The sequence below is a fragment of the Mycobacterium sp. D16R24 genome, from assembly GCF_002013385.1.
Lineage (GTDB): Bacteria > Actinomycetota > Actinomycetes > Mycobacteriales > Mycobacteriaceae > Mycobacterium.
Window position 1 is genome coordinate 224627 of sequence record NZ_MAEV01000002.1, and the last position, 44635, is coordinate 269261.

32 protein-coding genes (1 of these 32 only partly in view) are annotated in these 44635 nt (G+C 64.7%); 19 read left to right on the forward strand and 13 right to left on the reverse strand.

Going from position 1 to position 44635, the window contains the following annotated elements:
• Positions 1–566, reverse strand: partial view of an MFS transporter gene (locus B4383_RS02145; RefSeq protein WP_078287772.1) — the 5' portion only. 937 nt of this gene lie to the left of the window's left edge; the window shows 566 of its 1503 coding nt (coding positions 1–566); it begins with the start codon at positions 564–566; its stop codon lies beyond the left edge, outside the window.
• Between the two features lie 106 nt (positions 567–672).
• On the opposite strand from B4383_RS02145, the gene B4383_RS02150 reads away from it, so the two are divergent.
• A complete protein-coding gene (locus tag B4383_RS02150; RefSeq protein WP_078287773.1) occupies positions 673–1341 on the forward strand; it encodes a TetR/AcrR family transcriptional regulator in 669 nt (222 codons plus the stop codon).
• Here B4383_RS02150 and B4383_RS02155 read toward each other — a convergent pair.
• The 4 genes from B4383_RS02155 to B4383_RS02170 form a co-directional block, all read right to left on the reverse strand.
• Positions 1336–1704: a hypothetical protein gene (locus tag B4383_RS02155; protein WP_078287774.1), complete on the reverse strand. Its 369-nt coding sequence runs from the start codon at positions 1702–1704 to the stop codon at positions 1336–1338. The two genes, B4383_RS02150 and B4383_RS02155, sit on opposite strands and share 6 nt — an antisense overlap.
• Complete coding sequence (locus B4383_RS02160) at positions 1701–2093, reverse strand: hypothetical protein (protein ID WP_078287775.1); 393 nt, start codon at positions 2091–2093, stop codon at positions 1701–1703. The genes B4383_RS02155 and B4383_RS02160 overlap by 4 nt, the downstream gene beginning before the upstream one ends.
• A 15-nt stretch (positions 2094–2108) precedes the next feature.
• A complete protein-coding gene (locus B4383_RS02165; RefSeq protein WP_078287776.1) occupies positions 2109–3188 on the reverse strand; it encodes a M48 family metallopeptidase in 1080 nt (359 codons plus the stop codon).
• Positions 3189–3364: 176 nt separating this feature from the next.
• Positions 3365–3874, reverse strand: a complete 510-nt coding sequence (locus B4383_RS02170) for an SMI1/KNR4 family protein (protein ID WP_078287865.1) — start codon at positions 3872–3874, stop codon at positions 3365–3367.
• Between the two features lie 285 nt (positions 3875–4159).
• Here B4383_RS02170 and B4383_RS02175 point away from each other — a divergent pair, with 285 nt between their 5' ends.
• The 5 genes from B4383_RS02175 (at position 4160) to B4383_RS02195 (ending at position 20258) form a co-directional block, all read left to right on the forward strand.
• Positions 4160–5062 carry an SDR family NAD(P)-dependent oxidoreductase gene (locus tag B4383_RS02175; protein WP_078287777.1) on the forward strand — a complete coding sequence of 301 codons (903 nt, stop codon included), beginning with the start codon at positions 4160–4162 and terminating at the stop codon, positions 5060–5062.
• A 40-nt stretch (positions 5063–5102) separates the two neighbouring features.
• The gene (locus B4383_RS02180) at positions 5103–6683 is read left to right on the forward strand and encodes a DHA2 family efflux MFS transporter permease subunit (protein WP_078287778.1); all 1581 of its coding nucleotides are present in this window, start codon (positions 5103–5105) and stop codon (positions 6681–6683) included.
• A gap of 187 nt (positions 6684–6870) precedes the next feature.
• The gene (locus tag B4383_RS02185; RefSeq protein WP_078287779.1) at positions 6871–7809 is read left to right on the forward strand and encodes a methionyl-tRNA formyltransferase; all 939 of its coding nucleotides are present in this window, start codon (positions 6871–6873) and stop codon (positions 7807–7809) included.
• A gap of 69 nt (positions 7810–7878) precedes the next feature.
• On the forward strand, positions 7879–8088 hold the full coding sequence (locus B4383_RS02190) for an MbtH family protein (RefSeq protein WP_078287780.1): 210 nt from the start codon (positions 7879–7881) through the stop codon (positions 8086–8088).
• A gap of 89 nt (positions 8089–8177) precedes the next feature.
• A complete protein-coding gene (locus tag B4383_RS02195) occupies positions 8178–20258 on the forward strand; it encodes a non-ribosomal peptide synthetase (protein WP_078287781.1) in 12081 nt (4026 codons plus the stop codon).
• Here B4383_RS02195 and B4383_RS02200 read toward each other — a convergent pair.
• The 4 genes from B4383_RS02200 to dctA form a co-directional block, all read right to left on the reverse strand.
• Positions 20255–21211 carry an alpha/beta fold hydrolase gene (locus B4383_RS02200; protein WP_078287782.1) on the reverse strand — a complete coding sequence of 319 codons (957 nt, stop codon included), beginning with the start codon at positions 21209–21211 and terminating at the stop codon, positions 20255–20257. The genes B4383_RS02195 and B4383_RS02200 overlap by 4 nt on opposite strands.
• Positions 21212–21260: 49 nt before the next feature.
• Positions 21261–22277, reverse strand: coding sequence for an allantoicase (gene alc, locus B4383_RS02205; RefSeq protein ID WP_078287783.1), 1017 nt, complete (start codon positions 22275–22277; stop codon positions 21261–21263).
• Entirely contained in the window at positions 22274–23473 is a 1200-nt protein-coding gene (locus B4383_RS02210) for an aldolase/citrate lyase family protein (RefSeq protein WP_286150512.1), read from the reverse strand. The genes alc and B4383_RS02210 overlap by 4 nt, the downstream gene beginning before the upstream one ends.
• Positions 23474–23576: 103 nt before the next feature.
• Positions 23577–24938 carry a C4-dicarboxylate transporter DctA gene (gene dctA, locus B4383_RS02215; protein ID WP_078287785.1) on the reverse strand — a complete coding sequence of 454 codons (1362 nt, stop codon included), beginning with the start codon at positions 24936–24938 and terminating at the stop codon, positions 23577–23579.
• Positions 24939–25012: 74 nt separating this feature from the next.
• On the opposite strand from dctA, the gene B4383_RS02220 reads away from it, so the two are divergent.
• Positions 25013–25606, forward strand: coding sequence for an NTP transferase domain-containing protein (locus tag B4383_RS02220; RefSeq protein WP_078287867.1), 594 nt, complete (start codon positions 25013–25015; stop codon positions 25604–25606).
• On the opposite strand, the gene B4383_RS02225 is transcribed toward B4383_RS02220, so the two are convergent.
• On the reverse strand, positions 25594–27111 hold the full coding sequence (locus B4383_RS02225) for an NCS1 family nucleobase:cation symporter-1 (RefSeq protein ID WP_078287786.1): 1518 nt from the start codon (positions 27109–27111) through the stop codon (positions 25594–25596). The genes B4383_RS02220 and B4383_RS02225 overlap by 13 nt on opposite strands.
• Before the next feature lie 207 nt (positions 27112–27318).
• Between B4383_RS02225 and puuE the strand changes: the two genes are divergently transcribed.
• Positions 27319–28245, forward strand: a complete 927-nt coding sequence (gene puuE / locus B4383_RS02230) for an allantoinase PuuE (RefSeq protein WP_078287866.1) — start codon at positions 27319–27321, stop codon at positions 28243–28245.
• Here the strand turns inward: puuE and B4383_RS02235 are convergent.
• Complete coding sequence (locus tag B4383_RS02235; RefSeq protein WP_078287787.1) at positions 28200–28940, reverse strand: aspartate/glutamate racemase family protein; 741 nt, start codon at positions 28938–28940, stop codon at positions 28200–28202. The two genes, puuE and B4383_RS02235, sit on opposite strands and share 46 nt — an antisense overlap.
• A gap of 156 nt (positions 28941–29096) precedes the next feature.
• On the opposite strand from B4383_RS02235, the gene B4383_RS02245 reads away from it, so the two are divergent.
• The 5 genes from B4383_RS02245 to pucL all read left to right on the forward strand — a co-directional run bounded on the left by B4383_RS02245 (position 29097) and on the right by pucL (position 33652).
• Positions 29097–29807 (forward strand): GntR family transcriptional regulator, encoded by a 711-nt coding sequence (locus B4383_RS02245; RefSeq protein WP_078287789.1) that lies wholly within the window; start codon positions 29097–29099, stop codon positions 29805–29807.
• 119 nt (positions 29808–29926) lie between these two features.
• Positions 29927–31879 (forward strand): solute carrier family 23 protein, encoded by a 1953-nt coding sequence (locus B4383_RS02250; RefSeq protein WP_078287790.1) that lies wholly within the window; start codon positions 29927–29929, stop codon positions 31877–31879.
• Positions 31866–32408, forward strand: coding sequence for a 2-oxo-4-hydroxy-4-carboxy-5-ureidoimidazoline decarboxylase (gene uraD / locus B4383_RS02255; protein ID WP_078287791.1), 543 nt, complete (start codon positions 31866–31868; stop codon positions 32406–32408). Before B4383_RS02250 ends, uraD begins: the two co-directional genes overlap by 14 nt.
• Positions 32405–32728 (forward strand): hydroxyisourate hydrolase, encoded by a 324-nt coding sequence (gene uraH / locus B4383_RS02260; protein ID WP_078287792.1) that lies wholly within the window; start codon positions 32405–32407, stop codon positions 32726–32728. The genes uraD and uraH overlap by 4 nt, the downstream gene beginning before the upstream one ends.
• A 15-nt stretch (positions 32729–32743) precedes the next feature.
• Entirely contained in the window at positions 32744–33652 is a 909-nt protein-coding gene (gene pucL / locus B4383_RS02265) for a factor-independent urate hydroxylase (RefSeq protein WP_078287793.1), read from the forward strand.
• On the opposite strand, the gene B4383_RS02270 is transcribed toward pucL, so the two are convergent.
• Positions 33649–35052, reverse strand: a complete 1404-nt coding sequence (locus B4383_RS02270) for an amidohydrolase family protein (RefSeq protein WP_078287868.1) — start codon at positions 35050–35052, stop codon at positions 33649–33651. The genes pucL and B4383_RS02270 overlap by 4 nt on opposite strands.
• A gap of 62 nt (positions 35053–35114) precedes the next feature.
• Here B4383_RS02270 and B4383_RS02275 point away from each other — a divergent pair, with 62 nt between their 5' ends.
• Genes B4383_RS02275 through B4383_RS02295 form a run of 5 tightly spaced genes read left to right on the forward strand, consistent with a single transcriptional unit; the run spans position 35115 to position 41807 of the window.
• Positions 35115–36485, forward strand: a complete 1371-nt coding sequence (locus tag B4383_RS02275) for an 8-oxoguanine deaminase (protein ID WP_078287794.1) — start codon at positions 35115–35117, stop codon at positions 36483–36485.
• Complete coding sequence (locus tag B4383_RS02280; RefSeq protein ID WP_078287795.1) at positions 36485–37297, forward strand: FAD binding domain-containing protein; 813 nt, start codon at positions 36485–36487, stop codon at positions 37295–37297. The genes B4383_RS02275 and B4383_RS02280 overlap by 1 nt, the downstream gene beginning before the upstream one ends.
• Positions 37294–40002, forward strand: coding sequence for a molybdopterin cofactor-binding domain-containing protein (locus B4383_RS02285; protein ID WP_078287796.1), 2709 nt, complete (start codon positions 37294–37296; stop codon positions 40000–40002). Before B4383_RS02280 ends, B4383_RS02285 begins: the two co-directional genes overlap by 4 nt.
• A complete protein-coding gene (locus tag B4383_RS02290; RefSeq protein WP_078287797.1) occupies positions 39999–41072 on the forward strand; it encodes an XdhC/CoxI family protein in 1074 nt (357 codons plus the stop codon). The genes B4383_RS02285 and B4383_RS02290 overlap by 4 nt, the downstream gene beginning before the upstream one ends.
• A 12-nt stretch (positions 41073–41084) precedes the next feature.
• Complete coding sequence (locus B4383_RS02295; RefSeq protein ID WP_078287869.1) at positions 41085–41807, forward strand: 3-keto-5-aminohexanoate cleavage protein; 723 nt, start codon at positions 41085–41087, stop codon at positions 41805–41807.
• Here the strand turns inward: B4383_RS02295 and B4383_RS02300 are convergent.
• Positions 41804–42694, reverse strand: coding sequence for an aldo/keto reductase (locus B4383_RS02300; RefSeq protein WP_078287798.1), 891 nt, complete (start codon positions 42692–42694; stop codon positions 41804–41806). The genes B4383_RS02295 and B4383_RS02300 overlap by 4 nt on opposite strands.
• An 807-nt stretch (positions 42695–43501) precedes the next feature.
• Between B4383_RS02300 and B4383_RS02305 the strand changes: the two genes are divergently transcribed.
• Positions 43502–44635 (forward strand): PIN domain-containing protein (locus tag B4383_RS02305; protein ID WP_078321061.1); only part of this gene is annotated, 1134 nt, incomplete at its 3' end.

Sequence of the window (44635 nt, forward strand, 5' to 3'; positions counted from 1 at the left end):
ACCGGCACGTTGATGAGGAACACCGAGCCCCACCAGTAGTGGTGCAACAGCATGCCGCCGATGACGGGCCCGACGGCGGCACCGAATGAGAAGGCCGCGGCCCAGATGCCGACGGCGAGCGCCTTCTGCCGGGCGTTGGGGAACATGACGCCGATGAGCGCCAGGCTGGCGGGCAGCAGGGTGGCCCCGCCGATGCCCATCAGCGCGCGTGCTGCGATCAACGCCAGCGGGGTGGGCGCGAATGCGGCGATCACCGATGCGATACCGAAAAGTGTTGCACCCCAGAGCATGAGACGTCGACGTCCCCACCGGTCGCCCAGGTTGCCCATAGTGATGAGCAGTCCGGCGAGCAGGAATCCGTATACATCCAGGATCCAGAGCTGTTCGGCCGCCGACGGGTTGAGCGACTCGGACAGCCGTGGCATCGCCAGGAACAGCACCGAGACGTCCATCGACACCAGGAACACGGGCAGCAGGAGAGTAGCGAGCCCGAACCATGTACGGCGTCCAGCGCGGGCGCCTTCTGGCGTCGCGTTTTCGGGCGCAGTGCTCTTGCAGCTGGTCATGGGGTATCGCTCCGGTGATATTTGGGCGCGTACGGCGTACGCAGTAGACTGGGTACACTGTACGCAAATTGGTGAAGCCGGTCAATCGAGTTATGAAGGGAGCATCGTGACCGATCCGCGTCTCACGCTGGAATCGATTGTTGCCAAGGCCATCACGATTGCCGATGCAGAGGGTCTGACCGGTGTGTCCATGCGCAAGATCGCCGAGGCCCTCGGGGTGGGGGCCATGTCGCTGTACCGCCACGTCGCCGACAAAGATGCGCTCCTGGTCGAGATGACCGCAGAGGTCACCCGCCGATTCGCCTACCCCGCCGACATGATGGGCGACCCCGACTGGCGCGCACGGGTGCGCGTCGCCGTCGAGTACGACTTCAATCTGTACAGCACTCATCCCTGGGTGCTGTTGGCGTATGCGGTGCCACGCAATGGGATGCAACCCGACACTCTGGTGTGTTTCGACTGGCTGCTGGAGGCCTTCGGTCACCTCGGGGTTCCGGTGCCCGAGGCGGCGGAATTGGCATTTCAGGTGTGGAGCTACTCGCAGGGCGTCGGCCTCGGTGCGGTCGGCGGGCAGCTTGTCTCCCCGGGTACGCGCACCGACTTTTCAGGTTTGTCCGAGCTGATCGGCGGCAACGTCGAGCTGCCGGAGTCCCCGCGACTGGCCGCGCTGGTGGGGGTGGGCGATCTGCCGCAGGTGACAAATCCGCGTGAAGTCATCGTCAAGGGTGTCCAGATCCTGTGCGACGGCATCGCGCATCGCTACGAGTCGCTATAGGTACCCGGCGATGACCGCAGCCTCCTGGCGTAGCCGCGCGGCGGCCTGGGCTTGGCCGAGCGTGTCATAACGCTCGGCTTCAGCGGTGCGGTCATCGATCTGCGCCCGCAGGATGGCACGCACATCGGCAGGGGAGAGCACCTTGCGGGCGGCTTCCGCTGACCCGAGACCTCTTGTCGCACCAGCGATATGAGTGTTATCCAGTCTGGTCCGCGCTGTGTCGTCCACTGACTCGGCGTTGTCGATCGCGGCGATCGCCGTCCGCAGTGCGCTCACGGCCACGCTGTTGCGGGCCTTCATCGCGGCAGTCAGATCGGTGCGCATGGTGGTGCGCAACACGTGTGGGTCGTGGGTCGATGTCATGGGGATCCGGCCAGGCCGACGCCGTCTTCGTGCTCCACGACGTCAACCGTCGAGGCCCCGCCGCCGGGTGTTGCGAGGATCCATCGCTCGCCCGACTCGGTGCTCGGATCCTCCATATCGAAGAGCACCCGCTGGCGCAGTTCGTGAGCAATGGTCTGTGCCACTGCCTCCTGAGACCGGGTCATCGGCGCGGTGGGCGGCCAGATGATGCACAGTCCCATCTCGAATCCGTCTGTGTACTTAGTGATCTGGACATAGCCATCCGCGTCATCGACGGGATGACCATCTGATTCCAGGGTAAAGCCACAGGCTTTGGTGCAGGCCGCGACCACCGGCATATCGGACGCGACTCGCTCTACAAAGAAGTTCATGTAGTTCGGATCGGTCATGGTTGGCGCCCGAGGTCAGGCGTCGCCATCGCGCGAATCGTCGTCGGAATTGTTGCGCCACTCGGAGAATCGGCGCCGCACATCGGTGGCGACATCGGTGACGCCCTGGCCGACGACATTGACGACGCCATCGAGCGTGGATCCGAAGTTACGCAGCGCAGAGATGAGCGGATCGGTCGAGGAATCGAAGTTCTCCTTGTATGACCTTGCCGCGGAGCGAAACTCGGAGCCCAGATCGGCCTGTGGGTCTTCGTCGCGTCGCGGATAGTCTCCGCTGAGGATCGCGCCGTACTCGCCTCGGTCGATCCACTTGGTGAGCTCGGCAGCCCGCAATACCGAGAACGGGTGCGATTGCAGTTCGAGGTTGAGTAGTTTGAGCACGCCGTCACGCATGTCCCCGGTGCGCTCGTACTCGGCCGCCTGAGCCAGAAAGCGCTGCGTATCCATCTCGTCGAGGCGTGAGCCCCCGGCCAGCTTCATCTCCACCCGAATCGCGGTGTCCACGTCCTGACCGCAGAGCATTCCGGCGCGGTCCCCGGAAAGCTCGGACTTGCGCTGCCATTCCATGAGCGCGGCGACGACGGCGCGCAGCGCCCACCCGCCGATCGGCATCCAGCCGAGGTTCCCGGCCAGCCGCATCAGGTGCATCAGCATGGTGCGGTACACCGCGTGTCCGGAGAGGGCGTGCCCGAGTTCGTGGCCGACGATGAAGCGCAGCTCCTGTTCGTTCATCAGGTCCAGCAGTGCGGAGGTCAGCACGATGAACGGTTGGTCCATGCCGATGGTGTACGCGTTGGCGTAGGGCCCCTGAATGACGTAGAGCTCCGGGGTTTCGGGGGCATCGAGGACGCGAGCGCAGTCGTTGAGGGTGTCGTGTAGTGAGGTGAACTGTCGATCGTCCACGCGGACCGCGGTCGCCAGATACATCAGCCGATGCTGACGTTCCCGCAGCAGCGCGGCCAGCGCCTTGAGGATGGTGTCGAAGCCTTTGAGGCTGCGCAGTGTTTGCAGAGCTGCCCGGTCGGCCGGGTGTTCCCAGGCTCGGGTACTGATTCCGGGAAACTCGGCATAGGTGCGAGTAGGCAGATCGGACATGGCATTCAACCTATCTGGTGACCGTACGCAGCGCGTGCGTCCGGGGAAATCGGGGAACGCGAAAGCTGTTAGCGGATGCTATGCGGTCAACGCCTGGTCTCGATGTCATGTGTCCCCCCGGAAGGTCTTGTTGTTAGGTCAGACGATCGCGCATGCGTTTTGGTTCCCCCGCACACTTACGTCCTCGTGTTCCGGAGTTCCCTCTGGTACCACTCCGACTTGATCCTTACCGCGTCCATCAGTGTCGGGTACTGGCCGATCCCGTTGGGCCCACTACCGCCGAGCTCGAACACGGTGCCCGGCTCGTCGCTGAAATAGGAGTGGGCAACGGCGATGATCATCACGTAGTCGTCCTCGGTGCCGAGAACGGGAATCAGTTGGTTGAAGGAGTGGGCACCGAAGTATTCGGGAGTCAGCGACGCGCCTTCGAGGTACGCCTTCATGCCCTCCCAGTTCGTCGAGCCGGGCGCTGAATCGGCGAGGGAGAACAAGTCATCGAAGCCACAGAAGGCGTGCAAGCCGTCGGAGATCTGCAGCAGTTCCCGGTGGTCGGCGTCTAGGTACAGACCCCACTGCCGTTCCTTTGTGCGGATGTCCTTGCGTGTCGTCGGCTGGGGTGTGCCGGGAAGGTCGTACAGGGGGTCCTTCTCGTGTAGAGCCTTCTGCTGGTCGGCGAGCATCGACACGAGCGAAGACCACTCGTCGTGCCGGGCAGAGCTACTGGGGGACACACATGCACAGAGGAATGCGGCGACGAGCAAGAGTGTCGCGCCGAACCGCATACGACCCCCGAAACTTACGCCCATCATCAACGATAGCAAACAGCGCGAAGCTGGTATGCCGAAATTCGGCCACCGGGATCTCATCTTGACAACAGCTGATGTCAACATGATGATTGCTCGGGGCAGCACGCCTCGGCTCTGCCGGCGCAACGCGAAACAGTCAGCAGCACACGAGCTACGGGAGACCCGATGCGGGCCGTCAGACACATGATCAACGTTCTTACGAAACCGGTCAGCGTCAGCTACCCATGGACTCCGACACTGTCCGAGCGGGTGGGGGGCCAGACGGTGTTGATCACCGGCGCCTCCAGCGGGATCGGCAGGCGGCTGGCCGAGAGGGTCGCGGAGGCGGGGGCTCGCGCGATTGTCACCGCACGCCGGGCCGATGAGCTCGACGACGTCGTGCGCGAGATCACGGTTCGAGGTGGTGTCGCGCACGCCGTGCCCGGCGATTTATCGACGAGTGACGGCGCGGATGCGGTCGCCAATGAGGTGCTCGAACGCTTCGGGGTACCGGACACTTTGGTGCTGAACGCGGGCAGATCGATCATGCGATCGCTCGCAGACTCCGAACACCGGCTGCACGATTACGAGCGCACCGTGGCGATCAACTACCTCGGTGGTGTGGGCCTGGTACTGCGCCTACTGCCGGGCATGCGTGCGCGCGGCTCGGGGCATATCGTGCACAGCTCCTCGATAGGAGTGCTGGGCAACCTGCCGGAGTTCTCTGCCTATGTCGGGTCGAAGGCGGCAATGGACGCGGTGCTGCGTATCGCGGGCATCGAGAGTCGTGCCGACGGAGTGCGCGTCACCAATGTTCATCTCCCGCTGGTCACGACCGACATGATCGCCCCGTCGGACTGGAGCCAGTACGCATCGCTGACGTTGGAGGAGGGCGTCGACATGGTCGTCGACGCGATCAGGCGGCGCAGTCGCGAGGTGAACAATCCCCTGGGCATCCTGTACCGGGATTCCTATCGTGTTCTGCCTGGAATCGTGAGCCGGGTGCAGAACGATTACTACCGTTGGTATTCGAGCCGCGGACGGAGCGCGGAAGCCCCGGTAGAAGCGGTGACCGCCCCGTTGAGGTAGGCCCCAACGCGCGCGTCTGCGTGGATATACTCGCCGACCTATGGACAGCGTGCCTACCGCCCTCTCGGCGCCGAGCGGGCAGGCCGAGCAGCGGGATGTGAATGAGTCGGGGCACCCCGACAAGCTCGACGCCTCGCTGCTGCGGATTGCCGGCATCTGCGGTTTGGCCAGTGTGATGGCCTTTCTGGACAGTACGGCGGTGGCGGTCGCTCAACGCACCTTTGTCGCCGAGTTCGGTTCCAGTCAGGCCGTCGTGTCCTGGACCATCGCCGGTTACATGCTTGCGTTCGCGACCGTGATCCCGATGACCGGATGGGCGGCCGACCGTTTTGGCACCAAACGTCTGTTCATGGGTGCCGTCCTGGTATTCACGATTGGCTCGTTGTTGTGCGCGGTGGCCCCAAATATTCTGCTGCTCATCATCTTCCGCGTGATTCAAGGGGTTGGCGGTGGCATGTTGATGCCACTGAGTTTCATGATCTTGACCCGCGAGGCGGGCCCAAAGAGGCTTGGTCGAGTGGTCGCGATCGGGGCGGTGCCCTTCCTGCTCGGCCCGATCGGTGGACCGATCCTGGGTGGATGGCTGATCGGCAGCTACGGCTGGGAATGGATCTTCCTGATCAACCTGCCGATCGGGTTGAGCGCCATCGTGCTTGCGGCACTCATGTTTCCCGGGGACAACCCTGAGCCCTCCGAGAAACTCGATATCGTGGGCGCGCTGTTGCTCTCACCCGGCGTGGCGATTCTGCTGGTGGGGATGTCGGCCATCCCCGGGCGCAACAGCATGGCCGACCGGCATGTTCTGCTGCCCGTCATCATCGGTGTCGCACTCATTGTCGCGTTCGTCGTGCACACCAAGAACCGCGCGTCACATCCTCTTGTCGATCTACGGCTGTTCGAAAATCGTGTGGTCAAGTGGGCCAACATCACACAGTTCGCTTTCGCCGCCACCTTTGTCGGCGTCAGCTTGCTCGTTCCGAGTTACTTCCAGGTTGTGCTGCACCAAACGCCGATGCAGTCCGGGATGTCCATGGTGGCGATGGGAGTCGGTCTCGTGCTGACCATGCCCTTCGCGGGGATGTTCATGGACAGGCGCGGGCCCGGCACGATTGTGTTGCTTGGTCTTCCGTTGATCGCGGTGGGCCTGGGCGTCTTCACATTCGGCGTGGCACGACAGGCCGATTTCTCTCCGATACTGCTGGCCGGGTTGATGGTGATGGGCATGGGGGTTGGCTGCACGTCAACGCCGCTCTCGGCGGCGTGCGTGCAGTCGCTGGCACCGTCCCAGATCGCGCGTGGCACCACGCTGCTGAGCGTCAACGACCAAGTGGGCGGATCGGTGGGGGCCGCGTTGGTAGCAACGCTGTTGACCAATCAATTCAATCGCGCCGGAGGCGGAATTGAAGTCGATCCGTTAGCAGTAGCGGGTGGAGAAACCGGGAGTCGTGGAATATCAAGCGGCCCGGTGGTGAATCCGATTTCAGATTTTGCGATAAATACTTCTCAATGGCTTTCACACGCGTACACGGCGGTATTCCTAGCAGCCGTTGTATTAGCGGTGTTCACCATTGTTCCCGCAGTCTTTTTGCCGAGGAAGTTGGTGGTAGGGGGCAAGGCCTGAGAATTTTCGCCACGTTTCGTTCCGTGTGCCTGTGCAGGTAAGCGGCCTGACGCCCGGCCCCGAGGGCCGTTCGCCTGGGTTAGGGAAGGCTTGCGTTACCTGAGAAAACCCTTAAGCTGATCTGCCAGTAGTGTTCAATTTGTGGGCATAAGCCCCTGACCAGCGCTTAATAGCTAAGGGGTCGTATATGCGCATTGTGTCGTTTGGGTATCAGGTGTGGGGTTATCGAACCTTGCAGGCCTTGATCGATCTGGGGCATGAGGTTGTGCTCGCGGTCACCCATCCCTCCAGCGAGGAGGCGTACAAGGCGATTTGGTCGGCGCCGGTCGATGAACTCGCACGTGAGCATGGCATTCCCGTGCATTTCACGACGCGGGTCGATACCGAAACCATCAATTTGGTCAAGGGCGCCGAGCCCGATGTCATCGTCGTCAATAGCTGGTACAACCGGATGCCCGTCGAACTCTATGATTTTCCGCCGCACGGCACCCTGAATTTCCATGATTCGCTGCTGCCGAAATTCACCGGGTTTTCCCCTGTTTTGTGGTCATTGATCAGCGGCGAGTCCGAATTCGGGTTGACCGTGCACCGCATGGATAGCGGGCTCGATACCGGTGACATTCTGGTGCAGCATTCGCTGCCGATCGGCCCGGCCGATACCGGCACCGAGCTGGTGCTGCGCGGAATGGACCTGATTCCGGGGGTGCTGGCCGAAGCGCTGGGTGCCCTGGAGTCCGGTAACGCGCTGTGGCGGCCACAGAACAAGGCCGAACGCACTTACTGCCACAAGCGTTCTGAGCGTGACAGCGCGCTCGACTGGACTTGGCCTGCCGAGGATCTGGAACGATTCGTGCGCGCCCTGTCCGATCCGTATCCGCGCCCCTTCACCTTCTATGACGGGGAACGGATCGAGGTCCTGGAGGCACGCATTTCCGAGGCCCGCTACGGCGGCACACCGGGGCGGGTGATCGTTCAGGAGGAAGGCGGCGTGGTGGTGTGTGGTTCTGATGCTTATCGCGTCGGTAACCGCGGACTGGTGATCACCCGCATTCGGTGCGCGGACGGCACCGAGCGCAGCGGCCAAGAGTACTTCCGGCGCGGGGGATATCTCAACAGCAACACGTGATCTCGAGGCGGCAGAACAGGTGCTGAGTGTAGCGCCGCTGCGCTCGGATCGTGATGATGAGGAAAATCGATGCAAACCAATCCCTTTGACGATGACAGTGGCAGTTTTCTCGTTCTGGTCAACGACCAGGAACAACACAGCCTGTGGCCGTCCTTCGCCGATGCGCCATCCGGCTGGCGCGTGGCCTACGGTCATGCGGGCCGTGCAGCGTGTCTCGAGTACATCGATGAGCAATGGCCCGACATACGTCCGAAGGACTTACGCCAACGACTCGCGTAGAGGCCTTATTTGCCTTGCGCAACAAGGTATCTCACCGCTGATATTTCAGACACCAGTACGTAGGCCCAAGTAGGGAGTTCGTCGTCCTCATGCTCAACTATGGAACGCAGTCCGACGTTCTTGGACCTCTGACAGCCGCGCAGCGGTCGATTTGGGTCGCGCAGCAACTGCGGCCCGAGGTTCCCTACAACTTTGCGGGATTCGTCACGATCGACCATGACGTGGACGCCGAAAAGCTCATGGTGGCCTGCGAATCGATGGCCGCACGGTTCGGCACACCGTGCGCACGGCTGTCCATAGAGGACGGCGAGCCGGTCTTCGTCGTCGACCGTTCGTTCCCGGAGACGATGCCCTGCATTGATTTGCGTGCCGAGCGTGACGCGGTCGCTGCGGCTCGCCGTTGGATGGACGAGGAGTACCGCCGGCCCATCGACTTGCTCAGTGAGCGGCTCACGCACTTCGCGCTCCTGCGGATTGCCGACGACCTGTCGTACTTCTACATGCGCACACATCACGTTCTGTTGGACGGCTATGCCACCAACAATCTGCTGCGGCACATCGCGGACGTCTACTCGGGGTCGGTCGCGGCCGAGACCGATGTCGATTTTTCGGAGTTCTCCGTGATTCGCGCGGCCGACCAGAAGTATCAGCAGTCCTCGCGCAGCGACGCAGATTTCGAATATTGGAAGAACGTCTTATCCCGTCCGGTCGAAACGGCCGACCTCGCGGGTATGGAACGTGTGGTCACGCCGCGCCACCCGCTGGTGCGCGACTTGGTGTGCGATGAGCTGCTGTCGGAGAACGGTCTTGGCCAGTTCGAGGTGGCTCGAGTGGTCGCGACGCTGGCCACCTTCTTTGCTAAAACCACCGGACGTCAAGATGTTTCACTGTCGCTTCCGGTGTCGGGGCGTACAACAGCGGCGTTGAAGAGATGCGGCGGCATGGTGTCGAACCTGGTGCCGTTGTTTGTCACCGTCGAAGACGGGGACACCATCGGAGCGCTGGACGATCAGGTCGCCAAAGCCGTGGTGGGCGCGCTGCGTCATCAACAGTTCCGGCGCTGGTCCGAACTCGTCGTCGATGCGGGGCGTCGCGACACCAACATCGAATTCGGCCAGGTCATCAACGTCTTCGACTTCGCGGATGTGTTCTTCTTCGGACCCTCGGAGGCGGTGGTCAACGTGCTGACCACCTTCCCTGTCCAGGACATCGCGATCAATATCTATCCGCGTCCGGGCGGCGGCACGTCGCGCATCCAGTTCGCGTGGAATCCCGACAGGTACACCACCGCCGAGATCGACAGGCACATAGTCCGTTTGGAATCGCTCCTGGGACGTCTCCTGGGGGCTGACCCCTCGGTGGTCGTGGGTGAGGTCCCGCTGCTGGATCGGCGGGAACGTGATCTGCTGCTGTCGCAGTGGTCCGGTGCCGGCCCTCAGGCGCCTGTCGGTGTGGCACCGCAACTGCTGGCCGCAGCCGTAGCCTCCACGCCCGGAGCGGTAGCGGTGGTCGACGGGGCCCGAGAGCTCACCTATCGCGAGTTGGACGAATGGTCGACGCGATGGGCTCGGGTGCTGATCGAGACCGGGGTGGGCCCGGAACGTGCTGTGGGTGTGGCGATGGACCGCCGTGCCGAGCTCGTGGTGGCGTGGTGGGCCGTGGCCAAAGCCGGCGGAGTGTATGTGCCGGTGGACGGCGCGCATCCGGTCGAGCGGATCGCCACGGTCTTGGACTCGGTGGCGGCAGTGTGTGTGTTGACCTGCGACTCCGACGAGGTTTCGGGGGCCGGTGCGCGCCCGGTGCTGCGCATCGATGGCCGTGACGTGTCCGCGCAGTCGGCCGAACCGATCACCGACGCCGATCGATCAGTGGCGCTGCGAGCGCAGAACACCGCGTACGTGATCTTCACATCGGGCTCCACCGGCACCCCCAAGGGCGTGGCGGTGGGACACGCCGGGCTGCCGGGAGTGGTTGCGGCGCAGCGTGATCTGCTCGAACTGAGTGGCGATGCGCGAGTGCTCATGGTGGCCTCGCCGACATTCGACGCCTCGGTCTTCGAGATGGTGTGGGCGGTCGGTGCGGGGGCCACGCTGGTGGTGGCACCGCGAGATGTGTACGCCGCCGACGCGTTGACGGAGTTTTTGCAGGCCCAGCGGGTCAGTGCCGCGGTGTTGACCCCGACGGTGTTGTCCTCACTGGACCGGGCACGGCTGGACAGGGTGGACACATTGGTCACCGCGGGTGAGGACTGCCCGCGCGAACTGGTGGATGACTGGGCGCTGGGCCGGCGGTTGGTCAACGCGTACGGCCCCAGCGAGAGCACCATCTGGGCCACCTCCGCGCCGATGGCGGCGGAGCAGCCGGTCGGCATCGGTGCCCCGATTCCGGGCGTGCGCACCCTGGTGCTCGATGCCGGGCTGAACCCCGCACCGATCGGGGTGGTGGGCGAGCTGTATCTGGCCGGACCCGCCCTGGCATCCGGTTATGTGGGCCGGGCGGCGTTGACGGCGGAACGGTTCGTGGCCAACCCATACGGGCCGTCCGGGGTGCGGATGTATCGCACCGGAGATCTGGTGCGCTGGAACGCCGATGGTGCGTTGCAGTACATGGGCCGCGCCGATGAGCAGGTCAAGATTCGCGGCAACCGCATCGAGCTCGGCGAAGTGCAGGCTGTGCTGGCCGGTGCACGTGGAGTGGAGCAGGCCGTGGTGATGGTCCGCGAGGACCGTCCGGGCGACAGGCGCCTGGTGGGTTACGTCACCGGTGCCGTCGACGTGGCCGGGACCCGCGTGGCACTCGGTGATCGGTTGCCCGCCTACATGATTCCGTCTGCGATCATCGTTTTGGACGCGCTTCCACTGACCGCCAACGGCAAGCTGAACCTCCGCGCGCTCCCGGTACCCGAGATCGCGGCCGGTGCATACCGTGCGCCTTCGGACGATGTTGAGCAGACGCTGGCCGCCGTTTACGCCCAGGTCCTCGGGCTCCCGCGGGTCGGCGTGGATGATTCGTTCTTCGACCTCGGCGGCGACAGCATCATGTCCATGCAGGTGGTCTCGCGGGCACGCGCCGCCGGAGTGCTGTGCCGACCTCGCGATGTTTTCGTTGAGCAGACTGTGGCGCGGTTGGCTCGAGTGGCCACCACCGTCATCGGCGATGCAGACGTGGCCGATGACGGACTGGGTGAGGTGCTCGCGACGCCGGTCATGCGATGGCTACTGGATGCACCGGGCGAGCCCGACCAGTTCAACCAGACGATGGTGCTGACGGTTCCGGCGGCGGTGACCGAAGCCGATGTGGTGGTGGTTCTTCAGGCCCTGCTGAACCGCCATCCCATGCTGCGGCTACGTGCCGAAAACAACGGTCCGCAGGGGTGGTCACTGACGGTCCCCGACGCGGACGCGGTCGATGCGCGCAACTTCCTGCAATCGGTGAATGAGTTGTCCGACGAGGCCCTGGTGCAGGCGCGGGCCCGGTTGAGCCCGGCCAACGGAACGATGCTGAGCGCACTGTGGGCCAGCTCCACTGCACAGTTGGCGCTGGTCGTTCACCACCTCGCGGTCGATGGCGTTTCCTGGCGAATCCTTCTGGAAGACATCAATATCGGCTGGGCCCAGCATCGCGCCGGACAGCCGGTGGCCCTGCCGCCGGGCGGCACGTCCTTCGCTCGGTGGGCGGCGTTACTCGACGAGTATGCGCGCACCGCCGAGGTGGCCGAACATGTCGAAGCGTGGAAGCGGGTGCAGGCGACCCCCGCACTGTTGCCGGCGGTGCGGCCAGAGTTGGATACGTATGCCACCGCCCACACGATGTCTGCGTCACTGGATGCCGAAACCACCCGCGTCTTGTTGGGTGAGGCACCCGCGGCGTTCCACGCCGGGGTGGGCGATATCTTGCTGATCGCATTGGGCATGGCAGTCGCACAGCTCTCGGGCAACACCGGTGCGCCGGTCGGTATTGACGTGGAAGGCCATGGGCGCCAAGAGGACTTGGTTGCCAGCGGGAAATCGCCGGTGGACCTATCACGCACGGTGGGGTGGTTCACCAGTAAGTACCCGGTGGCCTTGAGCCTCGGCCGGCCGGACTGGGCGCAGGTGAGTGCCGGCGGCCGCGCCTTGGGGGCGGTGATCAAGGATGCCAAAGAACAGCTCCGCGCGCTGCCCGAGGGCATAACGTATGGCCTGCTGCGCTATGCGAATCCCGAGGCGGATCTCGCTGGGGCAGAACCGGTTATCGGCTTCAACTATCTCGGACGATTGGGCGGTGTCGGTGAGCAGGGCGACGACTTGTGGCTGCCGAGCCCCGATGCCGTGTCCGCCGCCGCGGTGGCCGCTGCGGTGCCGCTGGCGCTGGCCCACACCGTGACCCTGAATGCCGGCGTCCTGGAATCAAGCACGGGCACGGGCCCCTGTCTGCAGGCCAATTGGACCTGGGCGTCCTCGATGGACGATGGACAGATCAACCTGCTGAGCCAGCTCTGGATCGAGGCACTGACGGGTATGTGTGCGCATGTGCGTGGCGGCGGCGGGGGATTGACTCCGTCGGACATCGTGCCCGCACATCTCACCCAGCAGCAGATCGACGAACTGGAGCAGTTGCACCGGGTTGCCGACGTGCTGCCGCTGACCCCGTTGCAGCAGGGGCTGCTCTTCCATGCCACCGCCCACGCCAGCGGTGACGACGTGTACGCGGTGCAGCTGGACCTCACTCTTGCGGGCCTGCTCGATGCACCCAGACTGCGCGACGCGGTGCGCACGGTCGTGGCCCGGCACCCCAACCTGGCCGCCCGCTTCCATCCGCAGTTCGATCCGCCGGTGCAGAGCATCCCAGTCGACCCGGTAACCCCTTGGCAGCACGTCGAATTCGCGGGTACCGATATCGAGGACCAGATCGCGCGGCTGTGCGCCGCCGAACGCGCAGCGGTATGCGACCTGACCCATCCGCCGCTGTTCCGGGTGGTGCTGATCGGAGTCGGTCACGACCAACACCGCCTTGTGCTCACCAGTCACCACAGCGTCCTGGACGGCTGGTCGTTGCCCATCCTGTTGCAGGAGATCTTCGCGGGCTACGGTGGGCACAGCCTGCCGCCGGCCGTGCCGTACCGCAGGTTTGTGACGTGGCTGGCCGATCAGGATCTTGATGCCGCGCTGTCTGCGTGGCAGGACGTGCTGGCCGGATTCGAGACACCCGCGCTGGTGGGTCCATCGCACAAGCTGGGATCGGGGCGCCGCGAGACGCAATCGCTGCGACTGTCCGGGCAGGCCACGCGGGCGCTGACCGATCTTGCCCGCGCACACCACACGACCGTCAACACCGTCCTACAGGCGGGCTGGGCGCAGCTGTTGGTGTGGTTGACCGGTCAGCACGATGTGGCCTTCGGTGCTGCGGTCTCGGGCCGTCCTGCCGAGGTGCCGGGCTCGGAATCGATGGTGGGCCTGTTGATCAACACGGTGCCGGTGCGTGCGCGTATCGCCGCGACAACCACCACCGCCGAATTGTTGGAGCAGCTGCATGGCGTCTCGAACCGGACGCTGGATCACCAGCACGTGGCGCTTCCCGAGATTCACCGTGTCACCGGGCAGGACCAGCTTTTCGACACCCTGTTCGTGTACGAGAACTACCCGATCGACCCGGCCGCATTCGGGACGGTCATGGGTACAGGCGAATTGGCCATTACGGGCTTCTCCAGTCGGGAAGCCACCCACTATCCACTGGCGCTGCAGGTGACACCGGGCCATGAACTGGTGCTGAGCATCGAACACGACACCGATGTCTTTGATGTAGAGAGCGTCGTGGTGTTGGCCGGCCGGTTGGAGCTCGTGCTGGCCGCGATGGTGGCCGACCCGTTGCGGCGGTTGTCCTCGGTGGATGTCTTGGGTGTCGATGAGCGTGTGCTTCTGGACGCGATGGGTAACCGTGCGGTGCTGGATGAGCGGGCGACGGGGGTGACGATTCCGGAACTGTTCTCGGCTCAGGTGGCAAGGACCGCTGATGCGGTGGCGCTGAGTTGCCGGGACCGTTCGTGGACCTACGCTGCGGTTGAACGTGATTCGAACCGTTTGGCGCACTATCTGATTGGCTTGGGTGCGGGACCGGGTCGTTGTGTGGCGGTGATGTTCGGGCGATCCGCCGAGGGGATCATCGCGATCTTGGCGGTGCTCAAGACGGGTGCGGCATACGTGCCGATTGACCCCGCGGTGCCCGATGCCCGGATTGATTTCGTGGTCGGTGACGCAAAGCCGGTCGCGGTGGTCACCACCGCGACGTTGGCCGGCCGGTTCGGGACACACGATGTCGTGGTTGTCGACATCGACGACCCGGCGATCGGAGCGCAGACCGACGCATCGCTGCCGCTACCCGCTGTTGATGATGTAGCGCACATCATCTACACCTCGGGTACTACCGGTATTCCTAAGGGAGTTGCGACAACTCACCACAACGTGACGCAGTTGTTGGAGTCGTTGCATGTCGGTCTGCCCTCGGGGCCTGGGCAGGTGTGGTCGCAGTGGTATTCGTTTGCCTTTGATGCCTCGGTGGAAGAGATCTGGGGCGCGCTGTTCCACGGTTCGCGGTTGCTCGTGATCCCGGAGTCGATCGGTCCGGATGAGTTCCAGGCCTTGCTGATTGATGAACATGTCACGGTGTTGCACCAGACTCCGTCGGCCGTGTCGGCACTGTCCGTGGAGGCGCTGCAGTCGGTGGCGCTGGTGGTGGCGGCCGAGGCATGCTCGGCGGAGCTGGTGGACCGGTGGGCGCCCGGGCGAGTGATGACGAACGCCTATGGGCCCACTGAAACTACGATGTGCGTCACGGTCAGTAAGCCGTTGGCCGCGGGTTCGGGGACGCCGACGATCGGTGGGCCGGTACCGGGTGCCGCGCTGTTCGTGCTCGATGCCTGGCTGCGGCCGGTGCCGGTCGGAGTGGTCGGTGAGCTGTATGTGGCCGGGCTCGGGCTGGGGCTCGGATATGTGAGCCGATCCTCATTGACCGCGTCACGGTTCGTGGCCTGCCCATTTGGTTCCCCGGGCGAGCGTATGTATCGCACAGGGGATTTGGTGCGCTGGCGTGCTGACGGGAACTTGCAGTACTTGGGCCGCGCCGATGAGCAGGTCAAGATTCGCGGGTATCGCATCGAGCTCGGCGAGATCCAGGCCGCCCTTGCCGACGTGGTCGGGGTCGAGCAGGCGGTGGTGATCGTGCGTGAGGACCGACCGGGCGATAAGCGCTTGGTCGGCTACATCACGCAGTCGCCCGAAGCGGAGCTGGCCGGGGGAGTCGATACAGCCGGTGTGCGTGTGACGCTGGGCGAGCGGCTACCGCCGTATATGGTGCCGGCCGCGGTCGTGGTGGTGGGTGCCCTGCCGTTGACGGTCAACGGAAAGCTCGACACGCGTGCCTTGCCGGTGCCGCAGTACCAGGAAACTCAGTATCGTGCCCCGTCGAACGCGGTCGAAGAGATCCTGGCCGATATCTATGCGCACGTACTCGGTCTGGAACGTGTGGGCGTCGATGACTCGTTCTTCGATCTGGGCGGCGATTCGCTGTCTGCCATGCGCTTGATCGCGGCCGTCAACAAGTCGATGAACACGCATCTGACCGTGCGCGCGCTCTTCGACACCCCCACGATCGCCCAGTTGGCTCCGGGGCTGCGGACGGATTCGGGCGGGCGCGCACCGTTGGTGCCCGTCGCACGGCCCGACGTGATCCCGCTGTCGTTCTCGCAGCGACGGTTGTGGTTCCTGGACCAATTGCACGGTGCCTCACCGGTGTACAACATGGCGGTCGCGCTGCGGCTGAGTGGGCAGCTCGACCTGGATGCACTGGGTGGGGCATTGTCCGATGTGGTGAGTCGCCACGAGTCGTTGCGCACGGTGTTCCGCGACGAGGAAGGTGTGCCGTATCAGCTGGTGCTGGCACCCGATAGTGCGGAGTTCGGCTGGGAGGTGGTCGATGCCACCGCATGGTCGCCCGCACAACTGGACGAGGCGATAGGCGTCGCGGCGCGCCACACCTTTGACCTGGCGGCCGAGATCCCCATGCACGCAAAGCTCTTCACGGTGTCCGGTGACGAGCACGTCCTCGTGGCCACGGTGCATCACATCGCCGCCGACGGCTGGTCGGTGGCTCCGCTCATGCGTGACCTGACGGTGGCCTATGCCAGCCGGTCCGGGGGGCATGCGCCCGATTGGGCACCGCTGCCGGTGCAGTATGCCGATTACACACTGTGGCAACGTGATCAGCTCGGCGACCTCGAAGACAGCGAGAGCGCCATCGCCACCCAGGTCGCCTATTGGCATGATGCGCTCGCCGGGATGCCCGAACATCTCGCGCTGCCGACCGACCGGCCCTATCCGGCGGTTGCCGACTATCGCGGTGCCAGTGTGGATCTGGAATGGCCGGAGCAGCTGCAACGCGCGGTGCGTGCGCTGGCACGTGAACACGGGGCGACCAGCTTCATGGTGATCCAGGCGGCGCTGACCGTGCTGCTCTCGAAGATCACCGCCACGTCCGATGTGGCGGTGGGGTTCGCGGTCGCCGGCCGTGACGATCCTGCTCTCGACGAGCTGGTGGGCTTCTTCGTCAATACCTTGGTGCTGCGCGTCGATGCCGGTGGCGATCCCACCTTCGCGGATCTGCTGGCGCAGGTTCGGACCCGCAGCCTGGAAGCGCTCGAACACCAGGACGTGCCCTTCGAGGTGCTCGTGGAGAGGCTCAATCCCATCCGATCCCGGAGTAGCCATCCGCTGGTTCAGGTTGGACTGACCTGGCAGAACCTTCCCGGACAGGATGCCGACGGACTAGGGCTGGGCGATCTGCGGATCACCCAGATACCCGTGCACACCAACACCGCCCGCATGGACCTGACGTTCTCCCTGGGTGAGCGCTTCACTCAGGCCGGTGAGCTCGCCGGGCTCGGGGGTGCGGTGGAGTTCCGCACCGATGTATTCGATCTCGCGAGTGTCGAGTCGTTGATTGCACGGCTGCAGCGGGTACTCGAGGCGGTTGCGGCCAATCCGTCGCAGCGGTTGTCGGCGGTAGATGTACTCGACGCCGCCGAGAGCGATCTGTTGGACCAGCTGGGGAACCGCGCAGTATTGTCCACGCCCGTAACAGCGACGTCGATACCGGAATTGTTTGCGGCGCAGGTTGTTTCCCATCCAGATGCGATAGCGATCAGATGTGGGGAGCGTTCGTGGACCTACGGCGAGCTCGATGCGGAGTCCAATCGTTTGGCGCACCTGCTGATTGAGTACGGAGCGGGGCCGGGACAGTGCGTGGCGTTGTTGTCGGAACGCCGCGGCGAGGCGATTTGCGCAATACTGGCTGTGCTCAAGAGTGGTGCGGCATATCTGCCGATCGCTCCGGCGGTTCCCGATGCACGCATCGAATTCATGATCACCGATGCCGGTCCGATCGCCGCGATTACCAGTGCGGCACTGCGTTCGAGGCTGGACGGGTACACGTTGCCGATCATCGATATCAGTGATCCCGGGGTGAGCACCCAGCCCAGCACCGCCTTGGTGGGGCCGGCCGCCGACGATATCGCCCACATCGTGTACACCTCGGGTACCACAGGTATTCCCAAGGGAGTGGCGACAACTCACCACAACGTGACGCAAGTGCTGGGGTATGAGCACCTCGGGGTGCCGTCGGGGCCAGAGCAGGTGTGGTCCCAGTGGTACTCATACGCCTTTGATGCCTCGGTGGAAGAGATCTGGGGTCCGCTGCTGCACGGCGGCAGCCTCGTGGTGGTACCCGAATCGTTGGTCCCGGAAGACTTCCAGGAATTCCTCGTCTCTGAGGGCGTCACCGTCTTGCACCAGACACCTTCCGCGGCGGCCGCGCTGTCGCCGGAAGCGCTGGAGGGCATGGCCCTGGTGGTAGCCGCCGAGGCCTGCTCGGCGGAGATGGTGGACCGCTGGGCGCCGGGACGATTGATGGTCAACGCCTACGGTCCCACCGAGTCCACACTCTGCGTGACCGTGAGTCCGCCGCTGGCCGCTGGTTCGGGAACGCCCGCGATTGGTGTTCCGGTGGCAGGGGCGGCGCTGTTCGTGCTGGACTCCTGGATGCGGCGGGTTCCGGTGGGCGTGGTCGGCGAGCTGTACATCGCGGGCCACGGGCTCGGGGCCGGTTATCTACACCGGTCGGGGCTGACGGCATCGCGGTTTGTGGCATGCCCTTTCGTTGCCCCGGGCCAAGAAGGACTCCGTATGTATCGCACAGGGGATTTGGTGCGGTGGGGTAGAGGAGACAGGGCCGGGCAGCTCGAATACATCGGGCGCGCCGATGATCAGGTCAAGATCCGCGGCTATCGCATCGAACTCGGCGAAATCCAAACGGCACTGGCTGATCTCGACGGCGTCGAGCAAGCGGTGGTGATCGTGCGTGAGGATCGTCCGGGCGATAAGCGCTTGGTCGGGTACGTCACCGGGGCCATCGAGCCGGCCAAGGCGCGCGCGGAGCTGGCCGAGCGGATACCGGCCTACATGGTTCCCGCGGCCGTGGTGGTCATCGACGTTTTGCCGTTGACGGTCAACGGGAAACTCGACACCCGTGCGCTTCCGGAGCCGCAGTATCAGGAAACCCAGTACCGCGCACCGTCGAACCCGGTCGAGGAGACACTGGCCGGTCTTTACGCGGACGTGCTCGGCCTGGAGCGCGTGGGGGTCGACGACTCGTTCTTCGATCTGGGCGGCGACTCCCTGTCGGCTATGCGCCTGATCGCCGCCATCAACAAATCGATGAACACGCACCTAACCGTGCGTGCTCTCTTCGACGCCCCCACGGTGAGCAGCCTGAGCGGCCAGCTGGACAAGCATGCCAGCGACCCGCGCTATGTGGCCGTACACGGTTCCGGCGTTGCAGAGGTACGCGCGGCTGACCTGACGCTGGACAAGTTCATCGAGGCGGAAACCCTCAGCGTTGCAAAGGCACTGCCGAAGCCCAGCGGGGAAGCACGCACCGTGCTGCTGACCGGAGCGACCGGCTTCCTCGGGCGATACCTGGTGCTGCAATGGCTCGAAAAGCTGGAACTGCTCGACGGCAAGCTGATCTGCTTGGTACGGGCCGCATCTGACGATGAGGCCCGGAGCAGGCTGGAACAGATCTTCGATAGTGGCGACCCGGAATTGTTGCGGCACTTCCAGGAACTGGCCGAGGACCACTTGGAGGTCGTCGCCGGTGACAAGGGTGAAGCAGATCTCGGTTTGACCGAGCAGACCTGGCAGCGGCTGGCCGATACCGTCGACGTGATCGTTGATTCGGCGGCCGTCGTCAGCGGCGCGCTGTCCTACGGCGAGCTGTTCGGACCAAATGTGGCGGGCACCGCGGAACTGATACGGCTGGCACTCACCACGAAGCTGAAGATGTTCACCTTCGTGTCGACGGCCAATGTGGGTGACCCGATCAAAAAGGTTGCCTTCACCGAGGACGCCGATATCCGCGAGATCTGTGCCACGCGTGCCATCAAGGACTCCTACGCCAACGGCTACGGCAGTAGCAAGTGGGCAGGGGAGGTGCTGCTACGAGAGGCCCATGATCTGTGTGGGCTGCCGATCGGCGTCTTCCGCTGCGACATGATCCTGGCCGACACCACCTATGCGGGTCAGCTGAACTCGTCGGATGTGTTCAGCAAGATGATTCTGAGCATTGTGACCACCGGCCTGGCACCCAAGTCGTTCTACCGCCTGGATGCCGACGGCAATCGGAGGCGTGCGCACTTCGATGGGCTGCCAGTGGAGTTCGTCGCCGAGGCGATCACCACCTTGGGTGTTCAAGTGGTGGACGGGTTCCAGACCTATCACGTGATGAATCCTCACGATGACGGCATCGGTCTCGACGAATACGTCGACTGGTTGGTCGACGCCGGGTACTCGATCGAGCGGATCGACGACTTCAAGGATTGGTTGCAACGGTTCGGGACAAGCCTGCAGGCGCTGCCGGACAAGCATCGGCGAAATTCGGTGCTGCAGATGTATCTGACGCTGGTGCAGGACCCCGACCGGGTCAGTCCGATCGTGCCGACAGTCGGAGCCTTCGCCCCGGCCGATCGCTTCCGCGCAGCGGTGCAGGAAGCCAAGATTGGCCCCGACAGAGACATCCCTCAGGTCTCGGCGGCGAACATCGTCAAGTACGTCACCGATATGGAGCTGCTCGGTCTGCTCTAGGCGTCGGCTGTCTGCTGTTCGGCCGCAGGACCGATGAACTCGAGACCGGCGTTGATCGCGGGGCGGTGCCGCAGGATTCGGAAGTGCGCCAGGCGACCGAGTCCCTTCGTCGCGATGAAACGTGCACCGGGCCATGTCTGCGCCAGACGCTCGCTTGACGCGTACGGCGTGTCCGGGTCGTCGGGGTCGTGGATCAGCAGCAGCGGAGGATGCCCGGCGGTCGCAGCGACGCGGACCAACTCGGTTTCGGGCAGCGTCATCTCGATGCGGCGCTCGAGCTGGCGCTGCAGTCCGGCGCGTATCCGCTTGCCGAAGCCATGGCGTGCAGCGAAGAGGTCCAGGTAGAGGGGGAAATCGCCCATCGGTGCCAGGTACACCAAGCGGCCCACCGATGCGCCATAGGAGGCCGCGAAGGTGGTCGCGTTGGCCCCCAGTGAATGGGCGACCACCGCGTGGGCGGGCCCGTGCTCCTTGATGACGGCCGCCACCGCGTGCGCGCACTCGATAAGCGTGGTGCGCCCCGGGGCGAGCGCACCGCCAGCGGACTCGCTATGGCTGGGCAGGTCGAAGGCGATGACGCGGTAACCGGCCTGCAGCAGAGGCTTGATGAAGATCCCGAGGTGCGTGCGCTGCCCGCCCCAGCCGTGGACCAGGTAGACCGTCGGCCCCTCGCCCCATGACTCACCCGCAATCCGGTGCCCGTCCCAATGGGCCTCCAGCGGCTCGCCGGGTGGCACACCGGGCGGCATGCGCAGACTCGACTCGATGACCGGCGGGGTGCACCACAGCTCGACCGCCCAGCGGGATCCGATGGCCGGTGCGAAGCGCTCCAACCACCAGAAAGCCCTGCGTATCCGGTCGGACACCGGGGGTTGCACGCCGGAGCCCTCCACATCGAGTACGGCCCCCACGTCCTTGGTGGGTGCGGAATCCGTCTTCTCGCGTTCGGTCACGTCGAAGGAGTCTATTGACCTCCGATATGGCGCGTGCGGCGCGGACTGGTCAGGTGCGCTGGAGGGAGGCGCGCCCAGCCGTCGTGAGGTCACCAAAGAGGCGTAGGCGTGCCAGGCCACCGTCCGGGTAGATGTCCAGGCGCACGTCGGTGACGGGCTGCGGACTCTCCAACAGGAAACGGTGCCGGGTGTCGGGCTGCAGCGGGGTGCGTGGCAGCAGCGGAACCCAGTCGCCCTGGGCGCTCAAGCCCTGCAGCGCCGCCGCGCCGGGGCTGTTGCCCACGAAGTACGACGTGTCGATCTCGGCCAGCTGGAGCACTCCTTCGCCGGCGAGCCGCACCTGCACCCAGTCGTTGGCACCATCCCGGCGGCGGGCGGTCTCCCATCCGTCGCCCATCACCCGCGCGACTCCGGGGAACAGCAGATTCTGGGGTGAGCTGTAGAACCGGTTAGAGCAGTCGGTCACCAGGCCGCCGTTCTCGATGGCGGCCAGGTCGAACTGGCCGGCGTCGAGGAATCGCGGGTCGGGCCGGCCATGGCCGTGCACGCGTAACCGCGCGACTCCGCCATCCGGGTGCATCGTCAACCGCACGTGTGTCCACCGCTGTGTCGAGTGAACGTCGAACACGTTGCGGGTGTCGCCGTACACCTTGGTGCGCCCGATGATGTTGTGCCAGACAGTATCTCGGGCGATGTTGTCCGCCGACGGATATCCGTCGATCTGCGCGGCATCGACCGAGATTTCCGGCGGGTAGTTGCCCTTGAACCACGCGGTATCGACGACGATGCCCGCGATCACACCGGGGACGCCCAGCCGGACGATGGCGGCGTCGTGGCCGGGCTCGCCCACTGGGTCACGCCTGCGCCGGGTCTCCCATCCGTCGTACACCTGCCCCTTGTGCCCGAAGGTCGCGGGCCGGTAGTCCGCGGGTCCGGGTTTGATCAGGTTCTCCTTCTCGGCGAACAGATCATCGTTGGCCCAGATCACCGCTCCGCCCAGGGATCTCAGTGCCAAGTCGGGCAGCATCGTGAAATCGGGCAGCCCCGCGGGTGTATTGCTGGTCATTGCTGGTCGGTATCTCCTGTTGTGGTGCGTTGCACGAGTTGGTCCAGTACCGCGCGGTCGCATCCAGGGGCGACGGCGACCACGTCGTCGGGCGAGTAGGCGCCGCAGTCCAGACCGCGCAGTACTCCCGCGGCCAGGGCCTGTGCCGTGGCCGGTTCGTCCACGATTGCGCCGCCCTGTCGCCGTAGGTAGGCATCGATGCGCGGTCCGGCGGTGGCCAGTGCGCGCTGGTGGAATTCATAGGTCGCCAGCCACCGGGTGATCAAGTGCCCGGGATGCATGTCCCAGCCTTGCCAGTAGCCGCGTTCGAGGGCACGAGTGACCAGCCGGTGGTGCCTGGTGATCGCGGCGGCCTGCTGTTCGGAGGAGCCATCCGGCATCACCTGCGTGGAGCCGTCGCACACCCACACACCGGTCTGGGCCGCCGCGGCCAACATCACCGCTTTGGCGTGGTCTGCGACAGGGTGTTCCAGCGACTGGTGCGCGGCGGCTATCCCGCAGGCAGCGCTGTAGTCGTAGGTCCCGTAATGCAATGCGACGAGGCGTCCTTGCGCCAGGTGGATCGCCTTGGCCAGGGTGGCGGTGCCGTCGGCGCCCAGTACCGCCTGGGGGCTCTCGATCTGGAGCTCGAAACGCAGTGACCCGCTGGGTAGTCCGTGCACCCGCTCGAGCTCGTCGAACAGCTGGAGTGCAGCCTCGACCTGGGTAAGCACGCGGAACTTCGGGATGGTCGTCACGAATCCCCGCGGCACCCCCGATGCCCCGTCGAGCACCAGTTCCAGGGTGCGCACACTGCGCCGCAGGTGCACCGAGGTGAGTCCTTTGATCCGAATGCCCAGTGCCGTAGGGGGATTGGCCGCCACAGACAGCGCACGCAAGGTGCGCCCCGCCTTGCGTGCGTCGGCGTCCTCGGTGCTATCTGCGCGCCAGCCGTAACCGTCCTCGAAATCGAGCCGCAGGTCCTGGATGGGGGCGGTGGCCAGCCGGTCCCTGACACGGGGCAGGACGCCCTGTGTATCGAGCGCCGTGAGCACCTGCTCGTGGCGCGTGGCGAGCTCAAGTGCGCAAGCACCCCACTGCTCGGGCATCTGGACATCGGCCAGCGCCGCACTGACGTAGGCGGTGTGGATCGGTTGCGGTTCGCCGCGGTCATCGGGATAGGCGCAGGCCAGGTCGGCGTCGGCGGCCGCCAACAGTTCCGCGATGGGAGCCAGCCAGCCGGGGCTATCGGCATCTGACGGGTGGGACGTGGATGCCTTTGACACGGGTCCCATGCTCGCAGACTCGTTTGTGCAGCGCTCAGCGGTGCACAGCGACGGGTTCTTCGTCCGGCTCGGCGGCGACCTGTTCACCAGCGAGAACCTTGCGCATGCGGTCCTTGTCGAGCTGGCCCTCCCAATTGGCCACCACCATCGTCGCGACGCAATTGCCCAGCAGGTTCACCGATACCCGCATCGAGTCCATGATCCGATCGGCGCCCAGCAGCAGGGCGACGGCCGCCACCGGAATCGCGCCGTGGCCTATGGCCGCCACCGTCGCCGAGAGCGCCAGGAACGACGAACCCGGCACGCCTGCCATGCCCTTGGAAGTGAGCATCAGCACCAGCACGGCGGTGATCTGTTCGCCGATGCTGAGGTCGACTCCCAGCGCCTGCGCGAGGAACAGCACGCAGATCGACAGGTACAGGGTGGCTCCGTCGAGATTGAAGGAGTACCCGGTGGGGATGACCAGTCCCGTGGTCGTCTTGGAGCACCCCGCGTGATTCAGCTTGGTCATGATGCGCGGCAATACCACTTCGGTGGAGGCCGTGCCGAGGGCCAGGAACAACTCGTCCTTGATGTAGACGACGAACCTCCACAGGTTCACCCCCGCGAAGAGCCGGGCGATCACCGCCAACACCCCGATGAACAGCAGCGCGGCCACGTAGCAGGCGGCAATGAGCTTGCCGTAACTGCCGAGCGAACCGATTCCGTACTGGCCCACGATGTAGGCCATCGCCCCGAGCGCTCCCAGCGGTGCCAGCCGCATGATCCACCCGATGATGGTGAAGAAGATGTGACTGAGGTGCTCGATGAACTCCAGCACCACCGGTGGCCCCGACTCGCCGAACTTGGCCAGCGCCAGGCCGAAAAGTACCGCGAAGAACAGCACCTGCAACAAGGCGTTCTCGGCGAAGGCCGAGACGATGGAAGAGGGGATGATGCCGAGCAGGAACTCGACGGTGTGTGGCAGCTCGCCATTGTTGGTCTTCTTCGCGATGGCATCTGCCCCCGTCGCCAGCGTTCCGGCGTCGATGTGGAAACCGGCCCCAGGCTTGGCGAGGTTCCCGATGAGTAGGCCGAACAACAGCGCGAATGTGGTGACGGCCTCGAAGTAGATGAGGGCCTTGACGCCGATCCGGCCGACGGACTTGAGATCTCCGACGTGGGCGATCCCGAGTACCACCGTGCAGAAGATGATCGGCGCGATGAGCATCTTGATCAGCTTGATGAAGCCATCCGCTAACGGGCGCAGGTCGGCACCGAGCCCGGGCCACTGCCAGCCGATGAGCACACCGGCGACGATGGCCACCACCAGCTGCACGAACAGTGACCGGTACCAGGGCGGCTTGTTCGCTAAACGCACCATCTCGCTGGCGGGTACCTCGATCGCGGCCGTCATGGCCGCGACCGTAACGAGGGCCTGTTTAACGAATGTGAACGCGGGATGCAGCGCGTATTACGCGGATGGCGGTCATGGGGTTCGATAGGACTATGAGCTTCGCCGCGCCCGATGCCACGGCGGATGTCGTTGCCGGCGCGGTACTCGCGGCGGGAGCCGGCACCCGCTACGGCATACCGAAGATCCTTGCTGAGGAAGGACGCTGGCTCGGGCTGGCGGTGGCGGCGCTGGACGGCGGGGGCTGCGGCGAGATCTACGTGACGCAGGGCGCCGCGCACGCCGAGATACCTTTTCCTGCACGGGGTATCGACGTTCCTCGGTGGCAGGGTGGTGCATCGGAATCGGTGCGGTCGGTGCTGGAACTGCTGCGGGCGCGGACGGATGTGGCGGGGGTCCTCATCCATCTGGTCGACCTGCCGTCCGTCGGCCCGGAGGTGGTACGCGCGGTGCTGCACGCAAGCGAGCACCGGCGTTCGGCACTGGCCCGCGCGACCTTCGCGGGTCGTCCCGGGCATCCGGTGTACATCGGTGCGGAGCATTTCGGCCCGGTGCTGGGTGCACTGGCAGGCGACCGCGGAGCCGGGCCGTACCTGACCGCCCGCGCCGATATGATCGAGGTGCCGTGCGATCACCTGGGTGACGGCGCCGACCAGGACTACCGGCCATAGATCACGTGCGCCGGAAGGTGCCGCATGCCCAGCAGGTAGATGCCGAAGCCGATTCCCGCGCCCACGAACCAGGTGAAGCTCGCCAGGTACGCGCTGCCCCAGATCACCGTCGCAATGGCCAGCACGGCACCGACCACTGTCGCGGTCACCGCGACCGGATTGATGCCACCTCGGTAGTAGTACGCCCCCGATGGGGACAGCGTGAACAGATCGTCCACGATGATCGTGCGGCCCCGCACGAGATAGAAGTCGGCGATGAGGACTCCGAAGAGCGGGCCGATGACAGCGCCGAGCGTGTCGAGTGTGTAGTGGATGGTGTCCGGGTTGTTGTAGAGATTCCACGGCGTGATGAGGATCGATCCGACCGCCGCGATCATCCCGCCGGCACGCCAGCTGATCCGCGTGGGGGACAGGTTGGAGAAATCGAAAGCGGGCGAGACGAAATTGGCCACGATGTTGATACCGATGGTGGCGATCGCGAAGGTGAGTACACCCAGAACTGCCGCGGTGGTGTTGTCGATTTTGTCCACGATCAGCACCGGGTCGGTGATGATCGCGCCGTCCTCGCCGCGGCCGATGACCGTTGCCCCCGCCGACACCGTGCACACCGCCAACACCGCGAAGAACAGGAAGTTCAACGGCAGTCCCAAGAAGTTGCCGCGCTTGACCTCCTCGAAGCTGCGCCCGTACCGCGAGAAATCGCCGAAGTTGAGCATGGGCCCCGAGAAGTACGACACCACCAGTGCGATCGCACTCAGCACTGTCGCCGCCGCGGCGAACCCGGTTTTCGGTGGACCCGACGCCAGGCCGAAATGCACGTTCTGCCAGCCGGCCGCGACGACGAGATAGAGCGCAAGTGCCAGCATCACCGCGTATACCGCGGGCCCACAGAAGTCGATGAACTTACGAATCGCCTCCATGCCGTTCCAGAAGACGGCGGCCTGCAAGACCCACATCAGCAGGAAGCCTGCCCAGCCGAGTAACGATAGACCGAGAAAGCCGTAGTCGTCGACATTGCCATAGCGGCCCAGGGAGGGCTGGAACTTCACCGCCAGCAGTGCGAATGCCGTTGAAGCTAAATATGTTTGGATGCCATACCAGGCGACGGCGATGAGGCCGCGGATCACCGCGGGAAGATTGGCGCCCCGCACTCCGAAGGCGATTCGGGCGGTCACCGGGTAGGGCACGCCTGCCTGCTGGGAAGGACGCGCCACCAGGTTGCACAGCCAGTACACCGCCGCGATGCCGACCACCAGCGCGAGCAGCACTTGCGATGCTGAGATTCCCAGCGCGAAAAGGCTTCCCGCGAAGACGTAGCCGCCGACACTGTGCACATCGGACATCCAGAACGCGAAGATGTTGTAGCTGTTCCAATTCTGTGTCCGCAGCGGCGCCAGATCGCCGTTGGTCAATGCCGGGTCATAGACGGGTTTGATCACGCTGTCCCCGGCGGCGCTGTGCCCGCCGGCCGGGGCGATGGCATCAGCCGTGAGTGCGCCGGTCACACAACCTCCTGCGAATTGTCGACCAGCCGGGAATGGCTGGTGACACCCGAAACTAAGTGGCCGGTGTTGCCATTGTGTTGCGCAGAAACAATATTTTCCCTGGTCAGAATTCCTCCACCGGAACGTGATTCGGTGCGGTAAACCGGGCGGCCTACTATCGTGCCCACGATGGCTCCTAACGAGGCTGGACAGGTGACGCCCCGCGACATGGTGGGTTACGGGCGCACGCCACCGCACCCGCGGTGGCCCGGTGAGGCCCGGATCGCGGTGCAGTTCGTGCTCAATTACGAAGAGGGCGCGGAGAACAACGTCCTGGACGGATCGGCCGCCTCGGAGACATTTCTCTCGGAGATGGTCCCGGCCGAACCGTTCACGAACCGGCACATGAGCATGGAATCGCTGTACGAATACGGGTCACGCGCCGGGCTCTGGCGGGTCCTGCGCGTGTTCGAGCGCCGCGGCCTGCCGCTGACGATCTTCGCCGTGGCGCGGGCGTTGCAATGCAACCTGGAGGCGGTGGCGGCGTTCGGCGAGCTCGGGCACGAAATCGCCTGCCATGGGCTGCGGTGGCAGTCCTACCAGCTGGTATCTCCGGATGTCGAGCGAGAGCACATGGCGCAGGCGGTCCAGATTCTGCGGGATCTCACCGGCGCCGCCCCGTTGGGTTGGTACACCGGCCGCGACTCGCCACAGACTCGGCAACTGGTGGTCGAGCACGGGGGATTCGCCTATGACTCTGACTCCTACGCCGACGATCTGCCGTACTGGGTGCGGGTACCTGCACATGGCGGTGCGGCCGCTCACTTGATCGTGCCCTACACCCTCGACACGAACGACATGCGGTTCGCCTCACCGGCCGGATTCCCCAGCGGCGAAGAATTTTTCACGCACCTGCGGGATGCTTTCGACTGCCTGTACGCCGAGGGGGAAGCGGGCAGCCCGAAAATGCTGTCGGTGGGCCTGCACTGTCGGCTCGTGGGCCGGCCGGCAAGGACAGTCGCCCTCGAGCGGTTCCTCGATCATGTGCAAGCCCATGACGGGGTGTGGATCGCCAAACGCATCGACATCGCCGACCATTGGCGTCGGGTTCACCCCGCAGATACTGAACCGAACGAGTCCATCAGTCCGGCATAGGGTTTGATCGGGGGTGTGGCGAACTCGCCGCGTCCGGACTTGCGTAGGCCCATGGCTACCAGCGACTGCACCAGATTCACCGCGGCCGCCACTCCATCGATCACCGGTAGTCCGATCTCGGAGGAGATGTCCCGGCACAGCCCGGCCATTCCCGCACACCCCAGCACGATCACGTCGCTGCCGTCATCGCGGGCCGCGCGTCGGCAGTGCTCGATGAGAATGTCCTTGGTTTTGGGGTTCGTTTCCAGGTCCAATACCGCGATATCGCAACCGTGCACGCCACGGCAGAAGCGCGACATCCCATAGCGTTCGGCCAGATCCCAGGCGCGGCCGGTGGTGCGTTCCAATGTGGTGACCACGCTGAACCCCCTGCCGAGGTGACTGGCCATATGCATGGCGGCCTCGGCGATACCGACTACCGGACCGGTGGCCAGTTCCCGGGCGGCGTCGAGGCCAGGATCGCCGAAGCATGCGAGCACATACCCTTCGGCACCTTCGGATTCGGCGCGATGGATTTCGGCCAGCACACCGGGCACACTCAACGCCTCGTCGTAGTGGCTCTCGATCGAGGCCGGCCCCATCTCCGGGTTGACCGCGGTGATGCTGGTTCCCGGCCAGGCCGCTGATTGCGCTGCCGCTTCGATGGCCTTCGTCATGGCCTCGGTGGTGTTGGGGTTGATGACGCGTATGCGCATGGCCGACAGGGTACGTCGGCCGCGGCGGGTGTGTGGCGCGGTGTGGTCGCGGGTGCCGCGCCATGAAACGTTCGCGTTAACTCTGTGTCGCCAGCGATGGCGGCCGGGCGCGACCACTGACAAGATCGGGTTTCGGCAGACGGCGATGGAGGGCGAATGTCACGTACGTTCCGCTACCGGAGGCTGATCAACGAGCTGCGTGCCAACCGGTCCGGGCATGACCAGACGAGTGTGCTCGACGGATTGCGGCGGGCCATCCTCGAGGGTGCCGCGCCGCCGGGTTCCATGATCCCCATCAGTGAGGTGGCCGACACCTATCAAATCAGCCCCATCCCGGTCCGGGAAGCGCTCAAGACTCTTGTCGCAGAAGGGCTTGTCAACCATCGGGCCAATGGGGGCTACCGGGTAGCTCAGCTCACGCTGCCGGAGCTTCGTGAGATCTACTTCACCCGAGGTGTTCTCGAGCGTGCCGCGCTCGCACAGGCTGCGGCGCTCGCAACGCCCGCGGATCTGGATCGCGCGCTGGCCGAGCATGAGCTGCTGCAACAGGCCACCATCGACGGCGACGCGCGTGCTTTTCATCTGCATTCCCGGCGTTTTCACCGCGCCTTGGTGGTTCCCTGCGGCATGCACCGCCTGCTGCACATGTTCGAGGCCACCTGGAATCTGACCGAGCCGTTCCAGGTGATGCGGACGGTTTCCGCATCGGATCAGCTGCAGCTACACGCCGATCATGAGGCGATGATCACAGCGGTGGCAAGGCGCGATACCGAGGGGCTGTTGGCCGTCGCGACCACCCATCATGACCGCTTGGAGTCGGTGATAGTCGCTGCCGCAGGACAATTGGATGTAATCGCCGAGACGTAGCGTGCTGACCCGCCGGGAAGATATAGACACCCGGCAACCTGGCCGCAACACGTTCGATCTAGCGTCGCTTCCGCGGTCGGCAGGTAGGCACGGACGCGCTGAGGCAGGGAGGTTCTGCGATGAGGAGAGTCCATCCCGTCGACGAGGTGCCCTCGCCGGGCAAGCTCGTTACTTTGGGGATCCAGCATGTGATTGCGTTCTACGCCGGCGCGGTACTGGTGCCGCTGCTCATCGCGCGCGCCATCAACCTGGACGCCGAGGCGCTGACCATGTTGATCACCGCAGACCTGTTCACCTGCGGTATTGCCTCGATCCTGCAAGCGGTCGGGTTCTGGAAGATCGGTGTGCGGCTGCCGCTGCTGCAAGGGGTCACCTTCGCGACCCTGGCGCCGGTGATCAAGATTGCCAACGACCACGGCGGCGGCAGGGTGGGACTGCTCACCGTTTACGGCGCCGTCATCGCGGCGGGCGCATTTACCTTTCTCATCGCGCCGTTCTTCGCCCGCCTGATCCGTTTCTTCCCGCCGATCGTGACCGGCTCGGTCATCACCATCATCGGGGTATCGCTGCTGCCGGTCGGTATCGGTGACGCCGTCCGCAACCCGCACAGCCCGGTGGCCGCGCACGATCCGGGAAACGGGCGCTGGCTCATGTACGCGGTGGGCACCATCGTGCTGATCGTGTTGATGCAGAGGTTTTTCCGAGGCTTCTGGAGCACCATCGCGGTGCTGCTGGGTCTGGTTGCCGGTACCGCTATCGCCTGGCTCGCCGGTGACACCGATTTCACGCGGGTGGGTGAGGCGGGCTGGGTCGGGTTCACCTCGCCGTTCGCGTTCGGCGCCCCGCGCTTCGATGTCATTGCGGTGGTGTCGCTGATCGTGGTGCTGCTGGTGACCGCAGTCGAATCCACCGGCGCGGTCTTCGCGACCGCCGAGATCGTCGGCAAGCGGGTGCGCGGGGCGGATATCGCCGCCACGGTCCGCGCCGACGGCATAGCCACCATGATCGGCGGCACCTTCAACTCCTTCCCGTATACGGCGTTCTCGGAGAACGTCGGACTGGTGCGCCTCACCGGGGTCAAGAGTCGTTGGGTGGTAGCGACCGCCGGGGTGATCATGATGGTGTTGGGTGTGCTGCCCAAGACCGCCAAGATCGTCGAGTCGATCCCGGCCCCGGTACTGGGCGGGGCCGCGATGACCTTGTTCGCGACGGTGGCCGTGGTCGGCATCCAGACACTCGGCAAGGTCGACTTCAACGATCACCGCAACCTGATCATCGCCAGCACCTCGCTGGCGATGGGGATGTACGTGCAGTTCTCGCAGTCCTCAGGCCCCTCAACTGTCCTGGACCACGGGCGCGGTATTGCGGTTCCCGCGCTGCCGGGAATCGACCAGGCGGTACCGGGGCTGCTGCAGATCCCGTTCAGTACCGGCATCACCATGGGCGCCATCACCGCGATCGTGTTGAACCTGCTGTTCTTCCACACCGGCAGCCGTGGCGTGGCGGTGGCGGGGGGAGGCGCCATTCGACTCGCGCAGGTCAATGAGATGACCCTCGACGAATTTCGGCACACGTTCGGCAGCCTGGTCCAGGACGTGCACTGGGTGGTGGACCGCGCCTACCAGCAGCGGCCCTTTGCCGACGCGCACGATCTGCGCAGCGCGTTCCAGGAGGCGATGCTCACCGGCAGCGACGAGCAGCAGCTCGAACTCATCAGATCGTTCCCCGATCTGGGCGCCGAGGACGAAGCTGGGGAGATGGCGGCCGTCGACCACACCATCTTGCAGACCCTCGATGAGGGTGAGCTGAACAATGTGGTGAGCCTGGCCAACGCCTATCGCGAACATTTCGGTTTCCCGCTGGTGATCTGCGCACGCGAGACCGAGCGTTACGAACGGGTGCTGCGCAACGGCTGGAGCCGTATGGAGAATTCGACGACCAGCGAGCGGTCGTTCGCCCTCATCGAGATCGCCAAGATCGCCAACTACCGGTTCGATGATCTGGTGGCGGACGCCAATCCCATCACGGCGGCCCGCTTCGGGCGTTACGAGGATTTCCATGCGACGCGTTGACTGGCGGGGAATCGAAAGCTTCAACGAGCTCACCGATAACCAGGCGATCCACTGGCTCTACGAGTGTTGCACCTCGCGGATATGGGCGGTGCGGGTGGCGGCCGGGCGACCCTTTCGCGATGAGGAGGCGCTGTACAACCGGGCGGACCTGATTCTGGCCGAGCTCACCGACTCGGACCTGGACGAGGCGCTCGACGGGCATCCGAGGATCGGGGAGCGGCCCGATAACGCGGCCTCGCGCCAGGAACAGTCCGGCGTGGCCGGTGCCGACGCCGCGGTGCTGGCACGGCTCAAGGAATGCAATGCGGAGTACGAGAAGCGATTTGGCTATGTGTATCTCGTGTTCGCCAATGGCAGGCCCGCCGGGGAGCTGCTGGCGATCCTGCAGGAGCGGCTCAAGAATGACCCCCGGAACGAACGCCGGGTGATGAGAATGGAATTGGGAAAGATCAACCGCAGCCGCTTGGTGCGGATGCTGGGCCCGGCAGGTAAGCATGCCGATGACTTCGAGACGGAGGGTGAATCGTGACGGGGTTGAGTACCCATGTCTTGGACGCGGTATCCGGGCGGCCGGCACAGGGCGTACGGGTGACGCTGCTGGACGCCGCTGGGTCTTCGGTGGCCAGCGGTACCACCGATTCCAACGGAAGGATCGCGGACCTCGCCGCGACGGTGCTGGCCGCCGGTACGTATCGGCTGGTGTTCGACACCGGAACCTGGTTCACCGACAACGGGATCGACGGTTTCTACCCGGAGGTGATCATCAGTTTCCAGGCGGACGGTAGTGGGCATCTGCATGTCCCGTTGCTGCTGAGCCCGTACGCCTACTCGACCTATCGCGGCAGCTGAGAAAGGAACGCATCAATGGCAATCGTCCTCGGAGGCAACCAGTACGGCAAGGCCGAGAACCGAGTCGTCCGGATCTACCGGGACTCTCCGCGTCATGAGATCAAGGACCTCAATGTCGGTAGCGCGCTGCGCGGGGACTTCGCCGCCGCCTACACCGACGGCGATCAGCGCAAGGTGCTGCCCACCGACAGTCAGAAGCAGACCATCTACGCCTACGCCAAGGAGAAGGGCATCGAGACCATCGAGCAATACGGTCTGGACCTGGCGTACCACTTCGTGGACGAGTACGAGCCGGTGACCGGTGCGCGCATCGAGATTGACGAATATGCCTGGGAAAGAGTCGTTGTCGATGGGCGTGAGCATGACCACAGCTGGGTTCGCAAGGGCCAGGAGGTGCGCACCGCGGAGATCAGCGTCGAGGGAGTGGGCGCGGCGCAGCGGACCTGGGTGATCGGTGGTCTCAAAGATCTGGTCGTGCTGAAGTCGACGGGCTCGGAGTTTCACGATTTCCTGGAAGACAAGTACACGGTTCTACAGCCCACCAACGACCGGGTAATGGCTACCTCTTTGGTGGCCAAATGGCGTTTCGTGGGTACCGAGGTCGACTGGGAACAGACCTATCTCGGGGTGAAGCAGATCATCCTGGAGCGCTTCGCCACCGTGCACTCGCTGGCCCTGCAGCAGACGTTGTACGAGATTGGCAAGGCGATCCTGGAGGCCTACCCGCTGATCGCCGAGGTCCGCCTCTCCGCGCCCAACAAGCATCACTTTGTGTACGACCTCTCGCCGTTCGGGCTGGAGAACCCCAACGAGGTCTTTCATGCCGATGACCGCCCGTACGGGTTGATCCAGGCGATCGTGACCCGTGATGATGCACCGGATGCCGGGCCGGCCTGGGACCCGCACCTGTCCTGGCTGACCTAGCAGTCGAGGTAGCCGGTGATATCGCGCCCGCGCACGTGCACCGAACTGATGGCCGGTTCCCGCAGCCCCATCAGCAGACGGAACAGTGTCTGCTCGGTGGCCAGCTGCTCGTCGTCGGATCGGATGCCGTGGGAGAGATTGTCTGCCAACGGTTCCCATCGGTGTGGATCGATAATCAGGAAGTCTGCGTCCTTGCCCTGGTCCAGGTTGCCAAACGTGTCCTCGCGGTCCAGTGCGCGGGCCCCGGCAAGTGTGGCGGTGAACAGCAGCTCGGCGGGGTGCAGGGACACCGCGGCCGAAGCCGGTTCGGACATATGGACTTTGAAACAGTCGTTCAGGACGCGGGTCAACAGCCATTCGTCGCCACCACCCACATCGGTGCCGAGGGCGACGTTGACTCCACTGTCGACGGTCCGGCGCCACGGCATGGTCCCGGAGCCCAGGAACAGTTGGGAGGTGGGGCAATGTGCGATGGAGGTTCCGGTGTCGGCCATGCGGGCCAGTTCCGCGTCCTGGCAGTGCACGGCATGCGCCAGAATGCTCCGGCGGCCCAGCAGGGTCGAGCCGCCCTTGCGCGAGCCGGGCAGAAAATGACCGTCATAGGTATCCAGGTAGGTCCCGACCCCGTATGCGGACAGGGTGGCATCCACCTCGCCGGTGCCCGGCCGCGCGTTCTCGTTGAGATGAGAATGGAAGTAGACGCCCTTACCCCGCACTTCGTCATAGAGCTCGCCGAGCGCCGCGAGGGCGCCGGGCGTGACGGACAGCGAGAAGCGGGGTACCAGTGCCACATCCGTGAGGGAATCGCCATGCCAGCTGTCGATTTCGTCGGCACACAGCCGGATTGCCTGCTCGGTCGTGGTGAGCAGCGCCGTGGCGCTGCCCGGCCCGGTGGTCTGCACACCGCGTCCGCTGACCATCCTCAGGCCCGCCGCGCGGGTCGCCGTGAACAAGGCGTCCTGGGCCTGAGGGAAGGCCGAGCCCATCACCATCGCGGCCGTGGTTCCGGCGGCGATCCTGCGCCGGCAGAAGGCGTTGGCAGCGCGCTGTGCCAGCACCGGGTCGGCCAAGCGGGCCTCTGCCGGAAAGATGCAGTGCTCCAACCACTCCAACAGTTGGCCGCCGCCATAGGAATCGGTGCAGTAGGTCTGCGGGAAGTGCATATGGGTGTCCACGAAACCGGGCAGCAGGAAACCGGGGCGATGATCGTGCACGGGCCACGCGGAGTAGGCCTGGGGCAGTTGCGGGTAGGTGCCGCAGTAGGCGATCGCGCCGTCGATGCCGACCGCCAGCGCCCCATCGGGTATCGACTGCAGATGCGCGGCCGCATCCACCACGCCGGGGGAGCCGGTGATGTGGAAGATGTGCCCGCGGTATACGGCGGCCGCAATCGGGTGCATCGCACCATAGTGCACACTGCGTGTCATATCCGCAGCCCGAGGTGCAGCATTAGGTCTCGCCGATGAGCTCAATCACATTGATCGAGAACGTATTCGCGGCCACTGTCGATCATGACGGGCGTGAGCTCGATGGTGCGACCGTGGTCATCGATGGCAGCCGGATCGCCGCGGTATTGCCCGCCGGAGAACAGAATCCGTGGCGGACACTGGACGGTGCCGAACATGTCGACGGTCGTGGCTGTCTGCTCACCCCGGGATTGGTCAATACCCACCACCACCTCTATCAGTGGATCACCCGCGGACTCGCCGCCGATCACACGCTCTTCCAATGGCTTACCGCGCTGTATCCGGTGTGGGAGGGTATCGACGCCGACAATCTGCACGTGGCGGCGCAGGGTGCACTGAGCTGGCTGGCATTGTCGGGATGTACCACCACCACCGATCACCACTATGTGTTCCCTTCCGGGGCAGGTGATCTTCTGGAGGCCGAGATTGAAGCGGCGGGGCACGTCGGGCTTAGGTTCGACCCGACCCGGGGCTCGATGGACCTGGGACAGTCGGCCGGTGGACTGCCGCCGGATGCGCTGGTGGAGTCGATCGACACCGCCCTGGAGGCCAGCGCCGCGGCGATTGCCCGCTGGCATGATCCGGCGCCAGGCTCCATGGTGCGCATCGGTCTGGCGCCCTGCTCGCCCTTCTCGGTGAGCGGCGAGCTGTTGCGTCAGTCAGCGTTATTGGCGCGCGAGCGCGGTGTCCGGATGCACACCCACCTGGCCGAAACCCAGGACGAAACCGACTATTGCGCCGAGCGGTTCGGGTGTAGCCCCATCGACTACATGGAACAGCTGGGCTGGCTGGGCCCCGACGTGTGGTTCGCGCACGGTATTCACTTCGACGATGCGGCCATTGCCCGGCTGGCCGGCACGGGCACCGGTATCGCGCACTGCCCGACCTCCAACGGGCGCCTAGGCGCCGGTATCGCCCGGACTCGCGAGCTGCTGGCGGCCGGGGTGCCGGTGGGCCTGGGGGTGGACGGCGCGGCCTCCAATGAGTCGGGACGGCTGCTGGGGGAAGCACACCAGGCGCTGCTGTTGGCACGCGCTGTCGGAGGGCCCACGGCGCTGAGCACCCGCACCGCGCTGGAGCTGGCGACGCTGGGCGGGGCCCGCCTGCTGGGCCGCGCCGAGGAGATCGGCTCGATCGAGGTCGGTAAGTGCGCCGACCTGGTGTTGTGGGATCTGCGCACGCTGGGCCACAGCGGAATCGACGATCCGGTGGCCGCCCTGATGCTGGGTGCGGTACCGCCCATCAGGTGCTCTTGGGTGAATGGGCGACCTGTCGTCAGAGACGGGGAGATGCTGACAGTCGACACCGATCGGATCGCGGCCGCAGTGCAGGCGGCGCATCATGGATTGATGGGCAGGGCACGCTGATGGATCTGCACACCATCGACTCGGTGCTGATTCCGCGAGACCGCGCTGACCTCAGCGGCCTCGGGGCACGGGACGGCGTGCTGGCGGGCGGAACCTGGCTCATGAGCCAGCCGCAGCCGGAGTTGCGGCGGTTAGTGGACCTGGCCGGCATGCGGTGGCCCGATGTCGTGGTCGATGCAAGCGGGCTGCAGATCGCAGCCACCTGCAGTATCGAACGACTCATCAATGCCTCCTATCCGCCCGACTGGCGTGCGACCGTCCTTTTTGGGCAGTGCGCGCGTGCGCTGCTGGCCTCATTCAAGATCTGGCGTGCCGCGACGGTCGGCGGCAACATCTGTCTGGGTCTGCCCGCGGGAGCGATGATCTCGTTGTGCGCGGCCCTGGATGCCGAGCTGCTCATCTGGCGCCGCGACGGCACCGATGAGCACTGTGCCATCACCGAATTCGTCACCGATATCAACAAGACGGTATTGCACGCCGGTGATGTGCTGCGCGCCATCACCTTTCCTGCTGCGGCACTCAGGCAACCGGCGGTGCTGCGTAAGGTCGCGTATTCGGCGCTGGGCCGCTCGGGTGCGCTCGTTACCGGCAGGCTCGACGGCCACGACATTGTGCTCGGGGTCTCCGCCGGAACACGCAGGCCGATCGTGCTCCGGGTCCCGGCCGATCCGGGCGGTGTGTTCGCGGCCGCGGCGTCCATACCCGGCGCGGAGTTCCATACCGATGCCCACGGCACCGCCGAGTGGAGGCGGGCGATCACCGCGCAACTGGCCCGCGAGGTCGCCGAAGAGTTGACCGGAGGGCGCCTGTGAAGGTCAACGGCCAGATCATCGACACCAGCCCGCGGTCCGGGCAGTGCCTGCGTACCTTCCTGCGCGAGCACGGCCACACCGAGGTCAAAAAGGGTTGCGACGCGGGTGATTGCGGCGCCTGCACGGTGCTGGTGGACGGGGCGTCGCAACACTCGTGCATCGTGCCCGCACATCGGGTCACCGATGCCGAGATCCTCACCGTGCGAGGTCTCGGAGATGAACATGATCTGCATCCCATGCAGCGTGGTTTCGTCGGTCACGCCGGTTTTCAATGCGGATTCTGCACGGCCGGAATGGTGTTGACGGCAGCGACGCTCACCGAGGATCAGACAGAGGATCTGGGCAATGCGTTGAAGGGCAACCTGTGCCGGTGTACCGGGTACCGGCCCATTCGTGCCGCCATCTGCGGCGTCGCGCCACCGAAGGACACTGTGAGTGCTCCGGCTGCCGCTCGGGTGGTCACAGGGACTGAGCCGTACACCATGGACCAGCTGCCCACCGATGTGGGACATATTGCGGTACTGGGCAGTCCGCACCCGTCGGCCCGCATCATTCGCATCGACACCGCCAAGGCCGGTGCCTTGCCCGGGGTGCGCGCGGTGCTGTGTTACCGCGATGACCCCGGGGTGCCGTTCTCCACCGCGCGCCATCACGAGCGCACCGACGACCCCGATGACACGCTGGTCTTCGACCGTGTGCTGCGGTTCGCGGGGCAGCGCGTCGCGGCGGTGGTGGCGGACTCGTCGACCATCGCGCACCGGGCGCTCGCGTGCATCGAGGTCGAATACGAGCTATTGCCAGCGGTATTCGATCCCGAGCTGGTGCAGCGGCCGGGGGTGCACCGGGTGCACGGAGATAAGGGGGCCGGCGCGAGGATCGCCGACCCGGCACGCAATCTTGTCGCCGAGGTGCACGGTGAGGTCGGCGATGTCCAGACGGCGGTGGCCCGCGCGGGGGAGTCCGGTGCGGTGGTACGTGGCAGCTGGCACACCGCCCGCGTGCAGCATGTCCACCTGGAGACACACGGCTCGGTGGGGTGGCAGGACGAGCGCGGGCGCTATGTTCTGCGTACCAGCAGCCAGGTGCCGTTCCTGGTACGCGACGAGCTCTGCCATATCTTCGGCCTTGCCCGTGAACAGGTTCGAGTGTTCGCGCCTCGGGTCGGCGGCGGGTTCGGCGCCAAACAAGAGATGCTCACCGAAGACTTGGTGCTGCTGGCGGTGCGTGCGACTGGCGCTCCGGCCGTCTACGAATTGACCCGCAGCGACCAGTTCACGATCGCGCCGTGCCGCCACCCCATGCGGGTGAACGTGACCGCCGCGGCCGGTCTGGACGGGGTACTCACGGCGCTGGCCGTGGACGTGCTCTCGGATGCCGGGGCCTACGGAAACCACAGCGTGGGTGTCATGTTTCACGGCTGCAACGAGTCCATGGCCCAATACCGTTGTGCGAATAAGAGAGTCGATGCGCAGGCGGTGTACACCAACAACATTCCGTCCGGTGCGTTCCGCGGCTACGGCCTGGGGCAGGTGCTGTTCGGGATCGAGTCGGCCCTCGATGAGCTGTGCCGCGAACTCGGTATCGACCCGTTCGAGTTCCGGCGCCGCAATGCCATCGTCCCGGGAGACCCCTTTGTTAGCTGGGAGGTGGAGGAGGACGACCTGGAATTCGGCAGCTATGGACTCGACCAGTGCCTGGACCTGGCGCAACATGCGTTGGTGCAGGGCGCGGCCGACCCGGCACGCAACGGGTCGGACCTACCCGAAGACTGGACGGTGGGCGAGGGCATGGCCATCGCCATGATTGCGACCGTGCCCCCGCGCGGGCATGTGGCCGATGCGCGCGCCGAGCTGGATGCGCGGGGACGCTACCGGATCTCTGTGGGTTCGGCAGAATTCGGCAACGGCACCACCACCGTGCACGCTCAGCTCGCCGCGGCCGTGCTGGGGTGCGCACCGACTCAGGTCGATGTTCATCAGGCCGATACCGACGAGGTGGGCCACGACACCGGGGCCTTCGGGTCGGCAGGCACCACCGTTGCCGGGCTGGCCGTGCACCGCGCGGCAGAACTGTTGCGGGACAAGATTATCCGGTGTGCGGCAGTGAAGCTGGCCGTGCCGGAATCACGGTGTGTGCTGGGACCGGACGGGGTGCGGATCGGCGAGGATCTGTTGAGGCTGGCCGATATCGCGGGCTCGGCGCCGCAGCCATTGACGGCGGTGGGACGTCACGAAGGCACGCCGCGGTCGGTGGCCTTCAATGTCCAGGCATTCCGAGTCGGGGTGCAGCCGGACACCGGCACCGTGCGGATCCTGCAGTCGGTGCAGTCCGCCGACGCCGGGGTAATCATCAATCCGCAGCAATGCCGCGGGCAGGTGGAAGGCGGTGTCGCACAGGCCATCGGATCGGCGCTCTACGAAGAGATCCTGGTGCAGGACGGCATCGTCAGCACGTCGACCCTGCGCAATTACCACATTCCGCAGCTGGTCGATCTGCCCGATACCGAGGTCTACTTCGCCGATACCTATGACACCCTGGGGCCGCTCGGCGCGAAGTCGATGAGTGAGTCCCCGTACAACCCGGTGGCGCCGGCGCTGGCCAACGCCATCCGCGATGCCGTCGGGGTGCGGATGCATCGGTTGCCGATGAACGCGGCACGAGTGTGGCAGGCCATCAACGAATCCGGGATAGGAGAGCGCTCATGAAAGATATCCTCGGCGCCCTGGTTGACCTGCTGCAGGCCGGAGGCACTGTCGCGCTGGCCCGTATGGTGGAGGTCAGCGGTGCGGCCCCCCGTGAGCCCGGGGCCGCGATGATCATGACGGCCGATTCTGTGGTCATCGGGTCGCTGTCGGGTGGCTGTGTGGAGGCTGCGGTCATCGAGACCGCGCGCGGGGTCCTGGCGACCGGCCTGTGTGTCAGCGAGCGATTCGGTGTCGATGACGGTATCGCGCCGGGGCTGACATGCGGTGGTGAGATTGAGGTTGTCACCGAAAGTGTTGGGGCCGAAAGGCTGCCGCTGCTGCTCCGGTTGCGGAGCCTGACCGAGGCGGGGGAGCCTGCGGCCTTGGTGAGCACGCTGTCAGGGATTCCGCAGTGGGCTTTGGTGCGACCGGGTGAGTCGGCGCCGTGGCCGCAGATCGACGGCGATATCGCATCACTGGTGCGGGCGGGACGCAGCGCGGTGGCGGGTGCCGATCGCTGTGAGCCCGATCAATCCGCCCTACCGCGGGTATTCGTACAGGCATTCGGTGTACCGCCGCGGATGATTCTGGCGGGGGCCAACGCCTTCGTCCGGGCCTTGAGCCGCACCGGGAATCAGCTCGGCTACCGGGTGACAGTGGTCGATGCCCGTGAGGTGTTTGCGACGCGGGCACAGTTCCCACACGCGAACGAAGTGGTGGTCGACTGGCCGCACCGGTACCTGCGCGCCGAAGCAGCGTCCGGCCGCATCGACGGGCGCACGGTGGTGTGCGTGCTCACTCATGACCCGAAGTTCGATGTGCCGATGCTGGCGGCAGCTCTCACCCTGGTGCCGGTGGCGTTTGTCGGCGCACTGGGATCGCGACGCACCCACGCCGACCGGGTGGAGCGCCTGCGTGAGGAGGGCATTACCGACGATCAGCTGCGGCGGCTACACAGCCCGCTGGGCCTGGACCTCAACGCCCGCACACCCGAGGAGACTGCGATATCCATTGCGGCGCAGATCATCGCCGAGACCTCGGGAGGCTCGGGGTTGGCCTTGGGCGACACCGACGGGCCGATCCACCGGTAGGCGATGCAGACGGTGTACCTGAAGGCATGCCTAAACGGGGTGCGGCGCAAGGACCAGCACCCCGCGATCCCGTGCACACCGGCTGAGATCGCGGCGGACGCCGCGGCATGCCGTGATGCGGGGGCAGCGGCGGTGCACGTTCATGCCAAGGACGCCAACGGGTTCGACTCCCTGCTGGCTGGTGCGGTCGATCCCGTCGTTGCGGCCATCCGTGCGCGATGCCCGGATCTTCCCGTCGGCGTCACCACGGGCGCCTGGGCACTGACCGATCCGGCCGCACGCTGCGCGGCCATCAACGAGTGGACCGAACTGCCGGACTTCGCCTCGGTGAATTGGCATGAGGACGGCGCGACCGAGGTCGCCGAGACGCTGCTGGCTCGCGGGATCGGTGTGGAGGCAGGGTTGTGGAATGAGGCGGCTGCCCTGTCGTGGTCGGGCTCACCGCTTCGCCGGGAGTGCTTCCGCGTCCTGCTGGAGCTTCCGGGTGGCGTCGCCGGCACCGAAGTCGAAGAGCAAGCGGTGCGCATGCTGGCACAGGTTCGTGTGGCTGGCGCCCGCGGTGTGCTCCTGCACGGCGAGGACTCATCAGCATGGCCCGTACTCGATCTCGCGGCGGCCCGAGGGGTTGCCGCACGGATAGGGCTTGAAGACACGTTGCGCATGCCGGATGGATCGCTGGCCGCAAGCAATGCCGAACTCGTCGCTGCCGGGCGTGCCCGGATGGGAGAGCGCTAGGCGGCCCGCTTGGCCAGCTGCTCCCGGTGCCATCTGCTTCGCGCCGAATGGTGTGCCGAGAATCCCTCATTGGGGTGGGTCCCCAGCCTGCCGTTGGGGCGGTCGAACTGAACGAACACCTCGAGATCTTCTGGGGACAAACTGAAATCGAAGATCTGGAGATTCTCGGCCAACCGGCTAGGCGAGCACGTCTTGGGGATCACCACATGACCCAATTGAATATGCCAACGCAGGATCAGCTGTGCTGGCGTCTTGTTGTGCTTGGCGGCCAGCGCAGCCAGTGGGGAGTCCCCGGTGGTGCCGATTCCTTGGGCAAGGGGACTCCATGCCTCCGTGACGATTTCCCTATCGGAATTGAACTGCCGCAACTCCCGCTGCTGGAAATACGGGTGCAGCTCCACCTGGTTGATCACCGGCGGCACGCCGGTCGCGTCGACGATGGCCTCCACGTGCTCGGGTTCGAAGTTGGATACCCCGATGGCGCGGATGTTGCCGTCGAGGTAGAGCTGCACGATCTGCTGCCATGCGGTCACATACTGACCGTGATCCGGTGCAGGCCAGTGGATTAGGAACATATCCACATAGTCGGTGCCGAGCATGTCAAGGCTCCGCGCGAAAGCACTTGCGGCATCGCAGAAATCGTCCACCCACAGCTTTGTGGTGATAAAGACTTCTTCTCGAGGTACGCCCGAGCGGGAGATGCCGAGGCCGACACCGCGCTCATTGCCGTACCTGGTGGCGGTGTCAATATGCCGGTATCCGGCGTCAAGTGCTTGCCGGACAATGGTTTCCGCTTCGATGTCAGGAATGGCGGCGACACCGAGGCCCAGTTGGGGGATTTCGACGCCGTTGTAGAAACGAACTTTTGGGACAGTGCAAGGTAGCACGACGGACTCCAATCACTCTGCGGCTGAAGGAGCAGTGGAATTGATACCCGGGAGCGACACGTCCTCGTGTCAGTTGAGACGGTACAACTGTCAGTTGAAGTTAGTATCTGTGACGCCGATCACTGAGTTGCTGTGAAGTTGCTGAAATCGCTGAACAGCAAGGGTTTTCGGCGCGCGGAAGACTTTGGGGTTTACAAGATCCTTACGTCGGGGTCGTCGCGATCAGTGCGGTGAGGGTTGAGTTTCGGCGTGGCTGAGCATGGGATGGCAGAGGCGGGTGCTATGTCCATCTTCGGTTGATGCGAACGTGGTGACGTAGGCGTGGTTGTTGGTCTTGCATGACGGCGTGTTTCATGAATGGGCGAATGCGCTGGGTTTGAAGACTCTTTTTTAGCGGGTATGTATCTAGTGGCGGCTGGGAATTGTGTCCGTGGTTTGAAGATCGAAATGTCCGTGGAGGGGTGCGTGGGAGCGCTGCGGCCAATGGTTTTACCTGTTTCGACAGCATTGCGGACAGACGGCGACTTCTCGAACATACCTAGCGGATCTGTAGCAGCGCCTCGAGTGATTTAGTCCTTAGATCCACGACTTCGTTTTCTGAATTCGCAACCGAACGTTCGTTGCTCATGAGCTGTATGTGCCCAACATCAGTTTGCGCCAAAGCTGCTTGGAGGGATGTAGAGGGGTTCCCGGCCTCGTGGAAGCGGGCGGTGTCAGAATGAAGTCGCAGATGCAGGAGCCTTTGCCTGGGTGACACTGCTGGGCCGGCCGAGTAATTCATAGTGTGTGAACGGGGTGTGTTGCCAAATGAGCACGATAATCGTCGTGTTAGACACGAACGCTATCGTCCGTTCGTTTGATCTACGGTCCGAGGGATGGCGTGCGCTTCTTGCCAAGAAGGATGACTGGAGCATTCGCTTCGTAGTCCCGGCGGTCGTTGAGATGGAGTCTGTCAAGGTGGTTCGGCGGAACTGGCAGAAGGATCGCGATCGTGTAGTCGGTCTCAAGCTCGGGAAGTTCGGCGCTTCGTCGGCCCACCAGTCGATCCTTGAATCCATCAATGCAAGCATCGATGGATATGATCAAACTTTACGTAATCGACTGATTGAGATTGGTGCAGAAACCGTCGATCCACCTGAATCTACTAGCCTACTTGCGCTTGCTGATCGTGCTTCGGATCGTCGTGCGCCGTATGTGAAACCAAAAGGTGTACAAGATAATTCAGATGACGGCACAAGAAAGGATGGTCTGCGCGATACCTTGATCTGGCTTTCTGTGTGCGAGTTGGCGGCGGGAAATCCGAGTTGCGAAGTGTGGTTTGTCAGTGACAACTACACAGACTTCGGTGACCAGCTTGAGAGTAAGAACCCTGCCGACGCGGACGGCTGTCCCTTCCCGCTGCACCCCCAGTTACTGGAAGATCTCGATGGCCAGGGTGCTCGTGAGCGTGTTTTTTACGTTAGGACTTTGGAACGACTAGAACAGTTTCTCGCTGCGAAATTTGCGCCGTTATCGGCCGAAAATCGCGAATCTCTTATCCAGCAGCTCGACATAGATCAACTAGGTATCCAAATCCTGAGCGCTGGAACAGAATTAGGTGTTGATCCGCGAGCTGCCGCACTTCCGCGTCGCACCGTACGCGCATCACTTGCGGCCATCACCTGTAGTCCAGGTGAGCTCCAGTTCGATGACGCTGCTATGCGGGCCGCTGGTAGTTGGACAGCGCAGTTCCGTGTGCTCGCCGATGCAGAAGTGGATGTTGAGTACATCAGCAGCGACACCGATATCATTCCCAAACGACTCCAAATTGGCGGACGGGTCGCAGTGTCTGCTGAGGGAGAGGTGCTCGGCCTCACGGTCACATCTATCGAGGCTTTGCCAGACGACCCCATGCGCCGCGCGTGGTTCTCAGGTTCACTGCAGATCGATCCCCAGGTGATG

Bases quoted from the DNA above. Each gene is read 5' to 3' on its own strand.
- B4383_RS02220 (WP_078287867.1), top strand. From the start codon at position 25,013: ATGGGGTTCGATAGGACTATGAGCTTCGCCGCGCCCGATGCCACGGCG.
- B4383_RS02250 (WP_078287790.1), top strand. From the start codon at position 29,927: ATGAGGAGAGTCCATCCCGTCGACGAGGTGCCCTCGCCGGGCAAGCTC.
- B4383_RS02290 (WP_078287797.1), top strand. From the start codon at position 39,999: ATGAAAGATATCCTCGGCGCCCTGGTTGACCTGCTGCAGGCCGGAGGC.
- B4383_RS02195 (WP_078287781.1), top strand. From the start codon at position 8,178: ATGCTCAACTATGGAACGCAGTCCGACGTTCTTGGACCTCTGACAGCC.
- puuE (WP_078287866.1), top strand. From the start codon at position 27,319: ATGGTGGGTTACGGGCGCACGCCACCGCACCCGCGGTGGCCCGGTGAG.
- B4383_RS02165 (WP_078287776.1), bottom strand. From the start codon at position 3,188: ATGTCCGATCTGCCTACTCGCACCTATGCCGAGTTTCCCGGAATCAGT.
- B4383_RS02270 (WP_078287868.1), bottom strand. From the start codon at position 35,052: ATGCACCCGATTGCGGCCGCCGTATACCGCGGGCACATCTTCCACATC.
- pucL (WP_078287793.1), top strand. From the start codon at position 32,744: ATGGCAATCGTCCTCGGAGGCAACCAGTACGGCAAGGCCGAGAACCGA.
- B4383_RS02235 (WP_078287787.1), bottom strand. From the start codon at position 28,940: ATGCGCATACGCGTCATCAACCCCAACACCACCGAGGCCATGACGAAG.
- B4383_RS02160 (WP_078287775.1), bottom strand. From the start codon at position 2,093: ATGACCGATCCGAACTACATGAACTTCTTTGTAGAGCGAGTCGCGTCC.
- dctA (WP_078287785.1), bottom strand. From the start codon at position 24,938: ATGACGGCCGCGATCGAGGTACCCGCCAGCGAGATGGTGCGTTTAGCG.
- alc (WP_078287783.1), bottom strand. From the start codon at position 22,277: ATGACCAGCAATACACCCGCGGGGCTGCCCGATTTCACGATGCTGCCC.
- B4383_RS02180 (WP_078287778.1), top strand. From the start codon at position 5,103: ATGGACAGCGTGCCTACCGCCCTCTCGGCGCCGAGCGGGCAGGCCGAG.
- B4383_RS02280 (WP_078287795.1), top strand. From the start codon at position 36,485: ATGGATCTGCACACCATCGACTCGGTGCTGATTCCGCGAGACCGCGCT.
- B4383_RS02185 (WP_078287779.1), top strand. From the start codon at position 6,871: ATGCGCATTGTGTCGTTTGGGTATCAGGTGTGGGGTTATCGAACCTTG.
- B4383_RS02275 (WP_078287794.1), top strand. From the start codon at position 35,115: ATGAGCTCAATCACATTGATCGAGAACGTATTCGCGGCCACTGTCGAT.
- B4383_RS02190 (WP_078287780.1), top strand. From the start codon at position 7,879: ATGCAAACCAATCCCTTTGACGATGACAGTGGCAGTTTTCTCGTTCTG.
- B4383_RS02245 (WP_078287789.1), top strand. From the start codon at position 29,097: ATGTCACGTACGTTCCGCTACCGGAGGCTGATCAACGAGCTGCGTGCC.
- B4383_RS02175 (WP_078287777.1), top strand. From the start codon at position 4,160: ATGCGGGCCGTCAGACACATGATCAACGTTCTTACGAAACCGGTCAGC.
- B4383_RS02155 (WP_078287774.1), bottom strand. From the start codon at position 1,704: ATGACATCGACCCACGACCCACACGTGTTGCGCACCACCATGCGCACC.
- uraD (WP_078287791.1), top strand. From the start codon at position 31,866: ATGCGACGCGTTGACTGGCGGGGAATCGAAAGCTTCAACGAGCTCACC.